Consider the following 56,176-nt stretch of genomic DNA (forward strand, 5'->3'; position numbering starts at 1 on the left):
CGCCCGATTGAAGCACTATCGGGCAGTGGCTTCTCGATTCGACAAGCTCAAACGAAATTATGAAAGCGTGCTAGCCATGGCATGCGCCTTCCTTTGGTTACCCATGTGAAACGGCAACAGCCCCTAGAGATATTTTTCAATGGCCGCTTAAATATCCCCCCGCGTCAGTACGCCGCGATGGTCGAGCAATTGTGCGAATCCGCTGTCGCGGTGGGTAAAGAAGTTATCGAAGCTGCAAAGAACGAGCCCGCTTGGCGAGATGTGGCTAAACACATGGTGCATGCGTGGAATGAGGGTATGGAAACGCTACGTAGCCCAAAATCAGCCCCGCATTTTCGGGGATTGGATACGGCTATTACCGAGGCAGGCTTCTCTGGTCCTCGAGCGCCCAAAAAAAATCGCGAACAGATCGGTCGCTCTGAGCTACTTGCACCACGTAAGCGCTAGGGGATAAAACTAGCAGGCAGCTGACTCTGCCCTGAAACGACGAGCGCCCAAATTATCCAACAACCTGTTGGATAATTGTCCAAGTCACACGTTACCCCTAACAGGTCGCAACCTCCGGCCTGAAACTACTGGAAGTCAGCCGCTTCAGCGCGATATCAAGCGCCTGATCATCGAACAGCTTGCTTTTACGAGCCGCAGCTCCCGCTCCGCCATCCCAATGCTTCAATGCCTCGCGCACGGCAGGAACAGTCGGGGAAATCCCATCCTGGCTCAGCAGCCAATCAACCGTCGCCAACAACTCCATGCCGAAAGGTGACTCAAAACCATCGATCAACTCGGCGGTACGCTCCAAGGCCTGGGTGTACTCCTTGGCCTCTGTTTGAAGATAGGTCTGCAAGAATGCTTTGCGCCCTTCGTCAAACCAGATCACGTCGCTAATACCCGCATGACTGATGCACTTGTCACAATGCAGATAGCTGCCATCCAGGTTATTGAGCAGATGCTCCACCGGTTGGCATACGGCCCGTACTTATGAGCAACAAACTGAAGATTCAGAGGGTTTTCGGTGTTTGGCAGCTTTTCGATGGCGCGCTCAAGGAACCAAGCCAGCTTCTGAATCTCAAGCAGGCTGCATTCCATACCCAGAACCCAGTAGCGACGGACCAGTTCGGCAATCAGTGCACGGGCAGGCGTGAGCTTCTCCACACCGTTACGCTTAGCAACGTTCAAGTACTGTTTGGACGGTTCGAACACCAGCACGTCGACATCCAGATCGCTCAAGACTTCAACAATCTGCTCACGAACCTCTGGCCACTTCAAACCACCGTTGCCAGCCCCTAGCGGTGCAACCGCCACGGACTTCACATCGTTTTCGATCAGGAAGCGACGTAGGTCGTGCAGACCTTCGGTTATCCACGCCATCTGCGAAGGAGAGCGCCAGTGACGTTTAGTCGGGAAGTTCACAATCCAGCGTGGCCCCTCCAGTTCGCTCAACCAAATTCTTGACTTGATTGGCGGTCAGTTTGCCCATTTTTTCGCCCCCTGTTCCCCCACTTGTTCCCCCACTTACGCGTGGAACGCCTCGGATCAAAACGGAAGTCACAGGAATAAAAATAGGCTGAAACCCTTGATCTAGCAAGGCTCTAGCGAATTTCAGTAGATGAGGGTGGCTTTCAAAAAGACATTAAAAAGCCGGCTTATGGCCGGCTTCTCGTTGACTGATTCAGCTCGTTTTTGACAAACCTTACCAGCCTTCAAAACGTACATCCGGCTCTTGCGGCCGGCTGTGGGACTTGGTCAGAAAGTGATCTGCCTTGTCGGTGCGAGGCGTGGGCTCGCAAATGTGGGGCGGAGGATACGCGGGTTTTCTTCGGAAGCCCAGTGGTAAGTGGTGTGGAATCATTGGGTTAGGGTAATTCAGGGGGAAAGCAGGGGGCTGCTGCGCAGCCCAGCGGGAGCAAGCTCCCTCGCCACAAAAGCTCCCTGCCACAAAGATCTCTGCCACAAAAGCTTGCTGTCACAAAGGCTCCTCAGCGCAAGGAGCTTTGCCTGTCTGCCCGTTCGGGTGGGTTAGTCGAATACCGGCGGTCTCTGTTTGTTGAGGGTTGACCACCAGAACACCCAGCCAATCACCCTGATGTGCTGCGCATCGATCTGTTCGGCGCTGAAGACCTCGTCGGGATACGCAGCGCTGTTGTGGCTGCGCAGGCGCAGGCGGTTGCCGGGGATTCTGTGGAGGTATTTGATTCGCAGCATCCCGTCATGCTCAAGCGCATAGATTTGGCCGTCGACAATTTGGGTCAGGCCGCGGTCGATGGCGAGGGTGGAGCCGTCGGCGATGCGTTCGGCCATGCTGTCGCCGACCATGGTGATGCAGATGGCGTCGCTGGGGTTTATTTCCAGGGATTCGAGGTGGCTGCGGGGCAGGCGGATGGTTTGGTCGGGGATTTCGGTGATGTGGGTTTTGGTTTCGCCTGGGGCGATGGGGACTTCCTTATAGAAAGGCAGTTCGATGTCCGTCGGTTCCACCACGCTGTAGACGCCTTGGATTTCAGCGGCGTCGTAGGTGGTGCCGGGGCCCAGGCCCAATGGGGTTTGCGGGCCTTCGCCGGTGGCGAGCCACTGCGGGCTGACGGTGAGCAGGCTGGCGATGCTGTAGATGCGCCCCGGTGGGATGCCACGGTTGAACCAGTTGTTCACGTGCTGGGATTTCACGCCGTATAACTTCGCGAAGTCGGCGGATCGAATATTGGCTTCTTTTAGAAGGGCTCTGAAGCGGTCGCCACTGGAAAGTATTTTCATAAACGAAAAGTTTAGAGACGAAGATGTTTTCGGCAATAAACATGTCGTTCAAATATATAAGACGATCTTTCCGTTTGCAGGATTTGAAAGGTGTGGGCTAAACGCCGTTAAACGGTGTTAATACAACTTCGTATTAGGAACCATTAAGACATAAAAAAACCCCGGGGCAAACCGGGGTTCTTTATCAAGTTTGTTTCAGCCTTTGTAGGCGGCAACCGACTTGGTGATCGCTTCGCGGGCGGCGTCTGCACCGGCCCAGCCTTCGATCTTGACCCACTTGCCTTTTTCGAGATCTTTGTAGTTCGCGAAGAAGTGCTCGATCTGCTGGATCAGCAGCGGTGGCAGGTCGGTGTATTCCTTCACGTCGACGTACAGTTGCGACAGTTTGTCGTGTGGCACGGCGATGACTTTGGCATCGCCGCCGCCGTCGTCGGTCATGTTCAGGATGCCGACTGGACGGGCGCGGATGACCGAGCCTGGGGCCACTGGGTAAGGGGTCACGACCAGCACGTCGAGGGGGTCGCCGTCGTCGGCCAGGGTGTTGGGGATGTAACCGTAGTTGGCCGGGTAGAACATGGGGGTGGCCATGAAACGGTCAACGAACAGGCAGTCGCTGTCTTTGTCGATTTCGTATTTGATCGGGGCGTGGTTGGCCGGGATTTCGATCGCGACGTAGATGTCGTTCGGCAGGTCTTTGCCAGCCGGAATCTTGCTGTAGCTCATTGGGCGGTGCCCCCGTTAGTTGACCAAATGACTGGTCGGATTGACCAAAAAGTGGCGGCGATTATAGGCATATTCGGCCGCTGTTGCCACGTTACCAGGGTCGTAGAGACCTTAGTATGACGCCTGATAGACCGGATCTTCGGCCTGAAGTTGCCGCAGCCGGGCCAACGGATCCTGGCGATAGAACGCTTTGAGCTGTTCATACACCCGTGGATAGGCCTGGTGCAGCAGGTCTGGGGCGCTGAAGAAGTATTCGCTGGTGACGGCAAAGAACTCCGCCGGGTTTTCGGCGGCGTAGGGGTCGATGACGGTTTTGGCGTCGGGGTTGTGGTCGAGTTGGCGGTCGAGGTCGTCGAAGGCTTGTTGCATGGCGTCGGCCCAGTCGCTGACGCGCATGTTGGCGTGCAAGGGTGGCAGGCCGTTGGCGTCGCCGTTGAGCATGTCGAGTTTGTGCGCCAGTTCGTGGATCACCAGGTTGTAGCCGTCCCAGCCGCCGCTGGCCATCACGCCGTCCCAGGCCAGGATGATCGGGCCTTGGGGCCAGGCTTCGCCGCTGTGTTCGCCGTCCCATTCGTGCTCGATGCCGCTGGCGTCGCGGTAGCGCTGGTGGCTGAGGAAGTCGTCGGGGTAGAGGACGATTTCGTGGAAGCCCTGGTACCAGTTCAGTTCGCCCAGGTGCATCAGCGGCAATTGGGCCTGGGCGGCGAGCAGCAGGCGTTGTTCCTGGTGCAGTTCGACGCCGGGCAGGGTGGTGAGGTGTTTGTCGTGCAGGAACAGTACGCAGGCTTCCCGCAGCCATTGGTCCTCGGCGGCGCCGATGCCGTCGAGGAAGCTCAATTGTTGGCGCACCCGCTGCCAGGTGTCCTCGGTCACGGGGTGTTTGGCGAGGGTGCGTTGGCGGCGCCAGTTGCTCAGGGACCACATGGGCGATCAGCGCGGATGGGTTTTCGAGGTGCGCTGGCTCAGTTTGCTGCGCACCAGGCCGATGATCATCGGCAGCAGCGACAGCAGGATGATGCCGACGACCAGCAGCGACAGGTTCTGCTTGATGAACGGCACGTTACCGAAGAAGTAGCCGAGGGTCACCAGGCCGCCGACCCATAGGATGGTGCCGAGGACGCTGAAGCCGAAGAAGCGTGGGTAAGGCATTTTGCCGACGCCGGCGACGAAGGGTGCGAAGGTGCGGATGATTGGCAGGAAGCGCGCCAGGGTTACGGTTTTGCCGCCGTGTTTGTCGTAGAAGTCGTGGGTTTGCTGCAGGTAGTCGCGGCGGAAAATTTTCGAGTTGGGGTTGCTGAACAGTTTTTCGCCAGCGGTGCGGCCGATCAGGTAGTTGGTGCTGTCGCCGAGGATGGCCGCGAGCATCAGCAGGCCGCCCAGCAGGACTGGGTCCATGGCGCCACCGGCGGCGACGGCGCCGGCGATGAACAGCAGCGAGTCGCCCGGCAGGAAGGGTGTGACCACCAGGCCGGTTTCACAGAAGATCACCAGGAACAGGATGGCGTAGATCCAGGTCCCGTAGTTGGTCACCAGCATGTCGAGGTAGACGTCGAGATGCAGAATGAGGTCGAGGGGGTTGAAATCCATGCATAGCACCTGTGGTGGCGGCCCGGCTTGGCAGGCGGGTGGGACTGGCTTTGAGTATGACTACAGAGTGTGTAGCTTTTTCTTACAAGCCGGGAAGAGCGGCATTATACGGCGAGGATTGTGAAGCGCGTGTTGAGTTTGTAGCGGGGGATTTCGGTGGTTTTGTGGGCAGTGGCGCACTTTGTGGGGGCGGGCTTGTTCGCGAAGATGGCGGCACATTCAAATATTGATACAGCTGGACTACCGCTATCGCGAGCAGGCTCGCTCCCACAGGGGGTTGTGGTGAACATTGGTTTTTGTGCGCGCCTCAAAACTAGTGTGGGAGCGGGCTTGCTCGCGAAGATGGCGGCACATTCAGCATTGATGCAACTGGGCTACCGCTTTCGCGAGCAAGCTTTGCTCCCACAGGTCTGATGGGTGTATGAGCGGGAGAATCAGGCTGGCTGTTAGGCCGCCTTCGCGAGCAAGCCCGCTCCCACAATGGGAACGGGGTACGACTGGGAGAGCCAGGCCGGCTGTCAGGCTGCCTCGTGGAGGACGTTGATCTCGGGCGCCCCATTAACCACGCTGGCCGAACGCAGGCATTGCGCAGTGGGCACCTCGGCATGGATGCCGAGGTAGCCGCGCTGGGCCATGGATGGCCCTTCGCGGCGGGCCCACGGAGCAATGCCTTCGTTCAGGCATGCCGAGCCTAGGCGAGGTGCCAAGTGGTGGGGCAAAAGCGCTTTGGTTACTTTCGACTGGGCCGGCTTCCGGGCTTTTCGAAAGTGACCCGCCGTCAGGGCGGAACCCTAAGCAGCCGTTACCGCAGCAACGGATATGTCCCCGGCCTTCAACACTGCTCTGAGCGATTCAGATCCCTTCGCTGATCGGCAACACGTAGTTCTTGAACTCGGTGTCTTCCTTGAAACCAATCGATTCGTAGGTCTTCTGCGCCACGTCGTTGTTGCTGCTGGTGGAGACGCGCATGCGGACGGCGTTGGTTTCCTTGGCCATTTTTTTCGCGGTGCGGATCAGGTTGTCGGCCACCAGTTGGCGGCGGGCGTCTTCGGCGACGTAGATGTCATTGAGGATCCACACGCGCTTGAGCGACAGCGACGAGAAGCTCGGGTAGAGCTGGCAGAAGCCCAGCAATTTGCTGTCGTCGTCATCGGGCAAGGCTAGGTAGATCACCGATTCCTTGCGGCGCAGGCGTTTTTCGAGGAAGGCTCGGGACGAATCCGGGTAGGGCAGTGAGCCGTAGAATTCCCGGTACTTGACGAACAATGGGGTCAGCAGGTCCAGGTGTTCCAGGGTTGCTTGGATAATCCGCATGGTAGGTCTCGTCTGCAAGGGTCGACAGATATTCTGACAACAACGTCGCGCTGCCGTGCTTTTGATGCTGCCTGAAAGCGGATCAAAAACGCAATCGGATAAACGGATCAGTTTCGGGGCGGCGCCAGTAGGAAATTACCTTTCATATCGGCAGCGTTTTCCGACTCTAGTGTGTTTACTTGGGCTTCGTCCTTCAGATTGACCCCCGAAAGCTGTCGGCGACAGGCCTCGCGCATCAGGTAGATCAAGCGATGGGCGGCCATGCCGTAGCCCAGGCCTTCGAGGCGGACATTGGAGATGCAGTTGCGATAGGCATCGGTCAGGCCGACCTTGGGGGCGTAGGTGAAATACAGCCCCAGGCTGTCGGGGGAGCTGAGGCCGGGGCGTTCGCCGATCAGTATCACCGACATTTTTGCGCCGAGCCGCTGCGCCACTTCATCGGCCACCGCCACACGGCCTTGTTCCACCAGGATTACAGGTGACACTGACCAGCCTTCGGCGGCGATCTGTTCTTCCAGCCGCGCCAGGAACGGCAAGGTATGGCGATGCACCGCCAGCGCCGACAGGCCGTCAGCCACGACGATGACCAAGTCCACACCGCCAGGGTGTGCCGTGGCGTAGTCCTGCAATTGTTGCGCGGAGGCGTCGTCGAGCCGTCGGCCCAGGTCCGGACGCTGTAGGTAACTGTGTCGGTCGGTCGCCGCGCTGTGGAGTAGTAGGCTCTCGCGGCCGCGTTCAGTTAGTTGCGCGCGAATGCCCTCGTGATCGAACGCCAGGTGTACGGCGTCGCGGGCCTGGGCGTGGGCGAACTGGAAATCCAGTTGCGCCGAGGTGGGCAGGCTGGTGCCGGTACGGCCCAGGGCGATGCGCGCCGGGGTCAGGTTGCGCAGACTCAGCCAAGGGTTTTGTGGGTCGACAGGTTTTTTGTCCATGGGCAGTTCTCTCATCCCAAATGCGCGAGGGCGTGACGGAACGCCGGTGGCAGGTTGTCGCCAAATCGCACCCGGCCATCGGCCTGGGTGAAGATGCCCATGTTCGCCAGCCACGTTTCGAATTCCGGGGCGGGCTTGAGGCCCAGGGTCTGGCGGGCGTAGAGGGCGTCATGGAACGAGGTGGTCTGGTAGTTGAGCATGATGTCGTCGGAGCCGGGGATGCCCATGATGAAGTTGATCCCGGCCACGCCCAGCAGGGTCAGCAGGGTGTCCATGTCGTCCTGGTCGGCTTCGGCGTGGTTGGTGTAGCAGATGTCGCAGCCCATCGGCACGCCCAGCAACTTGCCGCAGAAGTGATCTTCGAGGCCGGCGCGGATGATCTGTTTGCCGTTGTACAGGTACTCGGGGCCGATGAAGCCTACAACCGTGTTGACCAAAAACGGGTTGAAATGCCGTGCCACGGCGTAGGCCCGGGTCTCGCAGGTCTGTTGATCGACGCCGTGGTGGGCGTTGGCTGACAGCGCGCTGCCCTGGCCGGTTTCGAAATACATCAGGTTGTTGCCGAGAGTGCCGCGATTCAGGCTCAGCCCGGCGTCATAGCCTTCTTTCAATACGTTCAGGTTGATGCCGAAACTGGCGTTGGCCGCTTCGGTACCGGCGATGGACTGGAACACCAGGTCCAGGGGCACGCCGCGGTTCGCCGCTTCAATCGAGGTGGTGACGTGGGTCAGCACACAGCCTTGGGTGGGGATGTCGTAACGCTGGATGATGGCGTCGAGCATTTCCAGCATGGCGCAGATCGACGCTGTACTGTCGGTGGCCGGATTGATGCCAATCATGGCGTCACCGTTGCCGAAGAGCAGGCCGTCGAGGATGCTCGCGGCGATTCCGGCCGGTTCGTCGGTGGGGTGGTTGGGTTGCAGGCGGGTGGACAGGCGTCCGCGCAGGCCGAGGGTGCCGCGGAACTTGGTCACCACGCGGATTTTTTGCGCCACCAGCACCAAATCCTGCACGCGCATGATCTTTGACACAGCGGCGACCATTTCCGGCGTCAGGCCGGGGGCCAGTGCCCGCAGGCTCTGTTCATCGGCGGCGTCGCTGAGCAGCCAATCGCGAAAACCGCCGACCGTGAGGTGGCTGACCGTGGCGAAGGCTTGTTTATCGTGAGTGTCGACGATCAGCCGGGTAACTTCGTCGACCTCGTAAGGAATCAACATTTCTTGCAGGAAATGGCTGAGGGGCAGGTCGGCCAAGGCCATCTGCGCGGCTACCCGCTCACCATCGTTGAGCGCCGCGAGCTCGGCCAGAAAATCTCCGGAGCGCGCCGGGCTGGCCTTGGCCATCAGGTCTTTGAGGCTGTCGAAGCGATAGGTCTGGGCGCCGACCGTGTGTGCAAAACTGGCCATACAGGTTCTCCGTGACGGCGCCGCTGGGCGGCGCCGTGGTTTTCGGCGTTTTACAACTTAGTGCAAGGCTTCTTCAGCATTCTGAATGGCCGCGAATTCCTCTTCGGGCGTGCCTGCTACCAAGTGATGCCGGCTGTAGAACGCAAAGTAAGCAATTAACACTCCATAGATGATCGCCGCGCCGATGACCACCCGCGGGTCCACCAGAAAGCCCGCCACCACGGCGATGCACGCCAGCACCAGGGCCACGCCCGAGGTGAAGATGCCGCCTGGGGTACGGTATGGCCGGTCCATTTTGGGGCGACGGATGCGCAGGGTGATGTGCGCGGCCATCATCAGCACGTAGGAGATGGTGGCACCGAACACCGCCACCAGAATCAGCAGGTCGCCCTGGCCGGTCAAGGACAGGCCAAAACCGATGATGCCGGGGATGATCAGTGCCAATACCGGTGCTTTGCTTTTATTGGTTTCGGAGAGCTTGCGTGGCAGGTAGCCGGCGCGAGACAGCGCAAATATCTGCCGCGAGTAGGCGTAGATGATCGAGAAGAAGCTGGCGATCAAACCGGCCAGGCCGACGAGGTTGACGAAGTTGCCCATCCAGGTCGAGCCACCGTAGGCCTTGGCCAGGGCTTCCACCAGCGGGTTGCCCGAGGCCATCAGCGCGTTCGAGCCCGCGCCGCCCGGGCCGATCACCAGAATCAGCAGGGCAAACGCCACCAGCACCAGCATGGCGCCGATCAGGCCGCGCGGCAGGTCGCGCTTGGGGTTCTTGGTTTCTTCAGCTGCCAGCGGTACGCCTTCCACGGCCAGGAAAAACCAGATGGCATATGGAATGGCTGCCCACACGCCGACATAGCCGAAAGGCAGGAATGGGCTGGCGCCCGTGGCCGCGCTGACCGGGATGTCCAGCAGGTTGGTAACGTCGAAGTGCGGCACCATCGCCACCAGAAACACGCCCAGTGCCAGGGCGGCGACGGCGGTGATGATGAACATCAGTTTGAGGGCTTCCCCCACGCCGAATATGTGAATGGCGATGAAGATAATGTAGAACGCCAGGTAGATCATCCAGCCGCCAATGCCAAATAGCGATTGGCAATACGCGCCGATGAACACCGCAATCGCCGCTGGGGCAATGGCGTACTCGATCAGGATCGCCGTGCCGGTGAGAAACCCGCCCCAGGGCCCGAATGCGCTACGGGCAAAGCCATAGCCGCCGCCGGCGGTAGGGATCATCGAGGACAGCTCGGCCAGGGAGAAACACATGCACAGGTACATCGCGGCCATCAGCAGCGTGGCGAGGAACATCCCGCCCCAGCCACCTTGGGCCAGGCCGAAGTTCCAGCCGGCGTAGTCCCCGGAAATGACATACGCCACCCCCAGGCCCACCAGCAGGACCCAGCCCGCCGCGCCTTTTTTCAGTTCGCGTTGTTGGAAATATTCGGAGCCGACTTTTTCGAAGTCGACCGAGGACGTTGCCGGTTGCGGATTTGCTTGATCGCTTGGCATAAGGGTTTACCTGTTTTTATTGTTTTTTGGCCCTGTGAAAGCGGGCTTGCTCATGAAGCGGTGATTCAGTTGTGGCTTTGCTGGATGTACTGCCGCCATCGCGAGCAGGCTCGCGGATCTGTTTCAACCCTGGAAACGAGTTATCCACAAATCCCTGTGGGAGCGAGCTTGCTCCGGGCGGCGATCCGACGATAGCTATCTAAAGGGCGAAGCAGAACCACCTGCCTCGCCCTAAGGGCTTAGAAGAACCCCAACGGATTGATGTCGTAGCTCACCAGCAGGTTTTTGGTCTGCTGGTAGTGGTCGAGCATCATCTTGTGCGTCTCACGACCCACGCCGGACTTCTTGTAGCCACCGAACGCGGCGTGCGCCGGGTACAGGTGGTAGCAGTTGGTCCAGACGCGACCGGCCTTGATCGCCCGGCCCATGCGGTAGGCGCGGTTGATGTCGCGGGTCCAGAGACCGGCGCCGAGGCCGAACTCGGTGTCGTTGGCGATCGCCAGGGCTTCGGCTTCGTCCTTGAAGGTGGTGATGCTCACCACTGGGCCGAAGATTTCTTCCTGGAACACGCGCATTTTGTTGGTGCCCTTGAGCAGGGTCGGCTGGATGTAATACCCGGTCGCCAGGTTGCCCTCGAGTTTTTCCACCTTGCCGCCGGTCAGCAGCTCGGCGCCTTCGCCCTTGGCGATTTCCAGGTACGAAAGAATCTTGTCAAATTGCTGCTCGGACGCTTGGGCGCCGACCATGGTGTCGGTGTCCAGCGGGTCGCCGCGTTTGATCTGCAGGACTTTCTTCATCACCACTTGCATGAATTCGTCGTAGATCGATTCCTGCACCAGGGCGCGGGATGGGCAGGTGCAGACTTCGCCCTGGTTGAAGAACGCCAGCACCAGGCCTTCGGCGGCCTTTTCAATGAAGCTCGGCTCGGCTTGCATGATGTCTTCGAAGAAGATGTTCGGCGACTTGCCACCCAGCTCTACGGTAGACGGGATGATGTTCTCGGCGGCGCACTTCATGATGTGCGAGCCCACCGGGGTGGAACCGGTGAAGGCGATCTTGGCGATGCGCTTGCTGGTGGCGAGGGCTTCACCGGCTTCTTTACCGAAACCTTGCACCACGTTCAGCACGCCGGGCGGCAGCAGGTCGCCGATCAGCTCCATGAGCACGCAGATGCCCAGTGGGGTTTGCTCGGCCGGCTTGAGCACCACGCAGTTACCGGCGGCCAGGGCCGGGGCGAGTTTCCAGGCGGCCATCAGCAGCGGGAAGTTCCACGGGATGATCTGCCCGACCACGCCCAATGGTTCATGGATGTGGTAGGCCACGGTGTTGCCGTCGATCTCGGCGGCGCTGCCTTCCTGGGCCCGCAGGCAACCGGCGAAGTAGCGGAAGTGGTCGGCGGCCAGGGGGATGTCGGCGTTGAGGGTTTCGCGCACAGCCTTGCCGTTGTCCCAGGATTCGGTGATCGCCAGCACTTCGAGGTTGGCTTCGATGCGGTCGGCGATTTTCAGCAGGACCAGCGAACGGGCCTGGGCCGACGTGGCACCCCAGGCATCAGCGGCAGCGTGGGCGGCGTCCAGGGCTTTTTCGATGTCTTCGGCCGTGGAGCGCGGGAATTCGGCAATGGGCTGGCCATTGACCGGGGACGTGTTGGTGAAGTACTGACCTTTGACAGGCGCGACGAACTCGCCGCCGATGTAGTTACCGTATTTGCTCTTGAACGAAACGATAGCGCCTTCAGTACCGGGGTGAGCGTAACGCATGATGAGTTCTCCTTGGCTTTTGTGCTTATACGGGAGGCCGCGCAAAATTGAGCGCTGGTATTTAAGCCTAGAGCAAAGGTCGGGCCATTGCCTTGCAGGGCCCGTAAATCAAGACTTTAGGAGGAGTTGGTCGGACAAACGGAGGGGCTGTGTCGCGGTTGCGATACGTGGGGTGTGACAGTTTGTGCCAGATACGAGACAGTCTGTGACCGGCAGGTCGCGCCAGTATTGCAAAGACGGTTGGGCTGGAGGATGCTGGGCCTTGATGCGAGGCAGGCCGGGTAGGCGCTGTGTAGGAGCTGTGTAGGAGCTGTCGAGTGCAACGAGGCTGCGATCTTTCCCCAGCCAATTGAATCCCAAGCGAAAGATCAAAATCAAAAGATCGCAGCCTTCGGCAGCTCCTACAGTATGGCCGCAACCTGCGGGGAGAATAATAAGAAAATGCACAGCAACCATTTGAGTCGCCATGCCCAACAAGTCCTGACGGTCACCCAGGGCAAGGCCCATTTGCAGGGGCCCGGCAGCGATCCGTCGATTGCCCGTTCCTGGCTGCGCTGCCTTGAGGACTATCACCTCGACCCGGCCCAGAACCTGGCGCCGACGGTGCTCGAACATGGTCGGGTGCTGGAAAGCCGCGAGCGCTTGCAGCAGGTGCTGCAGATCGCCGGCAATGAAATGACCAGCCTGCATCAGCAACTCTCCGGTGCCGGCCACGCGGTGTTGCTGACCGACGCCCGGGGCGTGATCCTCAACTGCGTCACCGCCCCCAGCGAACGGAAGATATTCGAGCGGGCCGGCCTCTGGCTCGGCGCCGATTGGAGCGAAGCCTGCGAAGGCACCAACGGTATTGGCACCTGTTTGGTGGAGCGCCAGGCCCTGACCATCCACCAGGAAGAACATTTTCGCGGTCGCCACACCGGCCTGACCTGCTCGGCCAGCCCGGTCTTCGACCCTCAGGGCGAACTCCTGGCGGTGCTCGACGTGTCTTCGGCCCGGCCAGACGTGTCGCGCCAGAGCCAGTTCCACACCATGGCCCTGGTCAATCTCTCGGCGAAGATGATCGAGAGCTGCTATTTCCTCCGTTGCTTTGACAATCAATGGCTGCTGCGTTTTCACTTGCAGGCCGAGTCCGTGGGGCTGTTCAGCGAAGGGTTGCTGGCGTTCGACGGCGAAGGGCGGATCAGCGCGGTCAACCAGAGCGCGCTGAACCTCTTGGGGCATATTCGCGGCAGATTGCTGGGCCAGCGGGTGGCAGACTTTTTCGACTGTTCACTGGATGAATTGCTGGGCCGGGCCAGCGCCCAGGCCAGTGCCAGTTGGCCGCTGCGCACCCGTGACGGTCGGCATTTGTTCGCCGTCCTGCGCGGGCAGCCCCGCAGTGTGCCGGTACCGGTTGCGCCAGCGCTCAAGGTTATCGAGCCGGCTCGCCTGCCGGGCATCTGCCTGGGGGACGTGGCGTTGCAGGAGCATTTTCGCAAGGCGCTGCGGGTGTTCGAGCGCGATGTGCCGCTACTGATCCAGGGCGAAACCGGCTCCGGCAAAGAAGCCTTCGCCAAGGCCGTGCACCACGCCAGCCAGCGCGCCGGGAAACACTTCGTCGCCCTCAACTGCGCGGCCATCCCGGAAAGCCTGATCGAGAGCGAGTTGTTCGGTTATCGCGGCGGCAGCTTCACCGGCGCGCGCAAGGAAGGCATGCGCGGCAAGCTGCAACAGGCTGACGGTGGCACGCTGTTCCTCGATGAAATCGGCGACATGCCCCTGGCCTTGCAGACCCGTTTGCTGCGGGTGCTGGAAGATCGCCAAGTGGTGCCTATCGGCGGTGAGCCCGAGGCGGTGAACGTGCGCATCATCAGCGCCACCCACCGGCAGCTGCTCGACCGGGTGCGCGACGGCAGTTTTCGTGAGGACTTGTACTACCGCCTCAACGGTCTGGAAATCCCGCTGCCGGCGTTGCGCGAGCGCAGTGATAAGTCGCAGTTGCTGGATTTCCTGTTGGCTGAAGAGAGCGGGGCCGAGACGGTGTCCATCGAGGAACCGGCGCGCCAGGCGTTGCTTGGGTTCGACTGGCCGGGCAACGTGCGGCAACTGCGCAATGTGCTACGCACCCTTGCTGCGCTGTGCGACGGTGGGCGCATCGGTCTTGAAGATTTGCCAGTCATGATCCACCAGCACCCGGTTGTGGTGGTAGAGGCGATGGCCGAGCGGCCGCTGGAGGATGCCGAGCGCCTGGCGCTGCTCGATGCACTGGAGCGCCAGCGCTGGCACATGACCCACACCGCCGAACAACTGGGGATCAGCCGCAATACCCTCTACCGCAAGCTGCGTAAACACGCGATTACCCGCTGATCGCGAAGGCGGCACTTTAAACATCAATGCAACTGATCCACCGCTATCGCGGGCAAGCCTTGCTCCCACAGAAGGCCGTCTGTGTAGCGGGGGCTCAAACACAAGGTGCGATTTCCCCCTCCCTACGCTAACCTGCGGCCATGTTTACGAGGTCGACTATGCACATCCATATTCTCGGTATTTGCGGCACTTTCATGGGCTCGATGGCGGTCTTGGCCAAGGAGCTGGGCCATCACGTGACCGGTTCCGACGCCAACGTCTACCCGCCAATGAGCACTCAATTGGAGGCTCAGGGCATCGAGCTGACCCAAGGCTACGATCCGGCGCAACTGGACCCGGCGCCGGACCTAGTGGTCATCGGCAACGCCATGTCCCGTGGCAACCCGGCGGTGGAGTATGTGCTCAACAAAGGCCTGCCGTACGTGTCCGGGCCGCAGTGGCTGGCCGATCACGTGTTGCAGGGCCGTTGGGTCCTGGCTGTGGCCGGTACCCACGGCAAGACCACCACCAGCAGCATGCTCGCCTGGGTGCTGGAACACGCGGGCATGAGCCCGGGCTTTTTGATCGGTGGTGTGCCGCAGAATTTCTCGGTGTCGGCGCGCCTGGGGGGCACGCCGTTCTTCGTGATCGAGGCTGACGAATACGACAGCGCGTTTTTCGACAAACGCTCGAAATTCGTCCACTACCGTCCCCGCACCGCGATCCTCAACAACCTTGAGTTCGATCATGCGGATATTTTCCCTGATCTGCCGGCCATCGAGCGGCAATTCCATCATTTAGTGCGCATCATCCCCAGCGAGGGCCTGGTGATTCACCCGACCACCGAGCCGGCCTTGCAGCGCGTGATCGAGATGGGGTGCTGGACCCCGGTGCAAACCACTGGTGCGGGTGGGCAGTGGCAGGTGAAGTTGCTCAAGGATGACGGCTCGCAATTCGAAGTCATGTTCGAAGGCCAGTCCCAAGGTGTGGTCGAGTGGGACATGACCGGCCAGCACAACGTTGCCAACGCCCTGGCGACCCTGGCGGCGGCCCGGCATGTCGGCGTGGTGCCGTCCATGGGCATTGCCGCGTTGAGCGCGTTCAAGAGCGTGAAACGGCGGATGGAGAAAGTCGCCGAAGTGAACGGCATCACCATTTATGACGATTTCGCCCACCACCCGACCGCCATCGCCACCACCCTCGACGGTTTGCGCAAGCGTATCGGCGAGGCGCCGCTGATTGCGATCATCGAGCCGCGTTCCAACTCCATGAAGCTCGGCGCGCACCGTGATGGCCTGCCGGAAAGCGTGGTCGATGCCGACCAGGTGATCTGGTACGCACCGGCCAACCTCGGCTGGGACCTGGGCGCCACTGCGGCGCTGTGCACAGTGCCGTCGATTGTCAGCGATTCCCTGGAAGGCATCATCGAACGCGTGAAGAGCCAGGCCCAGCCCGGCACTCACGTGGTGATCATGAGCAACGGCGGTTTCGGCGGCCTGCACGGCAAACTGGCCGAGGCGCTGAAATGAACACGCGTTTGGAGAGCAATGGCCCCGAACGCATCACGCTGGCGATGACGGGGGCGTCCGGCGCCCAGTACGGCTTGCGCCTGCTCGATTGCCTGGTGCGCGAAGACCGTGAGGTGCACTTCCTCATCTCCAAGGCCGCGCAACTGGTGATAGCCACCGAAACCGACGTGACCCTGCCGGCCAAGACCCAGATGATGCAGGCCTTCCTCACCGAGTACACCGGTGCGGCGGCGGGGCAGATTCGTGTGTATGGCAAGGAAGACTGGATGTCGCCAGTGGCCTCGGGCTCCGGCGCGCCGGCCGCCATGGTGGTGGTGCCGTGTTCCACCGGGACGCTGTCGGCGATTGCCACGGGGGCCTGCAACAACCTGATCGAGCGGGCCGCGGACGTAGCGCTCAAGGAGCGCCGCCAGTTGATCCTGGTGCCGCGGGAAGCGCCGTATTCGAGCATTCACCTGGAGCACATGCTCAAGCTGTCGAACATGGGCGTGACCATCCTGCCGGCCTCACCGGGTTTCTATCACCAGCCGCAGACCATTGATGACCTGATCGATTTTGTGGTCGCCCGGATCCTCAATCTGCTGAACATTCCCCAGGACATGTTGCCGCGTTGGGGCGAGCATTATTTGAGCTGTGATGGATAAGCTGCTGATCGTGCTGCTGGCGTTGCATTTGACCGGCTGCGCCACCGCCCGCACCCTCGACGCCGCCAAGCCCGGCGCGCCGGTGGTGTACGCCGGGACGCGCCTGGATCTGTACGCCTTCAACGGTGGCTGCTGCGCCAAGGACCGCTTTGGTGCCGAGGCGCCGAGCTACCCGGGCTTCGATCTGCCGGGCAGTGCGCTGCTCGATACCTTGTTGTTGCCGTTGTCGTTGTTCACCGCTATAGGGGTGGGGTTCCAGGCTACGGGTGGGTTGTAGCGAACACCATAGAGCCGGTGACGAGGGCGTGCGCGTATGAATTGCGTAGGCGCTGTGTAGGAGCTGTCGAGTGCAACGAGGCTGCGATCTTTCCCCAGCCACTTGAGTCCCAAGCGAAAGATCAAAAGATCGCAGCCTTCGGCAGCTCCTGCACGGCGCCCGTCCTGGCGTAGCGGAATCATTTGCCGAGCTTGCGCAACTCATCCGACTCCACGACTCGTACCCCATCCTGTTCTTCCAGTGCCAAACGCCACATGGCGCGGGCCAGTTGGCAGGCTTCGATGCCGTGGTACTTGCCTGGGATCAGTTTCGACAAGGGGCCGGCCAGTTGCTCGGCCAGGCGCGGTTCGACGCGGTCGCCCAGCAACAGGGAAGGCCGGCAAATGGTCAGTTGCGGCCAGCCTTGGGCCTTGAGTGCCGCCTCCATTTCACCTTTGACCCGGTTGTAGAAAATCGATGACTTGGCGTCGGCCCCCAACGCACTGATCACCACAAGGTGCCGTGCGCCCAGTTCCCGGGCACGCTTGGCAAATGCCACGACCAGGTCCAGGTCTATCGCGCGGAAGGCCGCTTCAGAGCCGGCTTTCTTGATGGTCGTGCCGAGGCAGCAAAAGGCGATGTCGATCTGGCCGCCGAGTTGGGGCAATACCTGCGCCGGTTCCCCGACCGGGTTTTCCAGGCGTGTGTGCTCGGCCAGCGGCCGGCGCGTGGGGGCCAGGACCCGGGTGATGGTCGGCTCATTGAGCAGCCGGTCCAGTAGGTGTTCCCCGGTCAGCCCGGTAGCTCCGGCAAGCAAAACATGCTGAGGCGTCAAGTACATAGTGTTTCCCCCTTGATACGGTTCAGCTTAGTTGCTCTTTGTGGCCTCGTCGTTCAAAGCAGCACTTTGCAATGCTTTACGTGCCTGCTGTTTGCGCAGCAGTTGCCAGTGGGAAAGGACCGTTCTGGGCGCCCACATCTGCGGTTCGGACGCTTCGAAATTGTCGGCCTGTTCGCGCTCGGCGACGATGGCCTTGGCGCGCTTGAAGGCTTGCTCCAGGTTGTCGGTCTGGTTCAGTGCCTGGGCGAACAGCGCATCGCCGAAGTAGGTGAAGTTGGCTTCCTCGGAGCAGCCAAAGGATACCCGGTCGGCCCGTGAAGCAGTCATGATCAGGGTGCGTTCATCCTTGAGTGCCGGGATGAAACCGCCGGAATAACAGGCCGAGATCACCACGATCTTGTCGCGTTTTTTCAGCGGCGCCAGCACTACGGCCAATTCATCGGCGGGCAGGTCGGGCAGTTCCATGCGCGGCTGATCGAGCACCAGCTCATGCTCGCTGGTGCCGTGGCTGGTCAGGTAGATGAAAATCAGGTCTTCCGGGCCACTGCGCTCGGCCAGGGTGGCGGCGGCGCGGCGCAGGCTTTCGCGGCTGGCCATGGGGCGGTCGCCGAGGTGATCGCGGTGGTTGACCAGGCGGATCTGCCCGAACGCGCCGAAACGGCTGGCGAGCATGTTGGCGACATAGTCGGACTCGCGCAGGAACACGCTTTGCTTACCATCGCCGCCCAAGGTCAGGCTGTACAGCTCAACCGCTGGGGTCGAGGCCGGGATGTTGGCCAGGGCATCCTCCAGCAGGCGGCCTTGGGCCAGCACGCCGAGTTCGAGTGCATCCGGCAGCAGCCGGCCGTCAGCGTTGCGCACCCGTTGGCCGTTGGCCCAGGTGCCGCTTTGCACGGTGCCATCGGTCAGCACCAGGGTGCCGCGTCCGTGGTAGCTGTCGCTTTCGAACTGGCCGACGTAAAAACTGCCGTCGGGCAGGTTCAGGCGGCCCTCGCCGGTAAAGCGCCAATCATTGAATTGACCGAGATAGTGACTGCCGTCGGCGCCGATCAGTTCGCCCTTGCCGGTCAGTGCGCCGTCCTTGAATTGGCCGATCCAGACGTCGCCGTCGGCATTTTCGTAGCGACCGCGACCGTTGAGCTGGTTGTTCTTGAAGCCGCCGATGTAGACGTCGCCATCGGCACTGTTGAAGGTGCCCTTGCCCTGCAGTTGCCCGTCGACAAAATGCCCGGTGAACTGGTTGCCACTGGCGTCGAAGCGCTGGCCTTCACCGTTGGGCTTGCCGTTGACGAATGGGCCCTGGTATTGGCTGCCGTCGTCGAGTTCCAGGCGTCCGAAACCGGAATAGCGGTCGGCCTTGAACTCGCCCCGGTAGCTCATGCCGTTTTCCTTGAGCGTCCCTTCACCGTCCCGCCGCCCCAGCTTGAAGCCGCCGGTGTAGCTGCTGCTCGGTGTGGTCAGGCTGCCCTGGCCGTGGAACAGGCCCTGCTGGAACTGGCCACGATAGACCTCGCCATTGCTGCCATGCCATTGCCCGGTGCCGTGCCACTGGCCTTTGTCGAACTGCCCGGCGTACCAACTGCCATTGGGGTAATCGATGCGCCCCTGGCCTTGCAGAAGCCCGTCCACCAGGTCGCCGCGGTAGCGGCCGCCGTCGGGCAGGCGCGCGTCGGGAGGCAGCGGCGATTCGCCGTCGCCACAGGCTGTGAGCAGCAGGGTCAGGGTCAGTGGGACGAATAAGCGCATAACGGGTTCCAGGTCATCAGGCCACGAGTATGCCGCAGCTAGACATAGAGAAGCGATGCGAAACTGCCTGGACGGTTTCGCATTTGTGCCTTCTTACACGAAGCAGAGCGACAGCGGCTCGGCGATGTAGGCCGGTTTTTCCGAACCTTCGATTTCCAGCGTGGCGGTGGCCTTGAGCAGCCATTGGCCGGGTTTTTTCTCGGTGACTTCCACCAGGTCGACCTTGAGCCGGACCTTGGAATCGACCTTCACCGGTTGGATAAAGCGCACGCTGTCCAGCCCGTAGTTGACGACCATCTTCACGCCCTCGGGCAGGATCAGGATGTCTTCCATCAGCTTGGGCATCAGCGACAGCGACAAGAAACCGTGGGCGATGGTGCCGCCAAACGGGGTCTGCGCGGCCTTGACCGGATCGACGTGGATGAACTGAAAGTCGCCAGTGGCTTCGGCGAACAGGTTGATGCGCGCCTGATCGATGGTGAGCCATTCGGAACGTCCAAGTTCCTTGCCGACATAATCTTTGAGCGCTGCAACGGGGACGTAGGGCATTGAGACTCTCCTTGGGTTCATCTGTTTTACTTTTTCTGGAACGGGGATCGGCATCCCCGGAGAACCACTGTAGATCAACATGGCGCTTAAGGAAGGTCACCGAACATGCTTTTTACGAATGCCGACCCATAGCGCAGGCGTGTTTAAATGTGTCGCCTGATTACTCCCTGTAGGCGCTGTCCGAAGGCTGCGATCTTTTGGTCTTTCGCTCCAGGATTCAATTGGCTGGGGGAAGATCGCAGCCTCGTTGCACTCGGCAGCTCCTACGCAGCTACAGGGGTGGGGTTTATGGATGTTTGTAAGGGGAGAGAGCGGATGTTGCTACGGGGCCTGACCTGGTTGGTGCTGTTTCAATTGCTGGGCACTGCGATCAATCATTTGTTCTTGCCGGTGCTGCCGGGGCCAATCATTGGCTTGCTGCTGTTGCTGGGCTATCTGGTCATGCGCGGCGAAGTCAGCGAGCCGCTGAGTCTGGCCGCCGGCAGCCTGCTGCGTTATCTGCCATTGCTGCTGGTGCCGCCCGCAGTGGGGGTGATGGTCTATGCCCAGGCGATTGCCGCCGACTTCTGGGCCATCGTCGGCGCGTTGACGTTGTCGCTGGTACTGTCGGTGGCGTTGACGGGAGTGCTGATGCAGCGCCTGGCCCGGCGTCACGTCGCCGCCCCGGAGGACGGCCAATGATGCTCGACTGGCAGGGCGCCTGGACCTCGGTGATCCATCATCCGCTGTTCGGTATCGGCATTACCTTGGGCGCCTATCAACTGGTGCTGGCGGCGTTCGAAAAGACTCGCTGGGTGTTCTTGCAACCGGTGTTGATGTCGATGGTGCTGTTGATCGGCGTGCTGGTCGGTTGCGGCATCGACTATGCCGAATACCGCAAGAGCACCGAGATCCTCAGCATCCTGCTGGGCCCGGCCACGGTCGCCCTGGCGGTGCCGTTGTATTTGAACTTGCGACGGATCCGGCAGTTGTTCTGGCCGATTTTTACTACGCTGGTGATAGCTGGGGTGTTTGCCACGGGCTCTGCGGTGGTATTGGGCTGGGCGTTTGGCGCCGAGCACATGATTTTGATGACCATGGCGCCCAAGTCCGTGACCTCGCCGATCGCCATGCTGGTGGCCGAGCAGATCGGCGGCGTCGCGGCGATGGCGGCGGTGTTCGTGTTGATCACCGGAGTGCTCGGGGCGATCCTCGGTCCGAGCATTTTGACGAAACTGGGTGTCCATAGCCCAGAAGCCCGGGGCATGGCCCTGGGGCTGGCGGCTCACGCGGTGGGCACGTCGGTGGCGTTGCAGGAAAGCGAGGAGGCAGGCGCTTTTGCGGCGCTGGCAATGAGTCTGATGGGCGTGGCCACGGCGGTGTTGCTGCCGTTGGTGGTGTCGATGACGGTTTAAGGAACTGGTTATGAGCTTGCCGCTTTTCCCGTTGAACACCGTGCTATTCCCCGGTTGCATCCTCGACTTGCAGATTTTCGAGGCGCGTTACCTCGATATGATCGGGCGCTGCATGAAACAGGGCGAAGGTTTCGGTGTGGTGTGCATCCTCGATGGCGAGGAAGTCGGCATCGCACCTGAAGGCTACGCGCGGGTCGGTTGTGAGGCGCGCATCACCGATTTCTCCCAGCAGGACAACGGTCTGCTGGGCATTCGCGTGCAGGGTGGGCGGCGCTTTATCGTCCATGGCAGCAGTGTCCAGGCGGATCAACTGACCGTCGCCGAGGTCGAGTGGCTGGAAGAAGAGCCGGAGCAACCGCTGCAGGATGAAGACGCCGACCTGATGGCGCTGCTCAAGGCCCTGGCCGAGCACCCGATGGTCGAGGCGCTGAACATGGGCACCGAAGCGAGCGGCCAGCAATCGCTGGGCAATCAACTGGCCTACCTGTTGCCGTTCAATGAGCTGGACAAGATCGACCTGCTGCAACTCGACGACCCGCAACAGCGCCTGGATGCGATCCAGGCCTTGCTCGATGAGTTGCAGGGCGAACTCTTCGCCTGACGCGCCGATATGGGTAGATCAATGCGGACCTCTGTGGGAGCGAGCAGGCTCGCTCCCACAGGTGGGGTGCAGCGTCTTGGCGTCAATAGGCATACCGCAACATCGCATGCGGCAAGTGCCGCAGGGCGAAGAAGCTGAACGCCGCCACCAGCGCCGGCAGGATCAGCCACCAGATTTTCGGCGGCATGGCCGGCAACGGGGCCTGGCGTTGGCTCAACCACAGGACGGCGGCGCAGACACAGGCGGCGAGCATCGCCCCGGCGACGATGTCGCTCGGCCAATGCGCCCCCAGGTAGACCCGCGACAGGGCAATGGCCAGCGCCGGCAGGCAGCCCAGCAGCAGCCAAGTCAGGCGCAGGCGCGACGGTTGACCGCGGCCGGCCAAGACGGTCAGGGCCAGGAACAGCGCGAACGCCCCGGAGGCATGGCCGCTGGGCATGCTGTAGCTGGTCAACGGGTCGGTGAGGATTTCCGGGCGCACGCGGGCAAAGAAGTGTTTGCTGCCGGTATTGGCCAGCGCGGTGAGCAGCATCGTGCCACCGGCAAAGATTGCCTGGCGCCATTGGCGCGCCAGCAATAGCAACCCGGTCAGCAGGGCGCTGAAAATCAGCATGTTGCGGAACTCGCCCATGAGCGTAAACGTCACGGCGATCTCATCCAGCGTCGGGCTGCGATGCTCCTGGACCAGGGCCATCAAGCCCTGGTCGAACGCCGTCAGGTAACGAAAGCCGTTGAACAGGCCGATCAGGATCACCAGGCCAAGGCCTGCGATCAGCGCCGTGGCATGGCGATGACGACGCAAGCTGCTGTTGACGCTCAGCCCGATCATCACCGCGATGCTGCCGATGACCACGCCGGCCTGAGGCCAGAAACCTTCGGGCAGCGGCAGGCGAAACGCCGCTCCGGTGGCCCAGCCCGGCAACAGGTACGCCACGGTCCAGCCCGCCGCGGCCAGTACGCTGACGACGGCGAAGCGTGGGAATGGCATGTCGCACATCCCGGCCACCATCGGCAACATGGGCCGTAACGGGCCGATAAAACGGCCCACCAGCAGGCTGGCGATGCCGTAGCGCTGGAAATAACTTTCCGCTGCGCCCATCCATTCCGGGTGATGCCGCAGCCCCGGCAGGCGCCGGATGTTCTGGTGGAAATGCCGGCCGAGGAAGTACGACACCAGGTCCCCGAGCAGCCCGCCAAGCAGGCCCAGCAGCAACGTCTCGCCCAAGGACAACGCGCCGCTGCCGGCCAGCACGGCGATGGCAAACAACAGCACGGTACCTGGCACGATCAAGCCGGCGATGGCCAGGCACTCCACGCAGGCGACGATGAACACCGCCACCGCCAGCCATTGCGGGTTGACGGTCAGCCAGCCGGTGATGCTATCGAGCCATGGGCCCATAAATACAACTCCATTGAAAATTGATTGGCATGCAGTTTTTACTGTGTGAGCGAGCCTGCTGTGAACGAAAACTCAAGATCACTGAAGATTAAAGCTGTGGGAGATGCGGTATTTCATCAGGGCAACAAAAAGTAATCACGGCCTTCGACCTGTCCGCGCCGCAACGGGTTGCGGGTACACCACGGGGCGTAGGCGGCGTCGACAAAACGGTAGGGCAGGTGCTCGTCCCGTCCCCGGGGAATGCCCAGGCGGGTGGTCTGGATTGCATTGACCGTCGGCACGCCGACATCTTCCACCAGCAAGCGCTCGGCGTCGAAGCGTTTAGCGTCCCAGTCCGGCACCTTCAGCCCCAGGGCTTTACACAGCAGAGTCTGGCCGGCGCAGAGTTTCTGCGGTGTGCGCGGCCGGCCTTGGGCGTCGGGGTTGTTGAGCAGCATCTGCGCCAGGCTCGCCGGCCCGCAAAGGGCATCAACCCACGGGTATGCCGATTTGATCAACACTGCATTGCCGGGGCCCTGGGCGCTGAAGTTCAACGAATCGCCGCCCCGGGCGTAGTACATATAGATGTGGCCGCCGTCCAGAAACAAAGCCTTACGCTTCTCTGTGTAGCCCAGCGAGGCGTGGCTGCCTTTTTCGGTGAAGTAATACGCCTCGGTCTCGATGATCCGCGCGCTGAGCCAGAGGTTACCGACCTTGTGACGGATGACCTTGCCCAGCAGGTCTTTGGCGAGCACCTGGGCGTCGCGATCGAAAAAGGCGTAGGGCAAGGCGTTGGGCGATGGCAAATCGGTCATGGCGATAAACGAAGTGAGGCCAAAGGAGGCGCGATGATAGCAATGGAAAGCTTAATCAGCGCTGAACACGCGCTTCAACCGGCTGTTTAGGGCTGTTTTGCTCCTCCGCCGGTCACCACTGTGAGTCCATGCTGTTAGTCGAGGGTTACGACAGCTATAATCTGCCGCTTTCCTCATCGCCAAGACCACACAGACCATGACTGAGTCCGTTCTTGACTACATGACCCGCCTGGGTCGCGCCGCTCGCCAAGCGTCGCGCATCATCGGCCGGGCCAGCACCGCGCAGAAAGACCGCGCCCTGCAGGCCGCCGCCAATGCGCTGGACGCTGCGCGTGCCGAGTTGTCCGCTGCCAACGAACTGGACCTGGCCGCCGGCCGGGCCAATGGTCTGGAGCCGGCCATGCTCGAGCGCCTGGCGCTGACCCCGGCACGCATCGACGGCATGATCGTCGGTCTGCGCCAGGTCGCGGCCCTGCCGGACCCGGTCGGGGCGATCCGCGATATGAGCTACCGCCCGTCGGGCATCCAGGTCGGCAAGATGCGCGTGCCCTTGGGCGTGGTCGGGATCATCTACGAGTCGCGGCCGAACGTGACCATCGACGCCGCCAGCCTGTGCCTGAAGTCGGGTAACGCGACCATCCTGCGTGGCGGCTCCGAAGCTATTCATTCCAACCGTGCCATTGCCGCCTGCATCCAGCGCGGCCTGGCCGAGGCCGATCTGCCGGCGGCCGTGGTGCAAGTGGTGGAAACCACTGACCGCGCCGCAGTCGGCGCGCTGATCACCATGCCCGAGTTCGTCGATGTCATCGTGCCGCGTGGCGGCAAGGGCCTGATCGAACGGGTCAGCCGTGACGCCCGCGTGCCGGTGATCAAGCACCTGGACGGCATCTGCCACGTCTACGTCAGCGCCCACGCCGAATTGCCGAAGGCCCAGCGCATCGCCTTCAACGCCAAGACCTACCGCTACGGTATCTGCGGCGCGATGGAAACCCTGCTGGTGGACCAGGCCGTGGCCAAGGACTTCCTGCCGTCGATGGCTGCCCAGTTCGGCGAAAAAGGCGTCGAGCTGCGCGGTTGCGAGCGCACCCGGGCGATCATCGAGGCCGTTGCGGCCACGGAAGAAGATTGGGACACCGAATACCTGGCGCCGATCCTGTCGATCCGTGTGGTCGACGGGGTGGACGAGGCCATCGAGCACATCAACCGCCACGGCTCGCACCACACTGACGCCATTGTCAGTGAAAGCCTGGGTGAAACCCGGCGCTTCGTGGCCGAAGTGGATTCGGCGTCGGTGATGATCAACACCCCGACCTGCTTCGCCGATGGTTTCGAATACGGATTGGGTGCCGAGATCGGCATTTCTACTGATAAGCTGCACGCCCGCGGTCCGGTGGGCCTGGAAGGCCTGACCTGCGAGAAGTACATCGTGGTCGGGGACGGCCAGTTGCGCGGACAGGAGCCGGTCTGACTTGGGCGATCTCGACCCACTGGCCTCTATGACTACGACCGCAGTGACGGCGACCACCGCGCCAAAGCGCATCGGTATCCTGGGCGGCACGTTCGACCCGGTGCACATCGGCCATTTGCGCGGTGCGCTGGAAGTCGCCGACGCCCTGGCCCTCGATGAGCTACGCCTGACGCCTAGCGCCCGGCCGCCTCACCGGGATACGCCGCAGGTGTCGGCGCAGGATCGCCTGGCGATGGTCGAGTGCGCGGTGGCCGGTGTGGCACCGTTGGTGGTGGACGCCCGCGAATTGCAGCGGGACAAACCGTCCTACACTATTGATACCCTGGAGCTGATGCGCGCCGAACTGGCCGCGGATGCCCAGGTTTTTCTGCTTCTGGGCTGGGACGCATTTTGCGGCCTGCCCACTTGGCATCGCTGGGAAGAGTTGCTCCAGCATTGCCACATCCTGGTGTTGCAACGCCCGGATGCCGACAGCGAGCCGCCGGATGCCTTGCGCAACCTGCTGGCGGCCCGCTCGGTGAGCGACCCGCTGGCCTTGAAAGGGCCGAGCGGACAGATTGCATTCGTCTGGCAGACGCCGCTCGCGGTATCCGCCACCCAGATCCGTCAACTGCTGGCCAGCGGTAAGTCGGTACGTTTCCTGGTGCCCGACGCGGTCCTGGCCTACATCGATGCGCACGGGCTTTACCGTGCGTCGAACTGAAAAAGGTGTGCTTCAAGGCACGTGAATGCGTGTAGCGAAGCGCCCGAACATACGAGCAAAACGAGTTTTATATGACTGACAAAGATGTAAGCAAAGTAAAGCGCAAGGGCACATTCAAGAGCGCCCCGCTGCCGGTAGAGGCCCACACCGGCGTCGTACTGGCCGGTGAAGAGCTGGTCAAGGTCGCCGTTGCGGCCCTGGAAGACGTCAAGGCCCAGGACATCCAGGTGATCGACGTTCGTGAAAAGCAGAGCATCACGGACTACATGATCATCGCCACCGGTACCTCCAACCGCCAGATCGGCGCGATGCTGGACAAGGTCCGCGAAGCGGTCAAGGCCCAGGGCGTCAAGCCGCTGGGTGAAGAAGGCAAGGGTGACAGCGACTGGGTACTGCTGGACATGGACGACGTCATCGTGCACATGATGACTGCCTCGGCGCGCCAGTTCTACGACCTGGAGCGCCTGTGGGCCGGTGCCGAGCAGAGCCGTTCGGCCAGCGCTGCGCACCACAGCCCGGAAAACCCCCATGAGCACTTCACCAAGCTCAACAAAGACCAGCAATAAGGGACCGCTGTGCGACTGCGCCTGATCGCCGTCGGTTCTCGCATGCCCAAGTGGGTGGAAGAAGGCTGGCATGAATATGCCAAGCGTCTTCCGTCCGAGCTGGCCCTGGAACTGGTGGAAATTCCGCTCAACACCCGTGGCAAGAACGCCGACGTGGCGCGCTTCATCCGCCAGGAAGGCGAAGCCATGCTGGCCAAGGTCGGGCCGAACGAGCGCATTGTCACCCTTGAAGTCCATGGCAAGCCTTGGAGTACCGAGCAACTGGCGGTGGAGCTCGATCGCTGGCGGCTGGATTCGCGCACGGTCAATTTCATGGTCGGTGGCCCGGAAGGGTTGGCGCCGGAAGTCTGTGCCCGGGCCGATCAGCGTTGGTCATTGTCGCCGTTGACGTTGCCGCACCCGCTGGTGCGGATTCTGATCGGCGAACAGCTGTATCGTGCCTGGACAGTTCTGTCCGGGCACCCTTACCACAAGTAATCCTGCCCCATGCCCCAGCCGATCCGCATCAAGGACCACGAAAAAGACGCCCGCCTGGTGCGGGGCCGCGTCGTGTTCGGTGCCATTGCCGTGGTGACGCTGATCGGCGTGTTGATTGCGCGCTTGTATTTCCTCCAGGTGATCCAGTACGAGTACCACTCGACCCTGTCGGAAAACAACCGGGTGCATGTGCAGCCGATTCCGCCGACCCGCGGGTTGATCTTCGACCGCAATGGCGTGGTGGTGGCGGATAACCGGCCCAGTTTCAGCTTGAGCATGACCCGCGAGCGCTCCGGCGACTGGCAGCATGTACTCGACGTCATCGTCGAAGTGCTGCAACTGACGCCCGAGGACCGGGCGATCTTCGAGAAGCGCATGCGCCAGGGCCGCCGCCCGTTCGAGCCGGTGCCGATCCTGTTCGAGCTGACTGAAGAGCAGATCGCCCTGATCGCTGTGAACCAGTTCCGCCTGCCCGGCGTCGAGGTGGTGGCGCAGTTGGTGCGTCATTATCCCCTGGGGGCGCACTTTGCCCACTCGGTCGGCTACATGGGGCGGATCAACGAGAAAGAGCTCAAGACCCTCGACCCGGTCAATTACAGCGGCACGCACCACATCGGCAAGACCGGCATCGAGCGTTTCTACGAGCCCGAACTGCATGGCCAGGTGGGTTACGAGGAAGTCGAAACCAACGCTCGCGGCCGCGTACTGCGGGTGCTCAAGCGCACTGACCCGATTCCTGGCAAGGACATCGTCCTGAGCCTGGACATCAAGCTGCAAGAGGCCGCCGAAGCGGCGCTGGGCGGGCGGCGTGGTGCCGTGGTGGCACTGGACCCGAACACTGGGGAGGTGCTGGCGATGGTCAGCCAGCCGAGCTTCGACCCGAACCTGTTCGTCACTGGCATCAGCTTCAAGGCTTACGCCGAGTTGCGTGATTCCATTGACCGGCCGCTGTTCAATCGCGTGCTGCGCGGCCTCTATCCGCCGGGGTCAACCATCAAGCCGGCGGTGGCGATTGCTGGGCTGGACTCTGGCGTGGTGACCGCATCGAGCCGGGTCTATGACCCTGGTTACTACCAACTGCCGAACTACGACCACAAGTACCGCAACTGGAACCGCAGCGGCGACGGTTATGTGGACCTGGAAACGGCGATCATGCGTTCCAACGACACCTACTTCTATGACCTGGCCCACAAGCTGGGGATCGATCGGCTGTCGTCCTACCTGGGCAAGTTCGGCATCGGTCAGAAGGTCTCCCTGGACATGTTCGAAGAGTCGTCTGGATTGATGCCGTCCCGGGAGTGGAAGCGGGCGACCCGGCGCCAGGCGTGGTTCCCCGGCGAAACCCTGATTCTGGGGATCGGCCAGGGCTACATGCAGGCCACGCCCTTGCAGCTGGCCCAGGCCACGGCGCTGGTGGCGAGTAAGGGCAAGTGGTATCGCCCGCACTTGGCCAAGACCATCGAAGGCGAGAAACCGGTGGACCCGGACCCGATGCCAGACATTATCCTGCGCAACCCGTCGGACTGGCAGAAGGTCAGCAACGGTATGCAGCAAGTGATGCACGGCGCCCGGGGCACCGCTCGCAAAGCCGCTATCGGCGCGCAGTACCGCATTGCCGGCAAGAGCGGTACGGCCCAGGTCGTCGCCATCAAGCAGGGCGAGAGGTACGACCGGTCCAAGGTCCAGGAGCGCCATCGCGACCACGCCTTGTTCGTCGGTTTTGCGCCGGCCGACAACCCGAAGATCGTCGTGTCGGTGATGGTCGAGAACGGTGAGTCGGGTTCCGGTGTCGCCGCGCCAGTGGTGCGCCAGATCATGGACGCCTGGCTGCTGGATGAGCACGGCCAGCTCAAGCCTGAGTACGCAAGCCCCACCACTGCGGAGGCTACGGCCCGTGAAGAATAATTTCGACCGGATCCTCTCCAGTGAGGATGTGATGCGCCGCCGTGCCACCTTGTTACAGCGCATGCACATCGATGGTCCGTTGCTGCTGCTGCTGCTGACCCTGGCCGCGGGTAGCCTGTTCGTGCTGTATTCGGCCAGCGGCAAGAACTGGGACATGCTGGCCAAGCAGGCCACCTCGTTCGGCATCGGTCTGGTGTCAATGATCGTCATCGCCCAGCTCGAGCCGCGATTCATGGCGCGCTGGGTGCCGCTGGCCTATGTGGTGGGCGTGAGCCTGTTGGTGGTGGTGGACGTGATGGGCCACAACGCCATGGGCGCCACCCGCTGGATCAACATTCCCGGGGTGATCCGCTTCCAACCTTCGGAGTTCCTCAAGATCATCATGCCGGCGACCATTGCCTGGTACCTGTCCAAGCGCAGCCTGCCGCCGCACCTCAAGCACGTGTGCATCAGCCTGTTGCTGATCGGCATCCCGTTCATCCTGATCGTGCGCCAGCCGGACCTTGGCACTTCGCTGCTGATCCTGGCCGGCGGCGCCTTCGTGCTGTTCATGGGCGGGTTGCGCTGGCGCTGGATCCTCAGCGTCATGGCCATTGCCGTACCGGTGTCGGTGGCCATGTGGTACTTCGTGATGCACGACTACCAGAAGCAGCGAGTCCTGACCTTTCTCGACCCGGAGAGCGATCCGCTGGGCACCGGTTGGAACATCATCCAGTCCAAGGCCGCCATCGGCTCCGGCGGGGTGTTCGGCAAGGGCTGGCTTTTGGGTACCCAGTCGCACCTGGACTTTTTGCCGGAAAGCCACACCGACTTCATCATCGCCGTGCTGGGCGAGGAGTTCGGCCTGGTGGGCATCTGCGTGCTGCTGCTGATCTATTTGCTGCTGATTGGCCGTGGGCTGGTGATCACCGCCCAGGCCCAGACGTTGTTCGGTAAATTGCTGGCAGGCAGCCTGACCATGACATTTTTTGTTTATGTTTTCGTCAACATCGGTATGGTCAGTGGCCTGTTACCGGTCGTGGGGGTTCCGTTGCCATTCATTAGCTACGGAGGAACTTCGCTGGTGACACTACTGTCAGCGTTTGGGGTCTTGATGTCGATTCATACGCATCGCAAGTGGATCGCGCAGGTTTGAATAAGGTGAAGAGTTCAATGCAAGCAATGCGTGGCTGGTCGACGCGATATGCACCGTGGATCGGCCTGGTCGGCTTCTTGGGCGGTGCGTCGCAGGCCCAGGCTGGCGAATACGAAGGTTCGCCGCAGGTGGCCGAATTCGTCGGTGAGATGACCCGCGACTACGGTTTTGCCGGTGAGCAGCTGATGGGGGTGTTTCGCGAGGCCGAGCGCAAGCAGTCGATCCTTAACGCCATCTCCCGGCCCGCCGAACGGGTCAAGCAGTGGCATGAGTACCGGCCGATGTTCATCAGCCAGGCGCGTATCGCCCGGGGCGTGGACTTCTGGCGCCAGCACGAGGCGGCCCTGGCCCGTGCCGAGCAGGAATACGGCGTACCGGCCCAGTTCATTGTGGCCATCATTGGCGTCGAGACCTTCTTTGGCCGTAATACCGGGAATTTCCGGGTGATCGACGCGCTGTCGACCCTGGGTTTCGATTACCCGCCGCGCGCCGAATTCTTCCGCAAGGAGCTGCGCGAGTTCCTGCTGCTGGCCCGCGAAGAGCAGGTCGACCCGCTGACCCTCAAGGGTTCCTATGCCGGGGCCATGGGCCTGCCGCAATTCATGCCCAGCAGTTTTCGCGCTTACGCGGTGGATTTCGACGACGACGGTCACATCAATATCTGGACCAACCCGACCGATGCCATCGGCAGTGTTGCCAGCTATTTCAAGCGCCACGGCTGGGAAGCCGGGCAGCCAGTGGTCAGCCGTGCCGACGTGCGTGGCGAGCAGGTGGACGAGGGCCTGACCGAGGGCATCGAGCCGACGAAAACCGTCGGGGAGTTGCGGGCGTTGGGCTGGTCGAGTCATGATGCGCTGCGTGACGACATGCTGGTCACTGCGATACGCCTGGAAGGCGAACAAGGCCCCGAATACTGGATGGGCCTGAAGAATTTCTACGCGATTACGCGTTATAACCGCAGCGTGATGTACGCCATGGCCGTATATCAACTGTCTGAAGAGCTGATCAAAGCACGGGGCGTCAAATAATGCGGGCATTGCCTACCTATCTACCCCTGAAAGCCAAATCCCTCAAGCTCGTGGCGTTGGCCGCGCTGTCGTTGTTGGTCGTCAGTTGTTCGACCAGCCGCGCGCCGGCCCAGAAAAACTCCACCGCCGTGCGCGGCTCGCCCCCCGGCCTGGACATCAACCGGGCCCACAAGGACGGCGCGCCGTGGTGGGACGTGGACGTTTCGCGCATTCCCGACGCCACGCCGACCCTGCACACCGGCCCCTACAAGGCCAACCCTTACACGGTGCTGGGTAAGACCTATTTCCCGATGGCTGACTCCAAGAGCTACGTGGCCTCGGGCACGGCGTCCTGGTATGGCACCAAGTTCCACGGCCAGAACACCGCCAACGGCGAGGTGTATGACCTGTATGGCATGAGCGCGGCCCACAAGACCTTGCCGCTGCCCAGCTATGTGCGGGTGACCAACCTGGACAACAACAAGAGCGTGATCCTGCGGGTCAATGACCGTGGGCCGTTCTATTCCGACCGCATCATCGACTTGTCGTATGCGGCGGCGAAAAAACTCGATTACGCTGAAATAGGCACCGCCCGGGTCAAGGTCGAAGGTATTGACCCGCAGCAATGGTGGGCCCAGCGCGGCCGTCCGGCGCCTTTGGTGCTTAACGAACCGAAAGTGGCGCAAAATGCCGCGCCGTCCGTGTCGGCGTCCACCGGTACGGTCGAGCAGTGGACGCCACCGCCGCAGCAGCACGCGGCGGCCGTAGTGCCCGTTCAGCCGGATGCAAAAAAAAACGCTTCTGCAACAGCGTCTGGCCAGTATCTGCAAGTGGGCGCGTTCGCCAACCCGGACGCTGCCGAGTTGCTGAGGTCGAAGCTCAGCTCGATGGTGAGCGCCCCGGTGTTCGTCAGCTCGATCGTGCGCAACCAGCAGACACTGCATCGCGTGCGCTTGGGACCGATCGGTTCTCCGGGTGAAGTCCAGCAAGTGCAGAACAGTGTGCGCTTGGCCAATCTCGGTTCGCCGAGCCTGGTCAGCGCAGAATGATGTGATTGAGGACCCACTTGTGGTTCGAGTGGGTCAGGTTGTTGGCTCCACGCATAACAAAAGCCCGGCAAGGGATGTGAGCGAGCAACTTAAATACGCGGCGACCCGTCAGAAGGTTGCCTGTTTTAGTTTTGCCTTCGGGCAGTCCCATTAGCGATTTCGAGAGACGGATGAACATCACCACCTTTGCCAAACGCCTTTGCCTGCTAGTTCCGCTGCTTCTCTCTCCGGCCGCGTTCGCGGTCGAGATGATGCCTGCGCCTCCTCAATTGGCCGCCAAATCCTTTGTACTCATGGATGCCAGCAGCGGCGAGGTCCTGGTAGAGAACAACGGTGATCAGCGCCTGCCACCGGCCAGCCTGACCAAGCTGATGACCGCCTACATCGCCACCCTGGAAATCCGTCGTGGCCAGATCGGTGAAAACGATCTGGTGACCGTCAGCGAAAACGCCTGGCGTACCGGCGGTTCGCGGATGTTCATCAAGGTCGGTTCGCAAGTGACCGTCAGCGACCTGCTGCACGGCATCATCATCCAGTCCGGCAACGACGCCAGCGTCGCTCTGGCCGAGCACATCGCCGGCAGCGAAGATGCGTTCGCCGACATGATGAACAAAACCGTGGCCGACCTGGGCATGACCAACAGCCACTTCATGAACCCTACCGGTCTGCCGAACCCTGAGCACTATTCGTCGGCTCACGACATGGCGTTGTTGGCACGGGCGATCATCCACGAAGACCCGGCGCACTATGCCATCTACTCCCAGAAGGAATTCCTCTGGAACGGCATCAAGCAGCCTAACCGTAACCTGCTGCTGTGGCGCGACAAGACCGTTGATGGCTTGAAGACCGGCCACACCGAAGAAGCTGGCTATTGCATGGTGTCTTCGGCTGTCCGTGACGGCATGCGCCTGATCGCCGTCGTCTTCGGTACCAACAGCGAAGTGGCCCGTGCCGCCGAGACCCAGAAGCTGTTGACCTACGGTTTCCGTTTCTTCGAAACCCAAACCTTCTATCAGAAGGGCGCCGAACTGGCCCAGGCCCAGGTCTGGAAAGGCACCAGCAACCAGGTCAAAGCCGGCTTGGCCCAGGACCTGACCATGACCTTGCCTAAAGGCCAGCTCAAGAAGCTCGCTGCCAGCATGACCATGAGCCCGCAACTGACCGCTCCCATCGCCAAGGGCGACGTGATCGGTAAAGTCGAAGTCAAACTGGACGACAAAGTGGTGCACAGCGCCGACCTGATCGCTCTGGACGCGGTCGAGGAAGGTGGTATCTTCCGCCGCATGTGGGATAGCATCCGTCTATTCTTCTACGGCTTGTTCAACTGATTGAAGTGTTGACCTGCATGGCCTCGTTCCTATCCGGAACGGGGCCATGTGCGTTACCACGGCTTACGAGGCCGTTACCCCATGACAGACTCTGAAGTAAAAGCGCCAAAGATCGAATTCCCCTGCGTGGATTATCCGATCAAGGTCATCGGCGACACCGGTGTGGGTTTCAAGGACCGGATCATTGCGATCCTTGAAAAACATGCCACCGTTGACCATAAGACCCTGGCGGAGCGCCAGAGTACCAACGGCAAGTACACGACGATCCAGTTGCACATCATTGCCACTGGCCAGGAACAGCTCTACGACATCAACAGCGAGCTGCGCGCGACCGGTTTCGTGCACATGGTGTTGTGATGCCGGGCACGCTGGGCTTTCGCGAGCTGGGCACGATGGCTTACGAGCCGGTCTGGCAGGCCATGCAACGCTTCACGAATGAACGCGGCACCACCGCCGACGATGAAGTCTGGCTGGTGGAACACCCACCGGTGTTCACCCAGGGCCAGGCCGGCAAGGCCGAGCACCTGTTGCTTCCGGGGGATATCCCGGTGGTGAAGGTCGACCGGGGCGGGCAGGTGACCTACCATGGCCCTGGCCAACTGGTCGCCTACCTGTTACTGGATGTGCGCAAGCTGGGATTTGGCGTGCGCGAGTTGGTCACCCGCATGGAGACATGCCTGATCGAGTTGCTGGCCAGCTACGGTGTGACGGCGGCGGCCAAGCCGGATGCGCCGGGTGTCTACGTCGACGGTGCGAAAATCGCGTCCCTGGGTTTGCGAATCCGCCACGGCTGTTCGTTTCATGGCCTGGCGCTGAACGTGGACATGGACCTTGCGCCATTTCGACGGATTAATCCCTGTGGCTACGCGGGACTGGCGATGACCCAGTTGAGCGAGCACGCAGGATCGATTGAATTTGCCGAGGTAAGTGCCCGGCTGCGCGCGCAGCTCGTCAAACACCTCGACTATGCTGAGCAGACGACCCTCACGGGCGGAATCGACTGATATGACTACTGATGCAGTGCAAACCATTATCCCGACGCAGGACGTCACCGAACGTCCGGCCCCACGTGCCAAGGTAGAGGCCGGCGTCAAGCTGCGCGGCGCCGAGAAGGTTGCACGCATCCCGGTCAAGATCATCCCGACCACCGAATTGCCGAAGAAGCCTGACTGGATCCGCGTGCGCATCCCGGTGTCTCCGGAAGTCGACCGGATCAAGGCCCTGCTGCGCAAGCACAAGCTGCACAGCGTCTGCGAAGAAGCCTCCTGCCCGAACCTGGGTGAGTGCTTCTCCGGCGGCACCGCCACGTTCATGATCATGGGAGACATCTGCACCCGGCGCTGCCCATTCTGTGACGTCGGCCACGGCCGTCCGAAGCCGCTGGACACCAACGAGCCGGAAAGCCTGGCCATCGCCATCGCCGACTTGAAGCTCAAGTACGTGGTCATCACCTCGGTGGACCGTGACGACTTGCGTGACGGCGGTGCCCAGCACTTTGCCGACTGCATCCGCGAGATCCGCAAGCTGTCGCCGAACGTCCAGTTGGAAACCCTGGTGCCCGATTACCGTGGCCGCATGGACATCGCCCTGGAAATCACCGCCGCCGAGCCACCGGATGTGTTCAACCACAACCTGGAAACCGTGCCGCGCCTGTACAAGGCTGCGCGTCCGGGTTCGGACTATCAGTGGTCGCTGACCTTGCTGCAGCGCTTCAAGCAGATGATGCCGCACATTCCGACCAAGTCTGGCTTGATGCTGGGCTTGGGTGAGACTGATGAGGAAGTTATCGAAGTCATGAAGCGCATGCGTGAGCATGACATTGACATGCTGACCTTGGGCCAGTACCTGCAGCCTTCCCGTAGCCACTTGCCGGTGCAGCGTTTTGTGCATCCGGATACCTTTGCCTGGTTTGCTGAGGAGGGGTACAAGATGGGCTTCAAGAACGTGGCTTCGGGGCCTTTGGTGCGGTCTTCGTATCATGCGGATGAGCAGGCTAAGTTGGTCAAGGCTGAGCTTCTGGGTTCCTGAGTTTTTGGGTGGGGTGTGTATCCGTTTTTTGTGTAATGGCGGCTTATGGTTCCGCCCTTACGGCGGGTCACTTTTGAAAAGCGCAAAAGTAACCAAAACGCTCTTGCCCCACCACTCGGTGCCTCGCCCACGAACCAATGCCTGCGTTCAGCCATCGTGGTTAACGGGGCGCCCCAGATCAAGATCAAAAGCCAAAGCGAGGCGGCCTTAGAGCCGACCTGGTTATTGGTGGGACCGCGTTTCTCCTGTGGGAGCGGGCTTGCTCGCGAAAGCGGTGTGTCAGTTTGCGGTGATGTTGGATGTGCCTGCCTCATCGCGAGCAGGCTCGCTCCCACAGGGGGCTGCGGCGTATATGTATTTTGTGGCTACCGAACATCTATGTGGGAGCGGGCTTGCTCGCGAAAGCGATGTGTCAGTTTGCGGTGATGTTGGATGTGCCGACCTCATCGCGAGCAAGCTTGCTCCCACAGGGTTCTGCGGCGTATATGCATTTTGTGGCTGCCGAGCATCTATGTGGGAGCGAGCCTGCTCGCGAAGACGATGTCACAGTCGATGAAGATGTTGGATCTGCCGACCTCATCGCGAGCAAGCTCGCTCCCACAAAGGGGATCTGCGGTGTACATGAATTGTGTGGCTGCTGAAGATCCAATGTGGGAGCGAGCTTGCTCGCGATAGCGGTGGCGCAGCCACATAGATACTGAACATGCCCCGCTCTTGCTTTGCTTTGGATCTTGATCTTGATCTGGGCGCCCCGTTAAACCACGCTGGCCGAACGCAGGCATTGCGCAGTGGGCATCCCGGCATGGATGCCGGGATAGCCGCGCTGGGCCATGGATGGCCCTTCGCGGCGGGCCCACGGAGCAATGCCTTCGTTCGGGCATGCCGAGCCTAGGCGAGGCACCGAGTGGTGGGGCAGAGCGTTTTTGGTTACTTTTGGCGCTCTTCCAAAAGTGACCCGCTGTAAGAGCGGAACCATAAGCCGCCGTTACACAAAAAACGGATATACACACTAAGCAACAACCCGGGAATCCCATGGCCCTAACCCCACACCACCCCGTCCCAGCCCTCCCTCAAGAAGGCCTGATCGCCGTGATCGCCCCCGCCGGCCCCGCCCCCCTGGACACGGGAAAAGCCATCCAATGGATGCGTGCAAGGGGTCATGAGCTGCGAATATTTCCGGGCGTCTATGAAAAGAACGACTACCTGGCCGGCAGCGACGAAGTACGTCTCAACGACCTGCACACCGCCTTCGCCGACCCAGAAGTCAAAGCCATCATCTGCCTACGCGGCGGCTACGGCACGCCCCGTCTACTCGATCGTATCGATTTCGAGCTCTTAAAGCTCAACCCCAAACCATTCGTAGGCTACAGCGACATCACCGCCCTGCACCTGGCCATCAGCCGTTACGCCGGCTTCGTGACCTTTCACGGCCCGCTGCTCAACGCCGATCTGCTGGGCGACAAGGAACCCCCTACCGTCACCTCGTTTTTCAGCCTGCTGCGTGGTCAGTTGAAGGCCGGTAGCGCGCTGAACCATCCCGCCGCCTACCCGTTGACCACCGTCGAGCCGGGCATCGCCCACGGACGTCTGCTGGGCGGCAACTTGTCGATGATTGCCGCGACCATGGGCACGCCTTATCAAATCGACGCCGAAGGGGTGATCCTGTTCATCGAAGACGTCAACGAACCGCTGTATCGCATCGATCGTCTGCTGACTCAACTGCGATTGGCCGGCACATTGCACCAGCTACGCGGCGTATTGGTTGGGGATGTGGCGGGGGTCGACATCGAGGCATTGAACCGATTGCTCAAGCAGACCTTCGAGCCATTGCGCATCCCGGTGCTGTCCGGCTGGCGCAGCGGGCACTGCGATCCGAACCTGACCTTGCCCATGGGGGCGTTGGTGAGGTTGGATGCGGGGGAGAAGAGGTTGGTGCTGGAGCAGGATGTGGTGGTCAGTCGCTAGTCGTGTAGCGTCTGTAACTCAGCCATCGCGAGCAAGCTCGCTCCCACAGGTTGACCGAGAACACCTGTGGGAGCGAGATTGCTCGCGAAAGCGGTAGTCGCCATACGCCAATTCAGCGGCTACGCAACGCCTCCAGCAACTGCTGCGTCGGATACCCATCCGCCGGCCAGCCGAACGACTGCTGGGCGCTGCGGATGGCCTTGCGGGTGTTGGCGCCGATGATGCCGTCGGGGTTGCCCGCGTCGTAGTTATGCTTGCCCAGCAGGGTTTGCAGCTCGATGCGTTCGCTGCGGCTCAGGGGCAGGTCCTCCTTGGGCCACTGGCCATAGACCAGCCCGCCGTTGGTAAAGCGCTTTGACAACAACCCGACCGCCAAGGCATAGGACGACGAGTTGTTGTACTTGAGGATGGCGCGGAAGTTATCGAAGATCAGGAACGCCGGGCCGCGATGGCCGGCCGGCAGGAGCAGGGACGCCGACAGCTCTCTGTCATCGGGGGCTATCGGCAAGCCGCCATATTCTGAAACGCCCAGCCGCATCCATTCGGAGACGGGCTTGCGGATCGTGCCATCGGCCAGTGTGTAGTCGAAGCCCTCTGCGAGATCGACCTCGAACCCCCACGGCTGGCCGCGTTGCCAGCCGGAGCTTTGCAGGTAGTGGGCGGTCGACGCCAGGGCGTCGGTGGCGCTGCCCCAGATGTCGCGGCGACCGTCGCCGTCGAAATCCACCGCATGGGTGTTGTACGTGGTGGGAATGAACTGGGTCTGGCCCATGGCACCGGCCCAGGAGCCGAGCATTTTTTCCGGTGTGATATCGCCCTGTTGCAGGATTTGCAGCGCGGCGATCAGTTGCGCATGGGCAAAACCCGGGCGCCGTCCTTCATAGGCGAGGGTCGCCAGGGAGTTGATCACCGACTTGCTGCCTTGGAACTGGCCGAAGTTGCTCTCCATGCCCCACACCGCCACCAGCGCCTGGCGATCGACGCCATACCGCTGCTCGATGCTTTGCAGGATCTGGGCGTTCTGCCGCATCAGGCTCTTGCCTTTGTTGACCCGCAGTGGCGACAGCGCGCCATCGAGGTATTCCCACACGGGGCGGGTGAACTCCGGCTGGCTGCGATCGGCCTTGATTACGCTCATGTCCGGGCTGACGCCGACAAACGCACGGTCGAACAGGTCGCCACGGATCCCGGCGGCCAGTGCCTCCTTGCGAAACCCGGCCTGCCATTCAGCAAAGGTTTGGGTGGGCGCAATGGCCAGGTCTTCACCGGTCGGCACCAGAGGCGGCACGATGGCCGGAGCGGTCACGGCGGGGGTTGTTTGGGGCGGTTGGGCGTCGGCGGCAGTAGGCTTTTCGGCGCAGGCGACAAGCAGGACAACGCTTGTGGCAACAATCATTTGGCGCAGTGGCCAACGATGGGAAAGACAGGAGGGCATGCACGGGTCCAGAAATACAAGTCAGGTGCTGACCTTAACATGCGAAAGGGGCATAGGGCTTGTCCGGTGTTTCAAGCGGCCAGAAAGCAAGAAGCCTCCCAGTTGTCAGACTGGAAGGCTTCGCGGCGGTAGCTGCCTTTGCCCTTGGCGGGTCGCTCCTGGCGGCTGCGGAACAGGGGCTGGGCGACGATGGACTTGGCCTTGTTGGGGCCATGCTTGGATGGCTTTTTGCTCATGGTGGGTACTCTCGTGGGGTTGGGTTTTGCGGGGCAAATCATGGGACAGAGTTGGGGCGTTGTCCATAGGGTAAATGGAGGCGATATTTGTAGGATCAAGAGTGGAAAAAGTCGCAGCCTTCGGCAGCTCCTACAATGGAAATGCATACTTCTGTAGGAGCTGCCGAAGGCTGCGATCTTTTATTCAGCTGGCAGAGTCAACCGCTGGCCGGCCATCAACAGCGACAAGCGACTGAGGCTCATCCACGGTGAGCCGGCGGCCTGGCCCTTGATCTGCGCATCAATGCGTTGGGCCTCGAGCAGCAATTGTGCCCAGCGCGACGCGGAATAGCGTTGCAGGGCCTTGCTCATCAGCGGTTTGCGCTTGTCCCAGACAGGCGGGCGGGCCTGACTGAAGGCCTTGTCCAGCGGTACGCCCTGGCTGTATTGCAGGGAAAGGTTGGCCAGCAGGCGCAATTCCCGGGCCAGGGCCCAGAGGATCACCGGCGGTTCGACGCCTTCGCCCCGCAGGCCTTCGAGCATGCGCAGGGCATGGGCGGCCTCACCGTTGAGGATCGCATCGGTCAGCCCGAAGACATCGAAACGCGCACTGTCGGCCACGGCAGCCTGTACCGTTTCCACGGTGATCTGCCCGCCCTCGGCCATCAGCTTGAGCTTTTCGATCTCTTGGGCGGCGGCCAGCAGGTTGCCTTCGACCCGGGCGGCAATCAGCTCCACTGCGTCCTGGCTGGCCGAGAGGCCGGCCTGGGACAGGCGTTGGCGGATCCAACTGGGCAACTGGCTGACATCCACCGGCCAGATCTGCACGAACTGGGTCTGCGGGCCTTCGACCAGGGCCTTGCCCCATTTGGTCTTCTGCGCGCTGCCGTCGAGTTTCGGCAAGCTGATGAGCAGCACGGTGTCCTCGGCGGGCCGTGAGCAATATTCGATCAACGCAGCGGCGCCCTTGTCTCCGGGTTTGCCAGATGGCAAACGCAGCTCCAGCAGGCGCTTTTCCGCGAACAACGACATGCTCGCCCCGGCCTGCAGCAGCGTGCCCCAGTCAAAACTGGCGTCGGCAGCGAATACCTGGCGTTCGTCGAAGCCTTGCTGGCGTGCAGCGGCGCGGATGGCGTCGGCAGCTTCCTGGCACAGCAGTGGGTCATCGCCACTGATGATATAGACCGGCGCGAGGGCGCCTTGCAGGTGTTTGCCGAGTTGGGCGGGGGCCAGTTTCATAACACGCGGTTCATAAGAGAAGGCGAGCGGGGCGCCGGAGCGCCCCGCAAGGCTTATTCAGCCGGGATCTGCATCGGTGACTGTTGCGGCGTTTGCGCTTCAGCCTCGCGTGCCGCTTCCAGCGCTTCGGCTTCGGCTTTGGCCTTGGCGTCGGCTGTCTGTTGCAGTTGCTCCAGTTGGGTCGGGCTCAGCTGTTGCAGGCGCAGCATCATGCGCTGTACGAGGTCGCGCCGCATTTCGCCGCTCACTTCGCTCGACTCCTGGTCGGAACCGGTGATGTTGTTGCCATCGTGCAGGTAGACCTTCTGCACCTGCAGCTTGTCGTCCAGCAGTACTAGGTCGTTCTGGCCGCGGACTTCATAGTTCAGCACGTTGCTCAGTTCGTACTCGGCCGAACGACCGGCGCCGGCATAGCTCAGGCTGCGCTGGCTTTGCTGTTCGCGGGTCAGTACCAGCTTGTACGGGGCCCCGGTGTAGACTTTCACGCCGCTGTTTTCCAGGGTGTCGCGCAGCATCTTGACGGTGTCGCCATAGGCGTCCCGTGCGCTGAGGTCCAGTTCCGTGATGGCCAGCTCGGTGGTACCGGTGCCGCGCAGTTGGAAGCCGCAGGCGCTCAACAGGACCGCCAGGCCCACTACCAGCAGATTACGTTTGATCATCTTGTTGCTCCCCTTGAACCCTATAGGGGTCGACCATGCGACCCCGCAGGTTGTATTCGGCGCCAGGCTCAAGCCTTGCACCCGATCCAATTAGCTTGCGACGATGTTGACCAGCTTGCCGGGCACGACGATCACTTTGCGAATCGTCAGGCCATCGACGAAGCGCAGCACGTTTTCATTCGCTCGCGCAGCGGCTTCGATTTCTTCGCGAGTGGCGGCGGCCGGCATTTCGATCTGGCCGCGCAGCTTGCCGTTGACCTGGATGACCAGGGTCAGGCTGTCCTGCACCAACGCGGTTTCGTCCACCACCGGCCAGCGTGCGTCAATCACCGGGTCGGCGTGACCCAGTTGATTCCACAGCGCGTGGCTGATGTGTGGGGTGATCGGCGCCAGCAGCAACGTCACGGCCTCCAGGCCTTCGTGAACCAGTGCGCGATCCTGCTCGGTGCCTTGCGCGGCTTTTTCCAGCACGTTCATCAGCGTCATCACCTGGGCGATGGCGGTGTTGAATTTGTGGTTCTGGCCGACGTCATGGCTGGCTTGCTTGATGGCCAGGTGGATCGAGCGGCGAATGGCTTTCTGCTCGTCGTTCAGGCTGGCGACGTCCAGTTTGCCCGGCAGACCCAGGGTGACGTGGGCTTGAGCCAGGCGCCAGACGCGCTTGAGGAAACGGTGCGAGCCCTCGACGCCTGAATCGGACCACTCTGCGCTCATGTCAGGTGGTGAGGCGAACATCATGAACAGGCGGCAGGTGTCTGCGCCGAACTGGTCGATCATCGACTGTGGGTCGACGCCGTTGTTCTTCGACTTGGCCATTTTCTCGGTGCCGCCAATTTCCACCGGCAGGCCGTCGGCGATCAGCTTGGCGCTGATGACCTTGGCTTTGCTGTCGCGTTCGAGTTCGACATCGCTCGGGTTGAACCAGGTGTAGGCACCGTTGGCTTCACGACGATAGTAGGTCTCGGCGATCACCATGCCTTGGGTCAGCAGGTTCTTGAACGGCTCGTTGGAGCTCACCAGGCCTTCGTCACGCATCAGCTTGTGGAAGAAGCGTGCGTAGAGCAGGTGGAGAATGGCGTGTTCGATACCGCCGATGTACTGGTCCACCGGCAACCAGTGGTCAGCCGCGGATTTTTCCACCAGGCCGCCTTGATAGTGCGGCGAGGCGTAGCGCGCGTAGTACCAGGAGGACTCGACGAAGGTGTCCATGGTGTCGGTTTCACGCTTGGCCGGTGCGCCGCATTTCGGGCAACTGCACTCATAGAACTCGGGCATGCGCGCCAGGGGTGAACCGGCGCCGTCAGGTACGACGTCTTCCGGCAGGACCACGGGCAGTTGATCTTCCGGCACCGGAACGTCACCGCAGGTGTCGCAATGCACGATCGGGATCGGGCAGCCCCAGTAACGCTGGCGGCTGATGCCCCAGTCCCGCAGGCGGAACTGGGTGCGCGAGGTGCCGAGGTTTTTCTTGATCAGGGCAACTTCGATGGCATCGAACGCGCCGGGGAAATCCAGGTCGTTGAACGCTCCGGAGTTGATCAGCTCGCCATGTTCGCCATAGGCGTCTTGCCAAGGTTCCGGGGTCTGGTCGCCGGCGCTGGTGCGCACCACGGCTTTGACCGGCAGGTTGTACTTGTGGGCGAATTCGAAATCGCGCTCGTCGTGGGCGGGGACTGCCATTACCGCGCCGTCGCCGTAGTGCATCAGTACGTAGTTGGCGACCCAGACCGGCAGTTTCTCACCGGTGAGCGGGTGCTCGACGAACAGCGAGGTTGGCAGGCCTTTTTTCTCTTGGGTGGCGACGTCGGCTTCGGCGACGCTGCCGCCCTTGCATTCGGCGATGAACGCCTGCAGCTCAGGGTTGTTCTGTGCCGCCAGGGTGGCCAGCGGATGCTCGGCGGCCACGGCCACATAGGTGGCGCCCATCAGCGTGTCCGGGCGGGTGGTGAAGACTTTCAGGGTGCCGGCTTCGCCAATGGAGGCGACGTCGTACGGGAACTGTACTTCCATGCCCCGGGACTTGCCGATCCAGTTGCGCTGCATGGTCTTGACCTGCTCGGGCCAGCCGGTCAGCTCGTCGAGACTCTCCAGGAGTTCATCCGCGTAGGCGGTGATCTTGAAGTAGTACATCGGGATTTCGCGCTTTTCGATCAGCGCGCCGGAGCGCCAGCCGCGACCGTCGATCACTTGCTCGTTGGCCAGTACGGTCTGGTCCACCGGGTCCCAGTTCACGGTACCGTTCTTGCGGTAGATCACGCCTTTTTCGAACAGGCGGGTGAACAGCCATTGTTCCCAGCGGTAGTAGTCGGGTTTGCAGGTGGTGACCTCGCGGGACCAATCCACCGCCAGGCCCAGGCTGCGCAGCTGGGTTTTCATGTAGGCGATGTTTTCGTAGGTCCACTTGGCGGGGGCTACGTTGTTCTTCATCGCGGCGTTTTCCGCCGGCATGCCGAAGGCGTCCCAACCCATGGGTTGCAGGACGTTCTTGCCTTGCATGCGCTGGTAGCGGGAGATCACGTCGCCGATGGTGTAGTTGCGCACGTGCCCCATGTGTAGCTTGCCGCTGGGGTAAGGGAACATCGACAGGCAGTAGTACGTCTCCTTGCCTGGCTGTTCACTGACTTCAAAGGACTTTTGCTCGTCCCAGAACGACTGGGCGGCGGCTTCGATTTCAAGGGGCTGGTAGTGTTCGTGCATGGCTACTTTTGTACTGAATGGGGTGGCCCAATCCTCTTCGTTGCCATGCTGGACGCAGACGACGCCACATGCGGCGTTTTCGATGCCCAGCCAAGCTGGAAGTGGAGTTACAGGAAGCGCCGTAGCATACATGACCGCGCTCTACCGAGGGAAACCCTGATTGCTGCCGAACCACCGCTGAGCCATTGCCGATCAGCGGCAATGACCCGTGTTCAGGGCCGTTGGTCGCGGCGCCCTGCCGGTTTGCCCAGCGAAGCTACGCTTCTCAATGGGGAGTGAGTCTTATCTTCAATGAGGTGAGGGATGGTTGAATCACAACGAAAAGTCGCTACACCTGAGTTGTACGAAAAACTGATCGATCGTCTTGGGGTGGCCCTGGACGCTGCAAGAACCGCCGGTCGCTTGCGTGATGAGCGCCCGGTAGAGCTGGAACTGCGAGGCTTGAGCCCCGCAGAGTTCGAACTGGTCAAGGCCTACCTCGAACAGGCCGGACATCAACCCCCCACCACAGGGGCCCAGGCACTCAAGCGTCTAGACGCGCCCCGTTCGGCCAAGGTTGTGTGGCTCAAGGACCGGACGCCTGATAAGGATGCTGTAAAGGTCCGGTCGCTGCAGTTTAAGTAAAGCCGGATTCACGTTTGTCGCTTTTTTTGGTTCAAGGCTTTTTCGAATCTGTTGTCGCTTTGCGTCAACCCACTTAGGCTTCGGGCATCTATGGAGATGCCCGATGCCGTTTCGCTATTTCATCAAACAACTTTTATTGCCGCCCGGCATTCTTTTGCTGCTATTGGCGCTCGCCTGGTGGTGGCGCCATTCACGGCCGCGCCTGGCCCGGCTGTGTTTCGCCGTGGGCCTGGGCGGTTTCTGGTTGATGAGCCTGCCGGTGGTGGTGCAGTGGAGCGCCAACGCATTGGAGCGTGAGCCGCCGCTGCTGCGCAGTGAATGGGCGACCCTGGCCCAGCGTGCCGACGCCATCGTGGTACTGGGTTCCGGTCGCGAGCGCGGTGACCTGGCCTGGGGGGGCGACCAACCCACCGGTGTCGGCCTTGAGCGCCAGCGTTATGCGGCGCGATTGGCCAAGGCTTCGGGCTTGCCCGTGTTGACCACTGGGGGCTTGCACTACGGCACCCCGCCCAGCGAGGCCAAGTTGATGGCCGACTCGATGCTGGATGATTTCGGCGTCAACGTGCGCTGGCAGGAAGGACGTAGCCGCACCACCTGGGAAAACGCCCAGATGAGCGCCGAGATCCTGTTGCCGGAAGGCATCAAGCGGGTCGTGGTGGTCACTCAGGCCTGGCACATGCCGCGGTCGGTCTGGAGTTTTGAACGCGCGGGGTTTGAAGTGGTGCCGGCGCCGGTGGGTTTCCTGGGACAGGACAATGCCCGGCCACTGGGCGGTTGGATGCCGGAGTTCAAGTCGATCTGGCAATCCGGGCAGTTGATGAATGAAACGGTGGGGCTGGTGGGGTATCGGTTGTTTTACCGCTGAGCGGTGTTGCGGCAAGTGGAATTATCCCGCTGGAACGCACCTGTGGAGCTGCGTAGGAGCTGCCGAGTGCAACGAGGCTGCGATCTTCCCCCAGCCAATTGAATCCTGGAGCGAAAGATCAAAAGATCGCAGCCTTCGGCAGCTCCTACAGAGTCCAGCAGGAGCAAGGATTATCGAAAACCTTAAACCGTCCTGGCCATCCGGCTCGCCATCAACGCCCAGCCCAGCAGCAATACGCACAAGATGATCAGCGGCCACGAGCGCCATTGCAGGTACGGCGTCAGGCCGTGCATCGGCACCACTTCGCCGTACAGGATGCCGCGCTCGAATTGTGGGATCTGCGCGGTGATCTGGCCAAAGGGGTTGATCAGGCCGGTCACGCCGTTGTTGGTGGCACGGATCATCCAGCGGCCGGCTTCCAGGGCGCGCATCTGCGCCATTTGCAGGTGCTGCAACGGGCCGATCGAGGTGCCGAACCAGGTGTCGTTGCTGATGGTCAGCAACAGGTCGCTGCGCGCCGAGAGGCCGGCGGCAAATTCCGGGTAGACCACTTCATAGCAGATGAACGGCGCGATCTGGTAACCCTTGGCTTGCAGCAGTGGCTGGTCGGCCGGGCCCCGGGCGAAGTCCGACATGGGCAGGTCGAAGAAGGCGATCAGGCCGCGCAGGATGTCCTGTAGTGGTACGTATTCGCCAAATGGCACGAGTTTTTGCTTCAGGTAGGTACCGTCCCCTTCGCCGGTCACGGTGATGCCGTTGTAATAGCGCTTCTCGTGGCGTACCAGTTGGCGAATCGGCACACCGGTAATCAACGCCGACTGTCGCTCGGCGGCGAAGTTGCCCATCGTGTCCAGGTAGCCTTGGGCAGACTCCTTGAGTACCGGCACCGCGGTTTCCGGCCAGATCAGCAGGTCGACGCGCTTGGAGGCGAAGCTCATGTCGCGGTACAGCGCCAACTGCGCGTTGAGCTGCTCGGGGTCCCACTTCATGTTTTGTTCGATGTTGCCCTGGATCGCCGCGACGCTCAGCGGGTCGCCCGAAGGACTGGTCCAGGCGTGACCCTTGAATGCCATGCCAGCCACCCATGGGCCGATCAGCAGCAGCACGCCCGCGGCGATAAAACCTTTACGTGCGGTGCGGATCAACCGGGGCGCGTTGTACAGCAGCGCGGCGGTCAGGGCCAGGGTGAAGGAGATCAGCCACATTCCGCCCAGCGGCGCGAGGCCGGCCAGCGGGCCGTCGAGTTGGCTGTAGCCGGAATACAGCCAGGGGAAGCCGGTGAGGAACCAGCCGCGGAAGGCTTCCTGGCCCAACCACAACGCGGCGAACGCCAGGGCATCGGCCAGTGGGGCCTCGTTACGGCGCAGCCAGCGCGCCCACAGCCAGGCGGGCAGGGCGAAGAACCAGGCGATGGCGGCGATGAACAGCAGCATCAACAACCCGGCGAGCAGCACCGAGGCGCCGCCGAAGTTATGGATACTGACGTAGATCCAACTGGTGCCGGCACCAAACAGGCCAAAACCGAAACACCAGCCACGGCCCAAGGCCTGGCGCGGCGAGAGTTCGCGCAACCCGGCGTAGAACAAACCGACCGCCAGCAATGCCAGCGGCCAGAGGTCGAACGGCGCCAAGGCCAGGGTGGTGATCGCACCGGCCGCCATGGCCAGCAGGTTACCGGGCCAGCCGGGGCGGGTTATCCAGCGCATTTTTGTCCTTAGCGGGTCTCGCAGGGGTTATCGGCCAATGGGCGACAGGCGCAGCAAGTGAATCCGACGGCTGTCGGCATTCAGGATGCGGAAGCGCCAGGAGCCGATTTCCGTGGTTTCGTTGCGCTTGGGCAGGTGCCCGAAAGCACTCATCACCAGGCCGCCGACGGTGTCGAATTCATCGTCGGAGAATTGGCTGTCGAAGAATTCGTTGAAGTTCTCGATCGGCGTCAGGGCCTTGATCAGGAAGTCGCCGCTGGGCAGGGGCTTGATGTAGCTGTCTTCCTCGACGTCGTGCTCGTCCTCGATGTCGCCGACAATCTGCTCGAGCACGTCTTCGATGGTGACCAGGCCGGCCACGCCGCCGTATTCGTCGATGACGATGGCCATGTGGTTGTGGTTGGCGCGAAATTCACGCAACAGCACGTTCAGTCGCTTGGACTCGGGCACGAAGGTGGCCGGGCGCAACAGGTCCTTGATGTTGAAGCGGTCGCCGTTTTCCTGAAGGATCAACGGCAGCAGGTCCTTGGCCAGTAGCACGCCCATGACGTCGTCATGGCTCTCGCCGACGACCGGGTAGCGCGAGTGAGCGGAGTCGACCACGGCGGGCAAAAATTCGCGAGGGGTCTGGGTCGCCTTGATGCTGACCATCTGCGAGCGCGGGACCATGATGTCCCGGACTTGCAGGTCAGCGACCTGGATGGCGCCTTCGACGATGGCCAGCGCTTCGCTGTCCAGCAGTTTGTTCTGGTGTGCGTCGCGCAGCAGCTCCAGCAGCTCCTGGCGGTTCTTCGGCTCATGGGCAAAAGCCTGGGTGAGCTTGCCCAGCCATGACTTCTGCCCGTTGCTCGATCGATCTTCGCTCATAGCGATTACTCTGAATCCTTTGTCGTTACAGGTTGATGTATCAGTGTTCGTCGCCGGCGTAGGGGTCGGGATGACCCAGCTCTGCAAGCAACGTTCGTTCCAGAGCTTCCATTTCTTCGGCTTCGTCATCTTCTATATGGTCGTAACCCAGTAGATGCAAGCAGCCGTGAATCACCAGATGGGCCCAGTGGGCCTCAGGGGGTTTGTCTTGTTCCGCCGCTTCACGCTCCACCACCGGGACACAAATCACCAGGTCGCCCAGTAGCGGGATATCAAGCAGTTCGTCGGGCACATCGGCGGGGAACGACAGCACGTTGGTGGCGTAGTCTTTCTGCCGCCAGGTGTGGTTCAGTTCACGGCCCTCGGGCTCGTCCACCAGGCGGATCGTCAGTTCCGAGTCGGCGCTGCGCTGGCGCAGGGCCAGTTCGCACCATTGGCGGAACTGGGCTTCGCTGGGGGCGGCGTGTTCGCAGGCCACTTGCAGGTCGAGTTCAAGCATTGTGGCGATTGCCTTTGCTTTCGACCGAATCTTCATCGGCGCGATTCTCGAAACGCTCGTAGGCTTCGACAATGCGTTGCACCAACGGATGGCGCACGACGTCCTTGGGCATGAAGTGCGTGAAGCTGATGCCCGGCACGTCCTTGAGGACCTGGATCACATGGTTCAGCCCGGACTTGGTGCCACGGGGCAGGTCGACCTGGGTGATGTCCCCGGTGATGACGGCGGTGGAGCCGAAGCCGATGCGGGTCAGGAACATTTTCATCTGTTCGACCGTGGTGTTCTGGCTTTCGTCGAGGATGATGAAGCTGTTGTTCAGCGTACGACCACGCATGTAGGCCAGCGGCGCGACCTCGATGACTTGGCGCTCGATCAGCTTGGCGACGTATTCGAAGCCGAGCATTTCATACAGCGCGTCATAGAGCGGGCGCAGGTACGGATCGATCTTCTGGGCCAGGTCGCCGGGCAGGAAGCCGAGTTTTTCACCCGCTTCGACCGCCGGGCGTACCAGCAGGATGCGCCGCACCTGTTCACGTTCCAGTGCATCGACGGCGCAGGCCACGGCCAGGTAGGTCTTGCCGGTACCGGCTGGGCCGATGCCGAAGTTGATGTCGTTGCCCAGGATTTCCTTCACGTAGCGCTGCTGATTCAAGCCGCGAGGGCGAATCATACCTTTTTTCGTGCGCAGGGCCACGGCAGGTTCCGACGGGGCGGGGTTGTCGAGTTCCTCGACAGCCGACTCCTGCAGGAACAGGTGGACCGTATCCGGCGACAACTCGCTCCCCTTGGTTTCCCGGTAGAGACGGCGTAGCAGGTTTTCCGCGGAGGTGGTGTGCTTAGGTTCGCCGATCAGTTCGAACTGGTTTCCGCGGTTGCGGATCTCGATGGCCAGGCGCTGTTCGATCAAGCGCAGGTGCTCGTCGAATTGCCCGCACAGATTGGCGAAGCGGCGAGCCTCAAAGGGCTCGAGAATAAAGCGATGTGGTTCGATGGGTGCGTTCAAGGTCGTTTTTAGCCGCCCGGGGGCAATTAAGGTGAAATCAAGGATAACGCCAGTAGGCTGGGTGCGAAAGCTCTTAATAAACCGAGCGATCTTGTGGGAGCAAGGCTTGCCCGCGATGAGTGCAACTCGGTCCCTCAGGAATTGAGGCGCCTGTATCGCGGGCAAGCCTTGCTCCCACAAGTTCTGCTTTCACAGGGAATTGGGGAGTTACTGGATCAGCGAACCGCGCAGGGAGTGCGGTTGCGCGGCGTCGATGTGCACGTCGGCGAACTGGCCGATCAGGGCCGGGGTGTCGCAGCGGAAGTTGACGATGCGGTTGTTTTCGGTCCGTCCTTGCAACTCGCCCGGGTCCTTTTTCGAGTAATCGGTCACCAGAATCCGCTGGACGGAGCCGACCATTTGTCGGCTGATCTCGAAACCTTGCTGATTGAGGCGATGCTGCAAGGCGTTGAGCCGTTCCTTTTTCAGTTCTTCCGGGGTTTCGTCGGCCAGGTCGGCCGCCGGGGTGCCAGGGCGCTGGCTGTAGACGAAGGAATAGGAGAAGTCGAAGCCCACGTCTTCGATCAGTTTCATGGTCTGCTGGAAGTCTTTCTCGGTTTCGCCAGGGAAGCCGACGATAAAGTCCGAGCTGATGCAGATTCCCGGTACTGCCGCACGCAACTTGCGCAGCTTGGATTTGTACTCAAGGGCCGTGTGGTTGCGTTTCATGGCCGCAAGGATCCGGTCGGAACCCGATTGCACTGGCAGGTGCAGGTGCTTGACCAGTTCGGGGACGTCGGCGTGGGCCTGGATCAGGCTGTCGGAGAACTCCAGCGGATGGGACGTGGTGTAGCGGATGCGGTCGATGCCATCCACTGCCGCCACGACGCGGATCAGTTCGGCGAGGTCCGCCAGGCGCCCGTCATGGGTCAGACCACGATAGCCGTTGACGTTCTGCCCCAGCAGGGTCACTTCACGCACGCCGTGTTCCGCCAGGTGGATGATCTCGGCGATCACGTCGTCGAACGGCCGGCTGACTTCTTCGCCGCGGGTGTAGGGCACCACGCAGAACGTGCAGTACTTGCTGCAACCTTCCATCACCGACACGTAGGCACTTGGGCCGTCGATGCGCGGTTCGGGCAGGTGGTCGAATTTTTCGATTTCCGGGAACGAGACGTCCACTTGCGGCAGCTTGGTGCTGCGGGCGGCGTCGATCATCTCCGGCAGGCGGTGCAAGGTCTGCGGGCCAAAGACCACGTCCACGTACGGCGCACGATCACGAATGGCCGCGCCTTCCTGGCTGGCCACGCAACCGCCCACGGCGATGACCATTTCCGGGTTGGCCAACTTCAGTTCGCGCCAGCGGCCGAGCTGGGAATACACCCGGTCCTGGGCGCGTTCGCGAATCGAGCAGGTGTTGAGCAGGATCACGTCCGCGTCTTCAGCGCGGGCGGTGACTTCCAGGGCCTGGTGTTCACCCAGCAGATCGACCATGCGCGAGCTGTCGTACTCGTTCATCTGGCAACCGTGGGTTTCGATGTAAAGCTTCTTGGCCATGGACGGGATCATCACGTGATTCAAAGAACCGCGCATTATAGAGAACAAGTCCCTGGGTTCCCACCGCTGTGCGAGCAGTGGCTATGCTATAGTTCGCGCCCTCATTTTTACCCGCCGATGTGTTTCGCCAGCCATGACCAAACGTGAAGCTCCAATCTACAAGGTGATTTTCCTCAACCAGGGCCAGGTGTTCGAAATGTACGCCAAGCAGATCTATCAAAGTGATCTGTGGGGTTTCCTGGAAGTGGAAGAATTCGTCTTTGGCGAGCGCACGCAAGTGGTCGTCGATCCGAGCGAGGAAAAGCTCAAGGCGCAGTTCGAAGGCGTGGTGCGCAGCTTCGTGCCGATGCATTCGATCGTGCGTATCGACGAAGTCGAACGCCTGGGCACCCCGAAAATCAGCGAAGCCCGCGGAGCGGTCGGCAATGTGATGCCGTTTCCGATGCCGATGCCTGAGAAGTAGGAAATATTTTTTGTTCCTGCGTCAGGCCCTGTAGGCGCTGGCGAAGCCTGCGATCTTTTGATCTTGATCTTTCGCTCTCGACTCAATTGCCAGTGGAAAGATCGCAGCCTCGTTACACTCGACAGCTCCTACAGGGGCCAGGCTGTGCGATTCAGGGCAGTGGCGAGAAGGGCGTACGCCCATCGGCGTTCTGCAATTCCATCAGGTATTTGCGAAAGATCTGCCCCAGCACTTGGGTTGCCACTTCCAGTTCGTCGCGGGGCATTTGCTCGGCGACTTCGTCGGCGGTGTCCAGGGCTTCTTCGGCGCCATTGACCGCGGCCATTTTCAGGACGATGTAGGCCTGGACGTTGTTGGCTGGCACGCCTTCGCCATGGAAGAACATGCCGCCGAGCTTGAATTGCGCCTGGGCATGGCCTTGCAGTGAGGCTTTTTCGAAGTAGTCGAGGGCTTTTTTGAGGTCGCGCGGTGCAGCCTTGCCTTCGTAGTAGAACTCGCCCAACTCGTATTGCGCTTGTGCATCACCTGCGTCCGCCGCTTTTTGACAGGCGTCGAGTGCCGGTGCGAGATCTTGTGGCTGGGTATTGAGCGTGCAACGGCCCAGCGCCGGGATCAACAACGAGTTACCGCCTGCCTGTGCATTCGCGAGCAGGGGCTGAAGGAGCAACAGGCAGCCCAAGGCAAGGGTGCGGCCGGTGCGGTTCATGGGAATCGACTTACCTCTGAGGGGCGCGCGGACCCTCCGGGGGATCCAATAAGCGCGCATTATGAAATAAGCAGGGCCATCCTTACAAAGTCTTTACTCGTTTTTCTGCTGCGAGGGAATCGCAGCGACCATTTGCTAGACGAATATGTAGGAAAAGGCAGGGATGTTGAAGAAGAGATAATCAATTTCGGTGTCAGGCTGGGTCAGTCGTCACTGACTTACCTGAATGATCGCCTACCATTACCTGTTCGCGCTCTAGGCCAGACCTGATAGATCTGACAGTAGCGACACTTTTTACCCTTTGCTAGCTTAACTCTGGAGAGTTGAACCGGCGGATTGTAGATTGGTGCCATGGCAGCGAAGGCAGCACCGACAACGCATGTGAGAGGACACATTCCACGCATTCTCTATGTGGCGGCCCCAGGCGCACCGCCAGGCAGCCGCGCCTGTTGGTAACTTGGAGCGGAGTTTTGGCTATGACTGGTTTGCATCACCATACCCCGACCCTCACAGCCATCGACCCGCGAGGCCTGCCGTCACGCACGGTGCGCTACTGTCGCGCGGAGGTGGCTGAGGTAGCCGAGGCACGGGTGGAGCGCCAAGCATTCGACGCTGTCGGGCGGCCAGTGGCGCAGTGGGATGCACGATTGTGGGCATTACAGGAGACAGGTCAGGTGGTGCCGGCCAATCAGGTTGCGATCCACAGCCTTTCAGGACAGGTGTTGTCTAGTGACAGTGTAGATGCGGGCTGGCGGGTGGCCTTGTTGAGTGAGGCCGGGCAGGCATATCAGGTCTGGGACGGATGCGGTAACCACGTCCGCACCGATTACGATAGCTTGCTTCGCCCGGTGGCGGTGTATGAACAGGCGGCGGGCGAGCCCGAGTGTTGTGTAGAGCGCCTGACCTATGGTGGCCCTTCGGAAGCCGACAGAAACCGTTGCGGTCAAGTGCTGCGCCACGACGACCCGGCTGGCACAAGACACTGGCCCGACTATGGCATGCGGGGTCAGGCACTGGCCGAGAGTCGTGCTTTCCTGCAGACGTTGGAAACCCCCGACTGGGCCGAGGACGAGATCTCGCGTGATGCGCTGCTCGAGCCTGAGGTCTATACCACGGCTTGGACCCATGACGCATTCGGTGCGGTGCTTACGCAGGTCGATGCGCGCGGTCACAAGCAGCGCCAGGCTTACACGGTCGCGGGTCAGCTCAGGGAAAGCGCGCTGACCTTCTCGGGTGGTGTTGAGCTATGCCTGGTGCATGAACTGGCTTACAACGCTTTCGGCCAGGTCGAGTCCCAGTCAGCGGGCAATGGCGTACGAAGCACCGCCACCTACCGTCCGTCCGACGGCCGCCTGCTACACCTGATGACCAGCCGCCCTGACGGGATCCGTCTGCAGTCGCTCGGCTATGGCTACGATCCGGTGGGTAATGTGCTACGCATCGAGGACGCTACCGTGACGAATGCCTACTTCGCCAACCGCAAGACCGACGGAGTGAGCACCTATGCCTACGACAGCCTGTACCAATTGATCGAGGCTTCGGGCCGCGAGAGCCCCAGCGCCGGCGTTGGCCCCGGATTGCCGGGAATCATTCCGCTCCCGGCGGTGCGGACCCTGGCGTGCTCACACCTTACAACGAACGCTATGCCTACGATGCCGGCGGCAATCTCACGTTACTGACACATCAGGGCCAGCAGAACTGGACCCGGCGCATGGCCATAGCCCCCGCCAGCAATCGCAGCCTGCCCTGGCCACAGGACAGCCCCGAACCGGATATCGAGGCGGTTTTCGATGCCAATGGCAATCTACAGAGCCTGGAGGGCCAGCCACTAGCGTGGGACGTGCGTAACCAGTTGAAGCAAGCGACCCAACTGTCGCGCCAGGATGGCCCGACGGACCGGGAACGCTATGCCTATGACGGCGGCAACTGGCGAGTGCGCAAGATTATCCTGCGCCAGGCGCGGGCAATCACCCACGTCTCCGAGGTGCGCTATCTGCCGGGGCTGGAGCTAAGGACCGATTCGGTCACGGGGGAGGTGCTGGATGTGGTCACGACGTCGGCCGGACGGGCCCGGGTGCGGGCGCTGCGCTGGCACCCGGGGCTCCCGCAGGACATCCACAACGACCAATTGCGCTATGAGATGGACGACCACCTGGGCAGTGCGGTGCTGGAACTCGATGCCCAGGCCCGGTTGATGAGCCGGGAGGGTTACTACCCGTATGGCGGCACGGCGTGGCGGGCGGCGCAAAATGCCACTGAAGCGAAGTATAAGGTGATTCGTTATTCGGGCCAGGAGCGTGACGCCACAGGGCTCTCCTACTACGGCTTCAGGTATTACGCCCCGTGGTTGCAAAGATGGATCAATCCTGATCCGGCCGGGGCGGTTGATGGGCTGAATCTTTACAGAATGGTTCAGAATAATCCCGTGTCGTTGCGCGACGGGGAGGGCTTGGCTCCACTGTTCAATCCATTTATACGGGCTGTTGATCAAGCCAAGAGCGACGCCCAAAAGATAGTCGGCAAGACGATTGAAATTCTGGAGGCGGGCAGCAGCCCCGAAATTGGAATGGTGATGAATTTATTTTTCGGTGATTCGTCTCCTGAACGAAGGATGCAGTGGAAAGAAGATCTCGGAAAAGTTCAAGCACTTATGGAAGACACGAACGTGTCGCGTGACTTTAAGGAGATTCCTTGGCGAGAAGGTCTGACGACAGTTGCCCAGATAGATCAGAAGGAATATCAAAATTTCAGGATCTATCGGCAGGGCATGGACCGAACTGCAGAGCAATCCAAAGAGCTTTCGTGGATGGAGAAACGGAGCTTTATCAGCGAAAAGAAGGTCGATCTGAAAGATTATAAAGGGGCCAGGTTCTTACAAGCCAATAGGGAAAAATGGCAAGAACAGCGTCAGATCACAGATAAGGACTTTATGGCTCAAACGATCATTCATGAGTTTTCGCATGCGGCGGCAGGCACCGAAGACTATGTCTACGGGAAGGTCTTGAGCGGCATGGATCCAAGCTCTTTATATGAGCTTCCACAAGGGCAGGTTGTTCAGAAGGATCAGCTTGACGCATACAAGGAGAGGCTTAAGGGCGGCGGAGCAATAGATTTCCGTCAATTAGCTTATAAAAATGCCGATTCGTTCGCTTACGCGACGACGCTTTTGTCGTTCGCAGATTCCAAGCAGGCTATTCGACGTGAAAAATACCAGAACTTTGTGACCAATCGAGTTAGGTCCTAGGATGAGTTTGTTTGAGTGCCGAATATTCAGTGCCGGAAAACTACTTCATACAGTTCAACTGCCTTGGTAAGGGCAGGGTTGACGCTTCGAACACTAACGCCCCGGGCAGCGGCTTCACTGGAGGACCGCTGCTGTGTCAAGGGACACTATTGTCCGGAGACAGACTGGCGCGCAACACCAATCTGAGCTGGGGTGAGGGCACATCAATAAGCGGCGCTCCTACTTCAGCGCCGCAAAGGCCCGTTCGGCCGCATCGAGGGTGATCTTCAGCTCGGTCTCGCCATGGGCGATGGAAGTGAAGCCGGCTTCGAATGCGCTCGGGGCCAGGTACACGCCGCCGTCGAGCATCAGGTGGAAGAAGCGCTTGAACCGGCCAGCGTCGCTGGCCATCACGTCTTCGAAGGTGACGATGTCATCGGCGCCACTGAAGTACAGGCCGAACATGCCGCCGGCCTGGGTGGTCACGAACGGAATGCCGGCCGCATCAGCGCGAACTTGCAAGCCGTCGAGCAGGCGGGTGGTGTAGTCGGTCAGTTCGGCGTGGAAACCCGGGCGGCTGATCAGGCGCAGGGTGGTCAGGCCAGCGGCCATGGCCAGTGGGTTGCCCGACAGCGTGCCGGCCTGGTAGACCGGGCCCAGCGGCGCGATGCATTCCATGATGTTGCGCTTGCCGCCGAAGCAGCCCACCGGCATGCCGCCGCCGATGATCTTGCCGAAGGTGCTCAGGTCCGGC

General features: G+C 61.3%; 52 protein-coding genes and 2 pseudogenes (1 of these 54 cut by a window edge). 26 read left to right on the forward strand and 28 right to left on the reverse strand.

All coding sequences use genetic code 11. The features are described 5' to 3' along the window. Positions 1-109: pseudogene (locus tag AACY42_RS20115) on the forward strand (IS5/IS1182 family transposase); the annotation flags it as partial. A gap of 435 nt (positions 110-544) precedes the next feature. On the opposite strand, the pseudogene darG reads toward AACY42_RS20115, so the two are convergent. The 11 genes and pseudogenes from darG to exaC all read right to left on the reverse strand — a co-directional run. Further along, a pseudogene (gene darG, locus AACY42_RS20120) lies at positions 545-1,440 on the reverse strand (type II toxin-antitoxin system antitoxin DNA ADP-ribosyl glycohydrolase DarG); the annotation flags it as partial. A gap of 576 nt (positions 1,441-2,016) precedes the next feature. Further along, positions 2,017-2,748, reverse strand: coding sequence for a LexA family transcriptional regulator (locus AACY42_RS20125; RefSeq protein ID WP_339481854.1), 732 nt, complete (start codon positions 2,746-2,748; stop codon positions 2,017-2,019). 195 nt (positions 2,749-2,943) lie between these two features. Continuing rightward, positions 2,944-3,471, reverse strand: a complete 528-nt coding sequence (gene ppa, locus AACY42_RS20130) for an inorganic diphosphatase (protein ID WP_003205933.1) — start codon at positions 3,469-3,471, stop codon at positions 2,944-2,946. 111 nt (positions 3,472-3,582) lie between these two features. After that, entirely contained in the window at positions 3,583-4,395 is an 813-nt protein-coding gene (locus AACY42_RS20135; protein ID WP_339481855.1) for a M90 family metallopeptidase, read from the reverse strand. Between the two features lie 6 nt (positions 4,396-4,401). Continuing rightward, the gene (locus AACY42_RS20140; RefSeq protein ID WP_339481856.1) at positions 4,402-5,058 is read right to left on the reverse strand and encodes a DedA family protein; all 657 of its coding nucleotides are present in this window, start codon (positions 5,056-5,058) and stop codon (positions 4,402-4,404) included. 518 nt (positions 5,059-5,576) lie between these two features. Continuing rightward, the gene (locus tag AACY42_RS20145; protein WP_339481972.1) at positions 5,577-5,765 is read right to left on the reverse strand and encodes a nucleoid-structuring protein H-NS; all 189 of its coding nucleotides are present in this window, start codon (positions 5,763-5,765) and stop codon (positions 5,577-5,579) included. Positions 5,766-5,910: 145 nt separating this feature from the next. Continuing rightward, positions 5,911-6,372 (reverse strand): GNAT family N-acetyltransferase, encoded by a 462-nt coding sequence (locus AACY42_RS20150; protein WP_013694280.1) that lies wholly within the window; start codon positions 6,370-6,372, stop codon positions 5,911-5,913. Between the two features lie 107 nt (positions 6,373-6,479). Beyond that, a complete protein-coding gene (gene eutC, locus AACY42_RS20155; RefSeq protein ID WP_339481859.1) occupies positions 6,480-7,304 on the reverse strand; it encodes an ethanolamine ammonia-lyase subunit EutC in 825 nt (274 codons plus the stop codon). Positions 7,305-7,315: 11 nt separating this feature from the next. Further along, the gene (locus AACY42_RS20160; protein WP_339481860.1) at positions 7,316-8,710 is read right to left on the reverse strand and encodes an ethanolamine ammonia-lyase subunit EutB; all 1,395 of its coding nucleotides are present in this window, start codon (positions 8,708-8,710) and stop codon (positions 7,316-7,318) included. 57 nt (positions 8,711-8,767) lie between these two features. Continuing rightward, positions 8,768-10,216: an ethanolamine permease gene (gene eat, locus AACY42_RS20165; protein WP_339481861.1), complete on the reverse strand. Its 1,449-nt coding sequence runs from the start codon at positions 10,214-10,216 to the stop codon at positions 8,768-8,770. 239 nt (positions 10,217-10,455) lie between these two features. Further along, entirely contained in the window at positions 10,456-11,976 is a 1,521-nt protein-coding gene (exaC, locus tag AACY42_RS20170; protein WP_339481862.1) for an acetaldehyde dehydrogenase ExaC, read from the reverse strand. 441 nt (positions 11,977-12,417) lie between these two features. Between exaC and AACY42_RS20175 the strand changes: the two genes are divergently transcribed. The 4 genes from AACY42_RS20175 to AACY42_RS20190 all read left to right on the forward strand — a co-directional run bounded on the left by AACY42_RS20175 (position 12,418) and on the right by AACY42_RS20190 (position 16,751). Next, a complete protein-coding gene (locus AACY42_RS20175) occupies positions 12,418-14,322 on the forward strand; it encodes a sigma-54-dependent Fis family transcriptional regulator (RefSeq protein WP_339481864.1) in 1,905 nt (634 codons plus the stop codon). A gap of 158 nt (positions 14,323-14,480) precedes the next feature. Next, a complete protein-coding gene (gene mpl, locus AACY42_RS20180; RefSeq protein ID WP_339481865.1) occupies positions 14,481-15,830 on the forward strand; it encodes a UDP-N-acetylmuramate:L-alanyl-gamma-D-glutamyl-meso-diaminopimelate ligase in 1,350 nt (449 codons plus the stop codon). Continuing rightward, positions 15,827-16,474 (forward strand): flavin prenyltransferase UbiX, encoded by a 648-nt coding sequence (gene ubiX, locus AACY42_RS20185; RefSeq protein ID WP_339481867.1) that lies wholly within the window; start codon positions 15,827-15,829, stop codon positions 16,472-16,474. Before mpl ends, ubiX begins: the two co-directional genes overlap by 4 nt. Next, positions 16,467-16,751: a YceK/YidQ family lipoprotein gene (locus tag AACY42_RS20190; protein ID WP_339481869.1), complete on the forward strand. Its 285-nt coding sequence runs from the start codon at positions 16,467-16,469 to the stop codon at positions 16,749-16,751. The genes ubiX and AACY42_RS20190 overlap by 8 nt, the downstream gene beginning before the upstream one ends. Before the next feature lie 178 nt (positions 16,752-16,929). Here AACY42_RS20190 and AACY42_RS20195 read toward each other — a convergent pair whose 3' ends face one another. From AACY42_RS20195 to AACY42_RS20205, 3 genes are all read right to left on the reverse strand, one after another. Continuing rightward, complete coding sequence (locus AACY42_RS20195) at positions 16,930-17,571, reverse strand: oxidoreductase (protein WP_339481870.1); 642 nt, start codon at positions 17,569-17,571, stop codon at positions 16,930-16,932. A 27-nt stretch (positions 17,572-17,598) separates the two neighbouring features. Continuing rightward, positions 17,599-19,317, reverse strand: a complete 1,719-nt coding sequence (locus tag AACY42_RS20200; protein ID WP_339481871.1) for a C13 family peptidase — start codon at positions 19,315-19,317, stop codon at positions 17,599-17,601. 93 nt (positions 19,318-19,410) lie between these two features. Continuing rightward, positions 19,411-19,866, reverse strand: coding sequence for a MaoC family dehydratase (locus tag AACY42_RS20205; protein WP_339481872.1), 456 nt, complete (start codon positions 19,864-19,866; stop codon positions 19,411-19,413). Between the two features lie 315 nt (positions 19,867-20,181). Here AACY42_RS20205 and AACY42_RS20210 point away from each other — a divergent pair, with 315 nt between their 5' ends. From AACY42_RS20210 to AACY42_RS20220, 3 genes are read left to right on the forward strand one after another with little or no spacing between them, the layout of a single operon-like run. Next, positions 20,182-20,547: a CidA/LrgA family protein gene (locus AACY42_RS20210; protein ID WP_339481873.1), complete on the forward strand. Its 366-nt coding sequence runs from the start codon at positions 20,182-20,184 to the stop codon at positions 20,545-20,547. Continuing rightward, positions 20,544-21,260, forward strand: coding sequence for an LrgB family protein (locus AACY42_RS20215; protein ID WP_339481874.1), 717 nt, complete (start codon positions 20,544-20,546; stop codon positions 21,258-21,260). The genes AACY42_RS20210 and AACY42_RS20215 overlap by 4 nt, the downstream gene beginning before the upstream one ends. A gap of 10 nt (positions 21,261-21,270) precedes the next feature. Further along, positions 21,271-21,861: an LON peptidase substrate-binding domain-containing protein gene (locus AACY42_RS20220; protein WP_339481875.1), complete on the forward strand. Its 591-nt coding sequence runs from the start codon at positions 21,271-21,273 to the stop codon at positions 21,859-21,861. Between the two features lie 82 nt (positions 21,862-21,943). On the opposite strand, the gene AACY42_RS20225 is transcribed toward AACY42_RS20220, so the two are convergent. After that, positions 21,944-23,260, reverse strand: a complete 1,317-nt coding sequence (locus tag AACY42_RS20225) for a bifunctional DedA family/phosphatase PAP2 family protein (RefSeq protein WP_339481876.1) — start codon at positions 23,258-23,260, stop codon at positions 21,944-21,946. A 116-nt stretch (positions 23,261-23,376) separates the two neighbouring features. After that, a complete protein-coding gene (locus tag AACY42_RS20230; RefSeq protein WP_339481878.1) occupies positions 23,377-24,054 on the reverse strand; it encodes a DNA-3-methyladenine glycosylase in 678 nt (225 codons plus the stop codon). Between the two features lie 196 nt (positions 24,055-24,250). Between AACY42_RS20230 and AACY42_RS20235 the strand changes: the two genes are divergently transcribed. The 13 genes from AACY42_RS20235 to AACY42_RS20295 all read left to right on the forward strand — a co-directional run bounded on the left by AACY42_RS20235 (position 24,251) and on the right by AACY42_RS20295 (position 37,685). Continuing rightward, positions 24,251-25,522 carry a glutamate-5-semialdehyde dehydrogenase gene (locus AACY42_RS20235; RefSeq protein WP_339481879.1) on the forward strand — a complete coding sequence of 424 codons (1,272 nt, stop codon included), beginning with the start codon at positions 24,251-24,253 and terminating at the stop codon, positions 25,520-25,522. Between the two features lie 28 nt (positions 25,523-25,550). Next, entirely contained in the window at positions 25,551-26,225 is a 675-nt protein-coding gene (nadD, locus tag AACY42_RS20240) for a nicotinate-nucleotide adenylyltransferase (RefSeq protein ID WP_092150587.1), read from the forward strand. A gap of 71 nt (positions 26,226-26,296) precedes the next feature. Beyond that, on the forward strand, positions 26,297-26,791 hold the full coding sequence (gene rsfS, locus AACY42_RS20245) for a ribosome silencing factor (RefSeq protein WP_214512950.1): 495 nt from the start codon (positions 26,297-26,299) through the stop codon (positions 26,789-26,791). A gap of 9 nt (positions 26,792-26,800) precedes the next feature. Further along, positions 26,801-27,268, forward strand: coding sequence for a 23S rRNA (pseudouridine(1915)-N(3))-methyltransferase RlmH (gene rlmH, locus AACY42_RS20250; RefSeq protein WP_003185785.1), 468 nt, complete (start codon positions 26,801-26,803; stop codon positions 27,266-27,268). Positions 27,269-27,277: 9 nt separating this feature from the next. After that, positions 27,278-29,173, forward strand: coding sequence for a penicillin-binding protein 2 (gene mrdA, locus AACY42_RS20255; RefSeq protein WP_339481881.1), 1,896 nt, complete (start codon positions 27,278-27,280; stop codon positions 29,171-29,173). Positions 29,174-29,204: 31 nt separating this feature from the next. After that, positions 29,205-30,308 (forward strand): rod shape-determining protein RodA, encoded by a 1,104-nt coding sequence (rodA, locus tag AACY42_RS20260; protein ID WP_339481967.1) that lies wholly within the window; start codon positions 29,205-29,207, stop codon positions 30,306-30,308. A gap of 17 nt (positions 30,309-30,325) precedes the next feature. Continuing rightward, positions 30,326-31,336, forward strand: a complete 1,011-nt coding sequence (gene mltB / locus AACY42_RS20265) for a lytic murein transglycosylase B (RefSeq protein WP_339481882.1) — start codon at positions 30,326-30,328, stop codon at positions 31,334-31,336. After that, positions 31,336-32,364, forward strand: coding sequence for a septal ring lytic transglycosylase RlpA family protein (locus AACY42_RS20270; protein WP_339481883.1), 1,029 nt, complete (start codon positions 31,336-31,338; stop codon positions 32,362-32,364). The genes mltB and AACY42_RS20270 overlap by 1 nt, the downstream gene beginning before the upstream one ends. 170 nt (positions 32,365-32,534) lie before the next feature. Beyond that, the gene (locus AACY42_RS20275) at positions 32,535-33,692 is read left to right on the forward strand and encodes a D-alanyl-D-alanine carboxypeptidase family protein (RefSeq protein ID WP_339481884.1); all 1,158 of its coding nucleotides are present in this window, start codon (positions 32,535-32,537) and stop codon (positions 33,690-33,692) included. 81 nt (positions 33,693-33,773) lie between these two features. Then, a complete protein-coding gene (locus AACY42_RS20280) occupies positions 33,774-34,049 on the forward strand; it encodes a DUF493 domain-containing protein (RefSeq protein ID WP_339481885.1) in 276 nt (91 codons plus the stop codon). Beyond that, entirely contained in the window at positions 34,049-34,696 is a 648-nt protein-coding gene (gene lipB, locus AACY42_RS20285; RefSeq protein WP_339481886.1) for a lipoyl(octanoyl) transferase LipB, read from the forward strand. The genes AACY42_RS20280 and lipB overlap by 1 nt, the downstream gene beginning before the upstream one ends. Position 34,697: 1 nt before the next feature. Continuing rightward, positions 34,698-35,720, forward strand: a complete 1,023-nt coding sequence (gene lipA, locus AACY42_RS20290) for a lipoyl synthase (RefSeq protein ID WP_003205886.1) — start codon at positions 34,698-34,700, stop codon at positions 35,718-35,720. Between the two features lie 1,032 nt (positions 35,721-36,752). Then, entirely contained in the window at positions 36,753-37,685 is a 933-nt protein-coding gene (locus tag AACY42_RS20295; RefSeq protein ID WP_339481887.1) for a S66 peptidase family protein, read from the forward strand. A gap of 112 nt (positions 37,686-37,797) precedes the next feature. On the opposite strand, the gene AACY42_RS20300 is transcribed toward AACY42_RS20295, so the two are convergent. The 5 genes from AACY42_RS20300 to leuS all read right to left on the reverse strand — a co-directional run bounded on the left by AACY42_RS20300 (position 37,798) and on the right by leuS (position 43,930). Beyond that, complete coding sequence (locus AACY42_RS20300) at positions 37,798-39,120, reverse strand: lytic murein transglycosylase (RefSeq protein WP_339481888.1); 1,323 nt, start codon at positions 39,118-39,120, stop codon at positions 37,798-37,800. 71 nt (positions 39,121-39,191) lie between these two features. Further along, complete coding sequence (arfA, locus tag AACY42_RS20305) at positions 39,192-39,356, reverse strand: alternative ribosome rescue factor ArfA (protein WP_003205882.1); 165 nt, start codon at positions 39,354-39,356, stop codon at positions 39,192-39,194. Positions 39,357-39,536: 180 nt separating this feature from the next. Further along, positions 39,537-40,574 carry a DNA polymerase III subunit delta gene (holA, locus tag AACY42_RS20310; RefSeq protein ID WP_204128065.1) on the reverse strand — a complete coding sequence of 346 codons (1,038 nt, stop codon included), beginning with the start codon at positions 40,572-40,574 and terminating at the stop codon, positions 39,537-39,539. A gap of 53 nt (positions 40,575-40,627) precedes the next feature. Next, the gene (locus AACY42_RS20315) at positions 40,628-41,233 is read right to left on the reverse strand and encodes an LPS-assembly lipoprotein LptE (protein WP_339481892.1); all 606 of its coding nucleotides are present in this window, start codon (positions 41,231-41,233) and stop codon (positions 40,628-40,630) included. A gap of 90 nt (positions 41,234-41,323) precedes the next feature. Beyond that, entirely contained in the window at positions 41,324-43,930 is a 2,607-nt protein-coding gene (gene leuS / locus AACY42_RS20320) for a leucine--tRNA ligase (RefSeq protein WP_339481894.1), read from the reverse strand. 303 nt (positions 43,931-44,233) lie between these two features. On the opposite strand from leuS, the gene AACY42_RS20325 reads away from it, so the two are divergent. Beyond that, entirely contained in the window at positions 44,234-44,554 is a 321-nt protein-coding gene (locus AACY42_RS20325; protein WP_339481895.1) for a hypothetical protein, read from the forward strand. Between the two features lie 103 nt (positions 44,555-44,657). Next, positions 44,658-45,419 carry a YdcF family protein gene (locus AACY42_RS20330; protein ID WP_339481897.1) on the forward strand — a complete coding sequence of 254 codons (762 nt, stop codon included), beginning with the start codon at positions 44,658-44,660 and terminating at the stop codon, positions 45,417-45,419. Between the two features lie 182 nt (positions 45,420-45,601). On the opposite strand, the gene lnt is transcribed toward AACY42_RS20330, so the two are convergent. From lnt to miaB, 5 genes are all read right to left on the reverse strand, one after another. Continuing rightward, complete coding sequence (gene lnt, locus AACY42_RS20335) at positions 45,602-47,125, reverse strand: apolipoprotein N-acyltransferase (protein WP_339481899.1); 1,524 nt, start codon at positions 47,123-47,125, stop codon at positions 45,602-45,604. A 27-nt stretch (positions 47,126-47,152) separates the two neighbouring features. After that, positions 47,153-47,992 (reverse strand): HlyC/CorC family transporter, encoded by an 840-nt coding sequence (locus AACY42_RS20340; protein ID WP_339481901.1) that lies wholly within the window; start codon positions 47,990-47,992, stop codon positions 47,153-47,155. 40 nt (positions 47,993-48,032) lie between these two features. Next, entirely contained in the window at positions 48,033-48,491 is a 459-nt protein-coding gene (ybeY, locus tag AACY42_RS20345) for an rRNA maturation RNase YbeY (RefSeq protein WP_053125636.1), read from the reverse strand. Beyond that, positions 48,484-49,494 carry a PhoH family protein gene (locus tag AACY42_RS20350; protein ID WP_339481902.1) on the reverse strand — a complete coding sequence of 337 codons (1,011 nt, stop codon included), beginning with the start codon at positions 49,492-49,494 and terminating at the stop codon, positions 48,484-48,486. The genes ybeY and AACY42_RS20350 overlap by 8 nt, the downstream gene beginning before the upstream one ends. 207 nt (positions 49,495-49,701) lie before the next feature. Continuing rightward, positions 49,702-51,030 (reverse strand): tRNA (N6-isopentenyl adenosine(37)-C2)-methylthiotransferase MiaB, encoded by a 1,329-nt coding sequence (gene miaB / locus AACY42_RS20355; RefSeq protein ID WP_339481903.1) that lies wholly within the window; start codon positions 51,028-51,030, stop codon positions 49,702-49,704. A gap of 133 nt (positions 51,031-51,163) precedes the next feature. Between miaB and AACY42_RS20360 the strand changes: the two genes are divergently transcribed. Continuing rightward, positions 51,164-51,493: a DUF1820 family protein gene (locus AACY42_RS20360; protein WP_003185742.1), complete on the forward strand. Its 330-nt coding sequence runs from the start codon at positions 51,164-51,166 to the stop codon at positions 51,491-51,493. A 151-nt stretch (positions 51,494-51,644) separates the two neighbouring features. Here the strand turns inward: AACY42_RS20360 and AACY42_RS20365 are convergent, their stop codons facing one another. Beyond that, complete coding sequence (locus AACY42_RS20365; RefSeq protein WP_003205863.1) at positions 51,645-52,199, reverse strand: tetratricopeptide repeat protein; 555 nt, start codon at positions 52,197-52,199, stop codon at positions 51,645-51,647. 476 nt (positions 52,200-52,675) lie between these two features. Here AACY42_RS20365 and AACY42_RS20370 point away from each other — a divergent pair, with 476 nt between their 5' ends. After that, entirely contained in the window at positions 52,676-53,878 is a 1,203-nt protein-coding gene (locus AACY42_RS20370; protein ID WP_339481905.1) for a hypothetical protein, read from the forward strand. Then, positions 53,818-55,443 (forward strand): RHS repeat-associated core domain-containing protein, encoded by a 1,626-nt coding sequence (locus AACY42_RS20375; protein ID WP_339481906.1) that lies wholly within the window; start codon positions 53,818-53,820, stop codon positions 55,441-55,443. The genes AACY42_RS20370 and AACY42_RS20375 overlap by 61 nt, the downstream gene beginning before the upstream one ends. 219 nt (positions 55,444-55,662) lie before the next feature. On the opposite strand, the gene hemL is transcribed toward AACY42_RS20375, so the two are convergent. Then, positions 55,663-56,176, reverse strand: partial view of a glutamate-1-semialdehyde 2,1-aminomutase gene (gene hemL / locus AACY42_RS20380; RefSeq protein WP_339481908.1) — the final stretch only. 770 nt of this gene lie beyond the right edge of the window; only the last 514 of its 1,284 coding nucleotides appear in the window; its start codon lies off the right edge, out of view; it ends in the stop codon at positions 55,663-55,665.

The sequence above is a fragment of the Pseudomonas sp. RL_5y_Pfl2_73 genome, assembly GCF_963970515.1.
Lineage (GTDB): Bacteria > Pseudomonadota > Gammaproteobacteria > Pseudomonadales > Pseudomonadaceae > Aquipseudomonas.

Bases quoted from the DNA above. Each gene is read 5' to 3' on its own strand.
- AACY42_RS20125 (WP_339481854.1), bottom strand. From the start codon at position 2,748: ATGAAAATACTTTCCAGTGGCGACCGCTTCAGAGCCCTTCTAAAAGAA.
- ppa (WP_003205933.1), bottom strand. From the start codon at position 3,471: ATGAGCTACAGCAAGATTCCGGCTGGCAAAGACCTGCCGAACGACATC.
- AACY42_RS20135 (WP_339481855.1), bottom strand. From the start codon at position 4,395: ATGTGGTCCCTGAGCAACTGGCGCCGCCAACGCACCCTCGCCAAACAC.
- AACY42_RS20140 (WP_339481856.1), bottom strand. From the start codon at position 5,058: ATGGATTTCAACCCCCTCGACCTCATTCTGCATCTCGACGTCTACCTC.
- AACY42_RS20150 (WP_013694280.1), bottom strand. From the start codon at position 6,372: ATGCGGATTATCCAAGCAACCCTGGAACACCTGGACCTGCTGACCCCA.
- eutC (WP_339481859.1), bottom strand. From the start codon at position 7,304: ATGGACAAAAAACCTGTCGACCCACAAAACCCTTGGCTGAGTCTGCGC.
- AACY42_RS20160 (WP_339481860.1), bottom strand. From the start codon at position 8,710: ATGGCCAGTTTTGCACACACGGTCGGCGCCCAGACCTATCGCTTCGAC.
- eat (WP_339481861.1), bottom strand. From the start codon at position 10,216: ATGCCAAGCGATCAAGCAAATCCGCAACCGGCAACGTCCTCGGTCGAC.
- exaC (WP_339481862.1), bottom strand. From the start codon at position 11,976: ATGCGTTACGCTCACCCCGGTACTGAAGGCGCTATCGTTTCGTTCAAG.
- AACY42_RS20175 (WP_339481864.1), top strand. From the start codon at position 12,418: ATGCACAGCAACCATTTGAGTCGCCATGCCCAACAAGTCCTGACGGTC.
- mpl (WP_339481865.1), top strand. From the start codon at position 14,481: ATGCACATCCATATTCTCGGTATTTGCGGCACTTTCATGGGCTCGATG.
- ubiX (WP_339481867.1), top strand. From the start codon at position 15,827: ATGAACACGCGTTTGGAGAGCAATGGCCCCGAACGCATCACGCTGGCG.
- AACY42_RS20190 (WP_339481869.1), top strand. From the start codon at position 16,467: ATGGATAAGCTGCTGATCGTGCTGCTGGCGTTGCATTTGACCGGCTGC.
- AACY42_RS20195 (WP_339481870.1), bottom strand. From the start codon at position 17,571: ATGTACTTGACGCCTCAGCATGTTTTGCTTGCCGGAGCTACCGGGCTG.
- AACY42_RS20200 (WP_339481871.1), bottom strand. From the start codon at position 19,317: ATGCGCTTATTCGTCCCACTGACCCTGACCCTGCTGCTCACAGCCTGT.
- AACY42_RS20205 (WP_339481872.1), bottom strand. From the start codon at position 19,866: ATGCCCTACGTCCCCGTTGCAGCGCTCAAAGATTATGTCGGCAAGGAA.
- AACY42_RS20210 (WP_339481873.1), top strand. From the start codon at position 20,182: ATGTTGCTACGGGGCCTGACCTGGTTGGTGCTGTTTCAATTGCTGGGC.
- AACY42_RS20215 (WP_339481874.1), top strand. From the start codon at position 20,544: ATGATGCTCGACTGGCAGGGCGCCTGGACCTCGGTGATCCATCATCCG.
- AACY42_RS20220 (WP_339481875.1), top strand. From the start codon at position 21,271: ATGAGCTTGCCGCTTTTCCCGTTGAACACCGTGCTATTCCCCGGTTGC.
- AACY42_RS20225 (WP_339481876.1), bottom strand. From the start codon at position 23,260: ATGGGCCCATGGCTCGATAGCATCACCGGCTGGCTGACCGTCAACCCG.
- AACY42_RS20230 (WP_339481878.1), bottom strand. From the start codon at position 24,054: ATGACCGATTTGCCATCGCCCAACGCCTTGCCCTACGCCTTTTTCGAT.
- AACY42_RS20235 (WP_339481879.1), top strand. From the start codon at position 24,251: ATGACTGAGTCCGTTCTTGACTACATGACCCGCCTGGGTCGCGCCGCT.
- nadD (WP_092150587.1), top strand. From the start codon at position 25,551: ATGACTACGACCGCAGTGACGGCGACCACCGCGCCAAAGCGCATCGGT.
- rsfS (WP_214512950.1), top strand. From the start codon at position 26,297: ATGACTGACAAAGATGTAAGCAAAGTAAAGCGCAAGGGCACATTCAAG.
- mrdA (WP_339481881.1), top strand. From the start codon at position 27,278: ATGCCCCAGCCGATCCGCATCAAGGACCACGAAAAAGACGCCCGCCTG.
- rodA (WP_339481967.1), top strand. From the start codon at position 29,205: ATGCGCCGCCGTGCCACCTTGTTACAGCGCATGCACATCGATGGTCCG.
- mltB (WP_339481882.1), top strand. From the start codon at position 30,326: ATGCAAGCAATGCGTGGCTGGTCGACGCGATATGCACCGTGGATCGGC.
- AACY42_RS20270 (WP_339481883.1), top strand. From the start codon at position 31,336: ATGCGGGCATTGCCTACCTATCTACCCCTGAAAGCCAAATCCCTCAAG.
- AACY42_RS20275 (WP_339481884.1), top strand. From the start codon at position 32,535: ATGAACATCACCACCTTTGCCAAACGCCTTTGCCTGCTAGTTCCGCTG.
- AACY42_RS20280 (WP_339481885.1), top strand. From the start codon at position 33,774: ATGACAGACTCTGAAGTAAAAGCGCCAAAGATCGAATTCCCCTGCGTG.
- lipB (WP_339481886.1), top strand. From the start codon at position 34,049: ATGCCGGGCACGCTGGGCTTTCGCGAGCTGGGCACGATGGCTTACGAG.
- lipA (WP_003205886.1), top strand. From the start codon at position 34,698: ATGACTACTGATGCAGTGCAAACCATTATCCCGACGCAGGACGTCACC.
- AACY42_RS20295 (WP_339481887.1), top strand. From the start codon at position 36,753: ATGGCCCTAACCCCACACCACCCCGTCCCAGCCCTCCCTCAAGAAGGC.
- AACY42_RS20300 (WP_339481888.1), bottom strand. From the start codon at position 39,120: ATGCCCTCCTGTCTTTCCCATCGTTGGCCACTGCGCCAAATGATTGTT.
- arfA (WP_003205882.1), bottom strand. From the start codon at position 39,356: ATGAGCAAAAAGCCATCCAAGCATGGCCCCAACAAGGCCAAGTCCATC.
- holA (WP_204128065.1), bottom strand. From the start codon at position 40,574: ATGAAACTGGCCCCCGCCCAACTCGGCAAACACCTGCAAGGCGCCCTC.
- AACY42_RS20315 (WP_339481892.1), bottom strand. From the start codon at position 41,233: ATGATCAAACGTAATCTGCTGGTAGTGGGCCTGGCGGTCCTGTTGAGC.
- leuS (WP_339481894.1), bottom strand. From the start codon at position 43,930: ATGCACGAACACTACCAGCCCCTTGAAATCGAAGCCGCCGCCCAGTCG.
- AACY42_RS20325 (WP_339481895.1), top strand. From the start codon at position 44,234: ATGGTTGAATCACAACGAAAAGTCGCTACACCTGAGTTGTACGAAAAA.
- AACY42_RS20330 (WP_339481897.1), top strand. From the start codon at position 44,658: ATGCCGTTTCGCTATTTCATCAAACAACTTTTATTGCCGCCCGGCATT.
- lnt (WP_339481899.1), bottom strand. From the start codon at position 47,125: ATGCGCTGGATAACCCGCCCCGGCTGGCCCGGTAACCTGCTGGCCATG.
- AACY42_RS20340 (WP_339481901.1), bottom strand. From the start codon at position 47,992: ATGAGCGAAGATCGATCGAGCAACGGGCAGAAGTCATGGCTGGGCAAG.
- ybeY (WP_053125636.1), bottom strand. From the start codon at position 48,491: ATGCTTGAACTCGACCTGCAAGTGGCCTGCGAACACGCCGCCCCCAGC.
- miaB (WP_339481903.1), bottom strand. From the start codon at position 51,030: ATGGCCAAGAAGCTTTACATCGAAACCCACGGTTGCCAGATGAACGAG.
- AACY42_RS20360 (WP_003185742.1), top strand. From the start codon at position 51,164: ATGACCAAACGTGAAGCTCCAATCTACAAGGTGATTTTCCTCAACCAG.
- AACY42_RS20365 (WP_003205863.1), bottom strand. From the start codon at position 52,199: ATGAACCGCACCGGCCGCACCCTTGCCTTGGGCTGCCTGTTGCTCCTT.
- AACY42_RS20370 (WP_339481905.1), top strand. From the start codon at position 52,676: ATGACTGGTTTGCATCACCATACCCCGACCCTCACAGCCATCGACCCG.